At 58.1% G+C, this 56,561-nt stretch carries 54 protein-coding genes (1 of these 54 only partly in view); 32 read left to right on the top strand and 22 right to left on the bottom strand.

Annotated features, from left to right (window positions below):
- Positions 1-334 precede the first annotated feature (334 nt).
- From CUN63_RS06265 to colR, 5 genes are all read right to left on the bottom strand, one after another.
- A complete protein-coding gene (locus CUN63_RS06265) occupies positions 335-562 on the bottom strand; it encodes a hypothetical protein (protein WP_129437994.1) in 228 nt (75 codons plus the stop codon).
- 2 nt (positions 563-564) lie between these two features.
- On the bottom strand, positions 565-1,278 hold the full coding sequence (locus CUN63_RS06270) for a lipopolysaccharide kinase InaA family protein (protein WP_129437996.1): 714 nt from the start codon (positions 1,276-1,278) through the stop codon (positions 565-567).
- Between the two features lie 4 nt (positions 1,279-1,282).
- Positions 1,283-1,951, bottom strand: a complete 669-nt coding sequence (locus tag CUN63_RS06275; protein WP_129445063.1) for a class I SAM-dependent methyltransferase — start codon at positions 1,949-1,951, stop codon at positions 1,283-1,285.
- A 161-nt stretch (positions 1,952-2,112) separates the two neighbouring features.
- On the bottom strand, positions 2,113-3,390 hold the full coding sequence (locus tag CUN63_RS06280) for a HAMP domain-containing sensor histidine kinase (protein WP_129437998.1): 1,278 nt from the start codon (positions 3,388-3,390) through the stop codon (positions 2,113-2,115).
- Positions 3,380-4,063, bottom strand: a complete 684-nt coding sequence (gene colR / locus CUN63_RS06285; protein ID WP_008155536.1) for a two-component system response regulator ColR — start codon at positions 4,061-4,063, stop codon at positions 3,380-3,382. The genes CUN63_RS06280 and colR overlap by 11 nt, the downstream gene beginning before the upstream one ends.
- A gap of 204 nt (positions 4,064-4,267) precedes the next feature.
- On the opposite strand from colR, the gene CUN63_RS06290 reads away from it, so the two are divergent.
- Together CUN63_RS06290 and CUN63_RS06295 are read left to right on the top strand one after the other, a co-directional pair.
- The gene (locus tag CUN63_RS06290) at positions 4,268-6,217 is read left to right on the top strand and encodes an LTA synthase family protein (protein WP_129438000.1); all 1,950 of its coding nucleotides are present in this window, start codon (positions 4,268-4,270) and stop codon (positions 6,215-6,217) included.
- A 54-nt stretch (positions 6,218-6,271) separates the two neighbouring features.
- Entirely contained in the window at positions 6,272-7,015 is a 744-nt protein-coding gene (locus CUN63_RS06295; protein WP_129438002.1) for a phosphatase PAP2 family protein, read from the top strand.
- Between the two features lie 200 nt (positions 7,016-7,215).
- Here CUN63_RS06295 and groL read toward each other — a convergent pair whose 3' ends face one another.
- The 4 genes from groL to CUN63_RS06315 form a co-directional block, all read right to left on the bottom strand.
- Positions 7,216-8,859, bottom strand: a complete 1,644-nt coding sequence (gene groL, locus CUN63_RS06300; RefSeq protein ID WP_129438004.1) for a chaperonin GroEL — start codon at positions 8,857-8,859, stop codon at positions 7,216-7,218.
- Positions 8,860-8,908: 49 nt separating this feature from the next.
- Positions 8,909-9,202 (bottom strand): co-chaperone GroES, encoded by a 294-nt coding sequence (locus CUN63_RS06305; RefSeq protein WP_007948593.1) that lies wholly within the window; start codon positions 9,200-9,202, stop codon positions 8,909-8,911.
- A gap of 248 nt (positions 9,203-9,450) precedes the next feature.
- On the bottom strand, positions 9,451-9,930 hold the full coding sequence (locus tag CUN63_RS06310) for an FxsA family protein (protein ID WP_129438006.1): 480 nt from the start codon (positions 9,928-9,930) through the stop codon (positions 9,451-9,453).
- 66 nt (positions 9,931-9,996) lie between these two features.
- On the bottom strand, positions 9,997-10,728 hold the full coding sequence (locus CUN63_RS06315) for a HugZ family protein (protein WP_129438008.1): 732 nt from the start codon (positions 10,726-10,728) through the stop codon (positions 9,997-9,999).
- A gap of 170 nt (positions 10,729-10,898) precedes the next feature.
- Between CUN63_RS06315 and CUN63_RS06320 the strand changes: the two genes are divergently transcribed.
- Positions 10,899-11,657 carry an SDR family oxidoreductase gene (locus CUN63_RS06320; RefSeq protein WP_129438010.1) on the top strand — a complete coding sequence of 253 codons (759 nt, stop codon included), beginning with the start codon at positions 10,899-10,901 and terminating at the stop codon, positions 11,655-11,657.
- Between the two features lie 130 nt (positions 11,658-11,787).
- Here the strand turns inward: CUN63_RS06320 and apbC are convergent, their stop codons facing one another.
- Positions 11,788-12,882 carry an iron-sulfur cluster carrier protein ApbC gene (apbC, locus tag CUN63_RS06330; protein WP_046055352.1) on the bottom strand — a complete coding sequence of 365 codons (1,095 nt, stop codon included), beginning with the start codon at positions 12,880-12,882 and terminating at the stop codon, positions 11,788-11,790.
- Between the two features lie 329 nt (positions 12,883-13,211).
- On the opposite strand from apbC, the gene metG reads away from it, so the two are divergent.
- From metG to CUN63_RS06370, 8 genes are all read left to right on the top strand, one after another.
- Entirely contained in the window at positions 13,212-15,263 is a 2,052-nt protein-coding gene (metG, locus tag CUN63_RS06335; protein ID WP_046047100.1) for a methionine--tRNA ligase, read from the top strand.
- Positions 15,264-15,405: 142 nt separating this feature from the next.
- Complete coding sequence (locus CUN63_RS06340) at positions 15,406-15,975, top strand: electron transport complex protein RnfA (RefSeq protein ID WP_129438012.1); 570 nt, start codon at positions 15,406-15,408, stop codon at positions 15,973-15,975.
- Entirely contained in the window at positions 15,972-16,982 is a 1,011-nt protein-coding gene (gene rsxB, locus CUN63_RS06345; protein ID WP_129438013.1) for an electron transport complex subunit RsxB, read from the top strand. Before CUN63_RS06340 ends, rsxB begins: the two co-directional genes overlap by 4 nt.
- Complete coding sequence (locus CUN63_RS06350) at positions 16,969-17,961, top strand: RnfABCDGE type electron transport complex subunit D (protein ID WP_129438015.1); 993 nt, start codon at positions 16,969-16,971, stop codon at positions 17,959-17,961. Before rsxB ends, CUN63_RS06350 begins: the two co-directional genes overlap by 14 nt.
- Positions 17,958-18,569, top strand: coding sequence for an RnfABCDGE type electron transport complex subunit G (locus CUN63_RS06355; protein WP_129438017.1), 612 nt, complete (start codon positions 17,958-17,960; stop codon positions 18,567-18,569). The genes CUN63_RS06350 and CUN63_RS06355 overlap by 4 nt, the downstream gene beginning before the upstream one ends.
- Complete coding sequence (locus CUN63_RS06360) at positions 18,562-19,149, top strand: Rnf-Nqr domain containing protein (protein ID WP_129438020.1); 588 nt, start codon at positions 18,562-18,564, stop codon at positions 19,147-19,149. Before CUN63_RS06355 ends, CUN63_RS06360 begins: the two co-directional genes overlap by 8 nt.
- Positions 19,150-19,174: 25 nt before the next feature.
- Positions 19,175-19,813: an endonuclease III gene (gene nth, locus CUN63_RS06365; RefSeq protein ID WP_129438022.1), complete on the top strand. Its 639-nt coding sequence runs from the start codon at positions 19,175-19,177 to the stop codon at positions 19,811-19,813.
- Positions 19,814-19,919: 106 nt separating this feature from the next.
- Positions 19,920-20,099, top strand: a complete 180-nt coding sequence (locus tag CUN63_RS06370; RefSeq protein WP_007898493.1) for a PA3496 family putative envelope integrity protein — start codon at positions 19,920-19,922, stop codon at positions 20,097-20,099.
- 87 nt (positions 20,100-20,186) lie between these two features.
- On the opposite strand, the gene CUN63_RS06375 is transcribed toward CUN63_RS06370, so the two are convergent.
- The gene (locus CUN63_RS06375) at positions 20,187-20,813 is read right to left on the bottom strand and encodes a response regulator transcription factor (RefSeq protein WP_008155570.1); all 627 of its coding nucleotides are present in this window, start codon (positions 20,811-20,813) and stop codon (positions 20,187-20,189) included.
- Between the two features lie 495 nt (positions 20,814-21,308).
- Here CUN63_RS06375 and CUN63_RS06380 point away from each other — a divergent pair, with 495 nt between their 5' ends.
- Positions 21,309-22,013 carry a hypothetical protein gene (locus CUN63_RS06380; RefSeq protein ID WP_129438024.1) on the top strand — a complete coding sequence of 235 codons (705 nt, stop codon included), beginning with the start codon at positions 21,309-21,311 and terminating at the stop codon, positions 22,011-22,013.
- A gap of 156 nt (positions 22,014-22,169) precedes the next feature.
- Here the strand turns inward: CUN63_RS06380 and CUN63_RS06385 are convergent, their stop codons facing one another.
- The gene (locus CUN63_RS06385) at positions 22,170-23,387 is read right to left on the bottom strand and encodes an argininosuccinate synthase (protein ID WP_007898502.1); all 1,218 of its coding nucleotides are present in this window, start codon (positions 23,385-23,387) and stop codon (positions 22,170-22,172) included.
- A gap of 129 nt (positions 23,388-23,516) precedes the next feature.
- On the bottom strand, positions 23,517-24,425 hold the full coding sequence (locus CUN63_RS06390) for an OmpA family protein (RefSeq protein WP_129438026.1): 909 nt from the start codon (positions 24,423-24,425) through the stop codon (positions 23,517-23,519).
- A gap of 159 nt (positions 24,426-24,584) precedes the next feature.
- Between CUN63_RS06390 and pyrC the strand changes: the two genes are divergently transcribed.
- Positions 24,585-25,631, top strand: coding sequence for a dihydroorotase (pyrC, locus tag CUN63_RS06395; RefSeq protein WP_129438028.1), 1,047 nt, complete (start codon positions 24,585-24,587; stop codon positions 25,629-25,631).
- On the top strand, positions 25,628-26,305 hold the full coding sequence (gene rnt, locus CUN63_RS06400; RefSeq protein ID WP_129438030.1) for a ribonuclease T: 678 nt from the start codon (positions 25,628-25,630) through the stop codon (positions 26,303-26,305). Before pyrC ends, rnt begins: the two co-directional genes overlap by 4 nt.
- Positions 26,306-26,381: 76 nt before the next feature.
- Here the strand turns inward: rnt and CUN63_RS06405 are convergent, their stop codons facing one another.
- Positions 26,382-26,984, bottom strand: a complete 603-nt coding sequence (locus CUN63_RS06405) for a peroxiredoxin (protein ID WP_064679479.1) — start codon at positions 26,982-26,984, stop codon at positions 26,382-26,384.
- 302 nt (positions 26,985-27,286) lie between these two features.
- On the opposite strand from CUN63_RS06405, the gene CUN63_RS06410 reads away from it, so the two are divergent.
- Together CUN63_RS06410 and bfr are read left to right on the top strand one after the other, a co-directional pair.
- Positions 27,287-27,505, top strand: coding sequence for a bacterioferritin-associated ferredoxin (locus CUN63_RS06410; RefSeq protein ID WP_008155585.1), 219 nt, complete (start codon positions 27,287-27,289; stop codon positions 27,503-27,505).
- A 198-nt stretch (positions 27,506-27,703) separates the two neighbouring features.
- Positions 27,704-28,177: a bacterioferritin gene (bfr, locus tag CUN63_RS06415; RefSeq protein ID WP_056742015.1), complete on the top strand. Its 474-nt coding sequence runs from the start codon at positions 27,704-27,706 to the stop codon at positions 28,175-28,177.
- A gap of 189 nt (positions 28,178-28,366) precedes the next feature.
- Here the strand turns inward: bfr and grxD are convergent, their stop codons facing one another.
- From grxD to CUN63_RS06430, 3 genes are all read right to left on the bottom strand, one after another.
- Positions 28,367-28,708 carry a Grx4 family monothiol glutaredoxin gene (gene grxD / locus CUN63_RS06420; RefSeq protein ID WP_007943565.1) on the bottom strand — a complete coding sequence of 114 codons (342 nt, stop codon included), beginning with the start codon at positions 28,706-28,708 and terminating at the stop codon, positions 28,367-28,369.
- Between the two features lie 97 nt (positions 28,709-28,805).
- Positions 28,806-30,911, bottom strand: a complete 2,106-nt coding sequence (locus CUN63_RS06425; protein WP_129438032.1) for a molybdopterin oxidoreductase family protein — start codon at positions 30,909-30,911, stop codon at positions 28,806-28,808.
- A 134-nt stretch (positions 30,912-31,045) separates the two neighbouring features.
- Positions 31,046-31,336: a hypothetical protein gene (locus tag CUN63_RS06430; protein WP_046047088.1), complete on the bottom strand. Its 291-nt coding sequence runs from the start codon at positions 31,334-31,336 to the stop codon at positions 31,046-31,048.
- Positions 31,337-31,753: 417 nt separating this feature from the next.
- Between CUN63_RS06430 and argF the strand changes: the two genes are divergently transcribed.
- Both argF and CUN63_RS06440 read left to right on the top strand, forming a co-directional pair.
- Positions 31,754-32,674 (top strand): ornithine carbamoyltransferase, encoded by a 921-nt coding sequence (argF, locus tag CUN63_RS06435; protein ID WP_129438034.1) that lies wholly within the window; start codon positions 31,754-31,756, stop codon positions 32,672-32,674.
- Complete coding sequence (locus tag CUN63_RS06440; RefSeq protein WP_129438036.1) at positions 32,671-33,780, top strand: ABC transporter ATP-binding protein; 1,110 nt, start codon at positions 32,671-32,673, stop codon at positions 33,778-33,780. Before argF ends, CUN63_RS06440 begins: the two co-directional genes overlap by 4 nt.
- A 115-nt stretch (positions 33,781-33,895) precedes the next feature.
- Here the strand turns inward: CUN63_RS06440 and CUN63_RS06450 are convergent, their stop codons facing one another.
- Both CUN63_RS06450 and ybaK read right to left on the bottom strand, forming a co-directional pair.
- On the bottom strand, positions 33,896-34,678 hold the full coding sequence (locus CUN63_RS06450; protein WP_129438038.1) for a PhzF family phenazine biosynthesis protein: 783 nt from the start codon (positions 34,676-34,678) through the stop codon (positions 33,896-33,898).
- Positions 34,679-34,784: 106 nt separating this feature from the next.
- A complete protein-coding gene (gene ybaK / locus CUN63_RS06455) occupies positions 34,785-35,255 on the bottom strand; it encodes a Cys-tRNA(Pro) deacylase (RefSeq protein ID WP_007971306.1) in 471 nt (156 codons plus the stop codon).
- Between the two features lie 370 nt (positions 35,256-35,625).
- Here ybaK and CUN63_RS06460 point away from each other — a divergent pair, with 370 nt between their 5' ends.
- The 4 genes from CUN63_RS06460 to glpD all read left to right on the top strand — a co-directional run bounded on the left by CUN63_RS06460 (position 35,626) and on the right by glpD (position 40,704).
- Positions 35,626-36,477, top strand: a complete 852-nt coding sequence (locus CUN63_RS06460) for an MIP/aquaporin family protein (RefSeq protein ID WP_129445064.1) — start codon at positions 35,626-35,628, stop codon at positions 36,475-36,477.
- Positions 36,478-36,552: 75 nt separating this feature from the next.
- Entirely contained in the window at positions 36,553-38,058 is a 1,506-nt protein-coding gene (glpK, locus tag CUN63_RS06465) for a glycerol kinase GlpK (RefSeq protein WP_129438040.1), read from the top strand.
- 95 nt (positions 38,059-38,153) lie between these two features.
- A complete protein-coding gene (locus CUN63_RS06470) occupies positions 38,154-38,909 on the top strand; it encodes a DeoR/GlpR family transcriptional regulator (protein ID WP_007916700.1) in 756 nt (251 codons plus the stop codon).
- 256 nt (positions 38,910-39,165) lie between these two features.
- Positions 39,166-40,704: a glycerol-3-phosphate dehydrogenase gene (gene glpD, locus CUN63_RS06475; protein ID WP_129438042.1), complete on the top strand. Its 1,539-nt coding sequence runs from the start codon at positions 39,166-39,168 to the stop codon at positions 40,702-40,704.
- 62 nt (positions 40,705-40,766) lie between these two features.
- Here the strand turns inward: glpD and CUN63_RS06480 are convergent, their stop codons facing one another.
- Complete coding sequence (locus tag CUN63_RS06480; protein ID WP_129438044.1) at positions 40,767-41,654, bottom strand: LysR family transcriptional regulator; 888 nt, start codon at positions 41,652-41,654, stop codon at positions 40,767-40,769.
- A gap of 105 nt (positions 41,655-41,759) precedes the next feature.
- Here CUN63_RS06480 and CUN63_RS06485 point away from each other — a divergent pair, with 105 nt between their 5' ends.
- The 9 genes from CUN63_RS06485 (at position 41,760) to CUN63_RS06525 (ending at position 51,003) form a co-directional block, all read left to right on the top strand.
- Positions 41,760-43,127, top strand: coding sequence for an MFS transporter (locus CUN63_RS06485; protein ID WP_129438046.1), 1,368 nt, complete (start codon positions 41,760-41,762; stop codon positions 43,125-43,127).
- Positions 43,108-43,518: a DUF4440 domain-containing protein gene (locus CUN63_RS06490; protein ID WP_129438048.1), complete on the top strand. Its 411-nt coding sequence runs from the start codon at positions 43,108-43,110 to the stop codon at positions 43,516-43,518. Before CUN63_RS06485 ends, CUN63_RS06490 begins: the two co-directional genes overlap by 20 nt.
- A 325-nt stretch (positions 43,519-43,843) precedes the next feature.
- Positions 43,844-44,770 (top strand): glutamate/aspartate ABC transporter substrate-binding protein, encoded by a 927-nt coding sequence (locus CUN63_RS06495; RefSeq protein ID WP_129438050.1) that lies wholly within the window; start codon positions 43,844-43,846, stop codon positions 44,768-44,770.
- 350 nt (positions 44,771-45,120) lie between these two features.
- On the top strand, positions 45,121-45,867 hold the full coding sequence (locus CUN63_RS06500) for an amino acid ABC transporter permease (protein ID WP_074874021.1): 747 nt from the start codon (positions 45,121-45,123) through the stop codon (positions 45,865-45,867).
- Positions 45,867-46,538, top strand: a complete 672-nt coding sequence (locus tag CUN63_RS06505) for an amino acid ABC transporter permease (RefSeq protein WP_129445065.1) — start codon at positions 45,867-45,869, stop codon at positions 46,536-46,538. Before CUN63_RS06500 ends, CUN63_RS06505 begins: the two co-directional genes overlap by 1 nt.
- Entirely contained in the window at positions 46,535-47,269 is a 735-nt protein-coding gene (locus CUN63_RS06510; RefSeq protein ID WP_129438052.1) for an amino acid ABC transporter ATP-binding protein, read from the top strand. Before CUN63_RS06505 ends, CUN63_RS06510 begins: the two co-directional genes overlap by 4 nt.
- Before the next feature lie 169 nt (positions 47,270-47,438).
- Positions 47,439-49,340 (top strand): sensor histidine kinase, encoded by a 1,902-nt coding sequence (locus CUN63_RS06515; RefSeq protein ID WP_129438054.1) that lies wholly within the window; start codon positions 47,439-47,441, stop codon positions 49,338-49,340.
- A complete protein-coding gene (locus tag CUN63_RS06520) occupies positions 49,337-50,665 on the top strand; it encodes a sigma-54 dependent transcriptional regulator (protein WP_008155247.1) in 1,329 nt (442 codons plus the stop codon). Before CUN63_RS06515 ends, CUN63_RS06520 begins: the two co-directional genes overlap by 4 nt.
- Positions 50,666-50,673: 8 nt before the next feature.
- Positions 50,674-51,003, top strand: coding sequence for a GlpM family protein (locus tag CUN63_RS06525; protein WP_177327890.1), 330 nt, complete (start codon positions 50,674-50,676; stop codon positions 51,001-51,003).
- Between the two features lie 186 nt (positions 51,004-51,189).
- On the opposite strand, the gene CUN63_RS06530 is transcribed toward CUN63_RS06525, so the two are convergent.
- The gene (locus CUN63_RS06530; protein ID WP_129438056.1) at positions 51,190-51,855 is read right to left on the bottom strand and encodes a DsbA family oxidoreductase; all 666 of its coding nucleotides are present in this window, start codon (positions 51,853-51,855) and stop codon (positions 51,190-51,192) included.
- Between the two features lie 187 nt (positions 51,856-52,042).
- Positions 52,043-53,062: an alpha/beta fold hydrolase gene (locus CUN63_RS06535; RefSeq protein ID WP_129438058.1), complete on the bottom strand. Its 1,020-nt coding sequence runs from the start codon at positions 53,060-53,062 to the stop codon at positions 52,043-52,045.
- Between the two features lie 205 nt (positions 53,063-53,267).
- Between CUN63_RS06535 and CUN63_RS06540 the strand changes: the two genes are divergently transcribed.
- On the top strand, positions 53,268-56,561 hold the 5' portion of the coding sequence (locus CUN63_RS06540; RefSeq protein ID WP_129438060.1) for a dermonecrotic toxin domain-containing protein. The gene runs 1,920 nt beyond the window's last position; 3,294 of the gene's 5,214 nt are visible here — the first part of the coding sequence; the start codon lies at positions 53,268-53,270; the stop codon falls past the right edge of the window.

The following is a 56,561-nucleotide window of genomic DNA, read 5'->3' on the forward strand; positions in this document are numbered from 1 at the left end:
GCTTATGCCTGTCGGATCTACGTCGCAGCGTCCCGTGCAAGTATTGGGCTTTAGGGAAACACGCCCCTTTACCCCGCTGCGCCGCCTCTATCCGCTTGCTGTTCGTCAAGCCAGCATTTTGCCTCGGGCTTCCTTCAGATTCGCGGTCACCCGCGACACCCTTGCCTCTGGCTAACACTTCCCCTTGCCGGGTGTGTAGAGGACTTTCACCTCCAAGTCACCAGCGAGGCCACCACAGCCAAGCTGGTTGCGCTTGCGCGCAACGCGCCATGCCTGGCGCACGAATAAAAAAGGCCTCGCATTAGCGAGGCCTTTTATTTGGGCTTCAATCTGTTCAACTTTGTGGCCTCAATCCTTGAGAAAGTCCGAACATGAACAGCAATAAATCATGATCGGGTTGGGATGCCCCGGATGCCTTCGCAACGCGTGGCAATGGACAGTGTGCGTCGCCGTTCACTGAACTGAGGACTTGCGTGCGGGGCTGCTCCCAAGCCGCCACCGCCAGTGAAGCAACTGCCAAGGCTCCTATTAAAAATATACCTCGTGCAATTTCGAGTTTCATTGCTATAAACCCTTGATAGCGCTGCCAAACGCCGTCTTATAAAAGTAGACGAGTTTTTGCCAGTCCGTCGTGCTGAACGACGAGTGGCGACGCAGTTGCTTCATGTCATGAGTAGCCGCTTGCCGGGCGGTGAAACGCTGCCGACATTTTTCCAGATCGATCAAAGCCACTTCAACTTTGGCAGCCTCGCCTTCACCGGTGACGCGCACGAATACGTGCTTGGCATAAAGGCAGCTGTGCTGCCAGCGGCCCTTGTGCATACGGGCGAGGTTCTCGGCCAGTTCCTTCAACACTCGATCATGCACAGCCTCACCGTGACGCTCGCGACCACCGCCAGCGTACCAGTGTTCGATTTCCTCGAAGCCGTCCAGCGCCTTGGTGATCAGCAATGCGCGCCATTTATGCACCGGATCGCGCTGTGCACCGCAGAAAACGATTTCCGGAACGCAAACGTCGAGCAGGTTCAGGCCGATGAGCGCATCGCGCTCGCGCAACACCGTCGGCCGACCGAACGGGTGCAGCAAGCTGCGATGGATATGCCCGGATTGACGTTTAACGTACAGCAGCTGTCCATTGCCGCTCACGACGCGCTGCACACCGCTTTCTCCACCGCGACGGGCGTTGGGTTCTTCTACCCATTCACCGCGCTGATTCCAGAAATAATCGAAGCGGTCCTGGGGAGCGACCTCCGTTTCTGCTGCACATCGCACTGCCATTCTGTTACCTCTTGCGTAATACGTAGACCCGCCACATGGCATAGAGCGGTAAAAAGTCCAGTTGTTCCTGAATAAGAAAACCCGCCTGCTCGAATTCCTTTTCAACCGTAGCAGCCGGTAACACAAATCGATTTTGGTAACCTACATGCCCACGTGTTCTCTCAAGCCGCTTGCGTTTCCACGCTTTGAAATTGCCGTCCACCCACAAAGAGAGGATCACGCTGTCGCGAGTGACTCGCTCGAACTCGCGCAAAATAGCCAGTCGATGCTCGGCTTCACCGATGTGATGGAGCAAACGCATGCAGAAAATGCTGTCGACGGCGTTATCAGGCAAGGCAATGTCGAATGCAGAAGTGTGCAAGGGTTGTACCCGTTTCACCACATCGGCAGGTTGCGCCTGCATGGCAATCTTCAGCATGGATTCAGAGTTGTCGGCCCCGATGATGGCTCGATTGGTTTTTTCCGCCAGCAATGGCCAAAAGCGCCCCGCACCGCAGGGCAAATCGAGGATCAGCCCCGGCTCACCGGCCAGTGCCAATGCCTTGCGCGCCAGTTGCTCGTCACGCCAGTGGGACAGGCGGCGGCCAAAGCCATCCTGGTGTTTGCGCAGGTATCGTTGAGCGTGTTGATCGTCGTATTTTTCGGAAAAATCCAGTTTGATCGGGCCGTCCATCATCAAGGTTTCCTGAGCTGCTGATGGCTCCCACAATAGGTCGCTCCGTGTCAGCGTCAGGTCATGCCGCTGTGAAAAAAATGTCATGTAAAACCCGAATTATTTCGAGGATTCACAGGACGAAAACGATTGTACCGGGTTAATGCGTTTCAATAAGGCGATCAGTTACTCGTTGACAACTCCACCTGAAAACGACAGCCGTTGGGTTCCATGTTCGTCAGACTGACGCTCCAACCCTGGTTTTCACAGATCCGTTGCACCAGCGACAGCCCCAGCCCCAGGCCTTCGCCGCGTTTCTCGTTGCCCCGCACGAACGGCTCGAACATCGCCTCGCGTTTTTCCTCGGGAATACCCACGCCACTGTCCTCGACCATGAAACCCGTGGCCGTCAGCGTCAGGCGAATAAACCCGCGCTCGGTGTAATGCAGCGCATTACGCAGCAGGTTGCCCATGACCGCGTGCAGAAGGGTTGCGTTGTAGCAGGTGTTTGCCGGATTGCCCGGCTCAAAGATCAGCGTCAGTCCCTTGGACTCGATCGGCTCGCGCCACAGATTGAGCAGTCCATCGGCGACCTGGTTCAGGTTCTGCTGGGGCGACATGCTGGCATCTTCACGTTGTGCGCGGGCCAACATCAGAAAGGTTTGCACCAGCTCGCGCATCTCTTCACAGGCGCGGGCGATTCGCTCGACCTGAGCACGTCCACGCTGATCGATGCCGGGGTTTTCCAGCAGCAGCTCGCAGGAACTGGCCAGCACCATCAATGGCGTGCGCAGTTCGTGGCTGACGTCACTGGTGAACAACCGTTCGCGGGTCAACGCCTGGCGCAAGCGCCCGAGGGTAGCGTCGAAGGCCACGGCCAACTCGCCCACCTCATCAGCGGCGTAATCCGGCGCCAGCGGTGGCGCCAGACCTAACAATTGGTCACGGTGACGGACCTGACGGGCCAGTCGTACCACGGGCGCCATCACTTTGCGCGCCAGTACCCAGCCAAGAAACACCGCCAATGCCAGACTCAGAACGAAGCCCACCATTACCACGGCAAACAGCACCCGTTCACGCTCTTCGAAATCGCTCTGATCCTGTAACAGCACATAACGCCGGCCGTCGACGACTTCGACCATCGCGTGATACGACAGCTGTTCGCGAAATACTTCGTGAAAGCCCGGTTCCAGATGGCGTAAATCCTTGGGCAACTGAAAATCGCCCAGCCCGCCGCTGAAATAGAACAGCTGGTCCGGTTCGGGGCGATGGCTCCAGTCCGTGACACTGTCCATCAGCAACAGCCGTTGTAAATCGCCCCCCAGACCTGCCGAAATCAGTTTTTCTTCCACCAGGTGCACGGTCGCCACAATGCCCATGGCAAAGGCTCCCGCGACCAGTGCGCTCATCAGCGCAAAGGCGATGATGATCCGTTGAGCAAGGCTCTGTTTAAACTCCATCACGGCCCTCGGCCAAGCGATAACCCACACCGTGCACGGTTTGCAGCAACGGTTTGGCGAACGGCTTGTCGATCACTTGGCGCAATTGATGGACGTGGCTGCGCAGGCTGTCGCTGTCCGGGCAGTCATCCCCCCACAGCGCCTCTTCGAGAATTTCCCGGCGCAGCACATGAGGGCTTTTCTGCATCAGCACCGCCAGCAACTTCAGGCCCACCGGGTTGAGTTTGAGCAGACGACCTTCGCGGGTCACTTCCAGGGTGTCGAGGTCGTAGTTCAGATCGCCGACCTGCAAAGTACGGCGACCGCCACCCTGGGTGCGACGCATGACCGCCTCGATGCGCGCCGCCAATTCAGACAGGGCAAAGGGTTTGATCAGGTAATCATCGGCGCCGGATTTGAAACCTTGCAGCCGGTCGTCCAATTGATCGCGGGCGGTGAGCATGATCACCGGCGTGTCGCGGCGCGCGTCTTCGCGCAGGCGTTTGCACAGGGTGTAACCGTCGATGCCTGGCAACATGATGTCGAGCACGATCAAGTCGTAATGCTCGGTGGCCGCCAGGTGCAAGCCTGACAAACCGTCCTGCGCGCAATCCACGGTGTAACCCTTGAGCCCCAGGTAATCGGCCAGATTGGCCAGGATATCGCGGTTGTCTTCAACCAATAGAATTCGCATGGGTATCTCCTGCGTACACAGTAACGGCCGTCGTGGCCCGCGCAGCTTAAGGCCAAGCGTGGCTCAGGGCTAGGGTTACGGTGGCTGGAATCAATCCGCTCAACCAAATGATAGAGTTAACACGTTTTTCACTATCGATTCACAAGCCGACTACAGTGGAGGCGCGAGAATCCCACGCAATTGTTGTTAAGGAATGCACACACAATGGACCTCTTCAAGACCGCGCCAATGCGCTTTCTCCTGCTCGTCACCGGCACATGGCTGGTCATTTTCTTGCTGACCCGCACGGTTTTGCTGCTAACCCATCTGGATGAGGCCGGTAGCGGATTTCTGTCGGTGTTTGGCATTGGCCTGCTCTACGACCTGGGCTTCATTGCCTATGCAGCGCTGCCGATGGGTCTCTACTTGCTGCTCTGCCCACCGGCCTTATGGCGCCGCCGCGGCCACCGCTGGTTCCTTCAGGGACTGCTGACCGTCAGCCTGTTCGCCATCTTGTTCACCGCGGTAGCCGAGTGGCTGTTCTGGGATGAGTTCGGTGTTCGCTTCAACTTTATCGCCGTCGATTATCTGGTGTACTCCGACGAAGTGCTGAACAACCTTCTTGAGTCCTACCCGATCGGCACGCTGCTGAGCATCCTCGCCGTGCTGGCCGTGGCCCTGAGTTTCGCGCTGCGCAAACCCTTCAATGCCGCACTGGACTCACCCTTGCCCGCGCTGCGCGGGCGCCTGCTGAATGCGCTGGGCCTGTTGATCGTCGCCGGTCTGAGCCTGCAATTGCTCAGCCAGGATTCACCGCGCGCACAGGGCGGCAATGCCTATCAGAATGAACTGGCGAGCAATGGCCCGTATCAGTTCTTCGCCGCCTTCCGTAACAATGAACTGGATTACCCGCAGTTCTACAGCAGCCTGCCGCCGGAAGTGGTTGCGCAACAGATTCGTGCCGAACTGAGCGAACCCAATGCGCGTTTCATCGGCGAGGATCCGCAGGACATTCGCCGGATGATCGACAACCCGGGCACTGTGCGCAAACCCAACATTGTGCTGGTGACGATTGAAAGCTTCAGCGCCAAGTACATGGGCAGTAACGGCGACGAGCGCAACCTGACACCCAACCTCGATGCCTTGCGCAAGCAGAGCCTGTACTTCAACAACTTCTATGCCACCGGCACCCGCACCGATCGCGGCCTTGAGGCCATTACCCTGGCGATCCCGCCAACCCCGGGGCGTTCGATCGTCAAGCGTGTGGGGCGTGAAAGCGGTTTCGCCAGCCTCGGCCAGCAACTCAGCGCCGTGGGTTACGACAGCGTGTTCGTCTATGGCGGACGCGGTTACTTCGACAATATGAACGCGTTCTTCAGTGGCAACGGTTACCGTGTGGTGGACCAGAGCAGCGTCGATGAATCAGAGATCCACTTTAAAAATGCCTGGGGCATGGCTGACGAAGATCTCTACAACCAGACCCTCAAACTGGCCGACGCTGACTACGCGAAACAGCAGCCGTTTCTGCTGCAACTGATGACCACCTCCAACCATCGCCCTTACACCTACCCGGACAACCGGATCGACATCAAATCCGGCAACGGTCGCGACGGTGCGGTGAAGTACACCGACTATGCCATTGGTCAGTTCCTCGATCAGGCGCGCCAAAAGCCGTGGTTTGACAATACAATCTTCGTCTTCGTCGCCGACCACACGGCCGGCAGCGCCGGCATGGAAGACTTGCCGATCAAAAACTATCAGATTCCGTTGTTCATCTATGCACCGAAGCTGATCGATGCACGGGAAACCGCGCAGCTGGCCAGCCAGATCGACCTGGCGCCGACCTTGCTGGGTTTGCTGAACCTGGATTATCAATCGACCTTCTTCGGCCGCAACCTGCTGCAGGACAATCCACTGCCGCCCCGCGTGGTCGTTGGCAATTACCAGCATTTGGGCTTGTTCGACGGCAAGGATTTGGCGATCCTGAGCCCTCGCCAAGGTCTGCGCCGCCATGATGCAGCACTGACTGAGAGCCGCGAGTCCCGAGCCACCGCCAGCGACCCGTTGATTGCCCGTGCTATCACCTATTACCAAACCGCCAGTTATGGCTTCAAGCAACAGCTGCTTGGCTGGAGGGCGCCCATGGAGGGCACCGACCAAGTCAGCGCACATTAATCGAATCGCCCCGGGCTGATGCCCCGGGGCTTTTTCCTTTGTTCAGGATCCACCATGCCATCAACTGCTGTCCGTCCCGCCTCCCGCCCGCTGAATTTCTGGGTGTGCCTGGGCGTTCCCGCCATCGCGGCGATCATTCTGATGCTGCTCGAACTGACGTCCCTGGACATGGATCTTGCCAAGCTGTTCTATGACCCGGTTGCGGGTGATTTTATCGGACGGCACAGTTCCTTCCTGGAAGACATCCTGCATGACCGCGCCAAGCAGGTGGTCATCGCCTTCTCGGTGTTGGCCATCTTCGGCTTCATCGCCTCCTTTTTCATGGACCGGCTCAAACCGATCAAACGGGAATTGGGTTGCCTGGTACTGTCTCTGGCGCTGGCAACCTCCTTTGTCACGCCAGTCAAAGCGGTGACGGCCGTGCAATGCCCGTGGAGCCTTGAGCAATTCGGCGGTCACGAAACCTACAGCGAACTGCTCAGCCCTCGCCCGCACACCGATAAACCGGGTCGTTGCTGGCCCGGCGGTCATGCGGCGACCGGTTTCACACTGTTTGCGCTGTTCTTCGTCCTGCGGGACCGTCGTCCGCGTCTGGCGCGCCAGGCGCTTGTGTTCGCTTTCGCGTTGGGCTCGGTGTTTTCGATCGGCCGGATGATGCAGGGCGCGCACTTCTTTTCGCACAATGTGTGGACGGCGATTTTCTGCTGGCTGATTTGTCTGGGGTCGTATTACTACATCCTTTATCGCCCGGTTTCCAAGGCCGATCGAATGGCTAAAGCATCACCAGTCAACGCCTGAAATACAAAATCAATGTGGGAGCGAGCTTGCTCGCGATGAGGCCATAACCTTCACTATTGATGGTGACTGTTATGCCGCTATCACGAGCAAGCTCGCTCCCACAGTGGTCCGGTGCAATTTCAAGATCCAGGTAAATCGAAGGCAATAAAAAGCCCCGCCTGCTGATCGCAGGCGGGGCTTTTTATAGGGGTAAGGCTGGCTTACATCATGCCGCCCATACCGCCCATACCGCCCATGTCTGGCATGCCGCCGCCAGCTGGTTTGTCGTCCGGAGCATCAGCGATCATGGCTTCGGTGGTCAGCATCAAGCCACCAATGGACGCCGCAGCCTGCAGAGCAGAACGAGTCACTTTGGTAGGGTCGAGGATGCCCATTTCAATCATGTCGCCGTATTCGCCGGTAGCAGCGTTGTAACCGAAGTTACCCGAACCTTGCTTGACCTTGTCGACTACTACGCTTGGCTCGTCGCCGGAGTTGGCAACGATCTGACGCAGTGGCGATTCGATAGCGCGACGCAGTACAGCAATACCGACGTTCTGATCAGCGTTGTCGCCTTTCAGTTCGCTGATGGCTTGCAGAGCGCGAATCAGCGCTACGCCACCGCCAGGTACCACGCCTTCTTCAACGGCTGCACGGGTAGCGTGCAGGGCGTCTTCAACGCGGGCTTTCTTCTCTTTCATTTCAACTTCGGAACCAGCGCCAACCTTGATCACTGCAACGCCGCCGGACAGCTTGGCCAGACGCTCTTGCAGTTTTTCACGGTCGTAGTCGGACGAAGTGTCGGCCACTTGCTGACGGATTTGCAGAACGCGAGCCTGGATATCAGCTTCAACGCCGGCGCCGTCGATGACGGTGGTGTTTTCCTTGGTTACGGCTACGCGCTTGGCATTACCCAGGTGTTCCAGGGTAGCGCTTTCCAGGCTCAGACCGATCTCTTCGGAGATAACGGTACCGCCGGTCAGGACAGCGATGTCCTGCAGCATGGCCTTGCGACGGTCACCAAAGCCAGGAGCCTTGACGGCAACCACTTTGACGATACCGCGCATGTTGTTCACAACCAGAGTCGCCAGGGCTTCGCCTTCAACGTCTTCGCTCACGATCAGCAGCGGACGACCTGCTTTGGCAACGGCTTCCAGTACTGGCAGCAGTTCACGGATGTTCGAGATTTTCTTGTCGACCAGCAGGATCAGCGGACCGTCGAGCTCGGCAGTCATGGTCTCTGGCTTGTTGACGAAGTACGGGGACAGGTAGCCACGGTCGAACTGCATGCCTTCAACAACCGACAGTTCGTTTTCCAGGCCCGAGCCTTCTTCAACGGTGATCACGCCTTCTTTACCGACTTTTTCCATGGCTTCGGCAATGATGTCGCCGATGGAGTTGTCGGAGTTGGCCGAGATGGTGCCGACCTGAGCGATTGCCTTGGTGTCAGCGCAAGGCTTGGACAGGGCTTTCAGCTCTTTGACGATTGCGATGGTCGCTTTGTCGATACCGCGCTTCAGGTCCATCGGGTTCATGCCGGCAGCGACGGCTTTCAGGCCTTCGTTGACGATCGATTGAGCCAGAACGGTAGCGGTGGTGGTGCCGTCGCCTGCGTCATCGTTGGCACGGGAGGCAACGTCTTTGACCAGCTGCGCGCCCATGTTTTCGAAGCGATCTTTCAGCTCGATTTCTTTGGCAACGGACACGCCGTCCTTGGTGATGGTCGGAGCGCCGAAGCTCTTCTCGATGATCACGTTACGGCCTTTAGGGCCCAGGGTCGCTTTTACTGCGTCAGCCAGGACGTTGACACCGGCGAGCATTTTCTTGCGGGCGGAATCGCCGAATTTAACTTCTTTAGCAGCCATGATCGATATTCCTTAAATACTTTGTAGTAGCGGGAAAATGAGCGGGGAATCAGCCTTCGACAACGGCGAGGATTTCGCTCTCGCCAATTACCAGCAGGTCTTCGCCGTCGACTTTCACGGTGTTGCTGCCGGAGTAAGGGCCGAACACAACCTTGTCACCCACTTTCACGGACAGTGCACGCACTTCACCGTTGTCCAGCACTTTGCCTGGGCCTACAGCGAGGACTTCACCCTGGTTTGGCTTTTCAGCAGCCGAACCTGGCAGGACGATGCCGCCAGCGGTTTTCTTTTCTTCTTCGCTGCGACGGACGACGACGCGGTCATGCAGAGGACGAAGCTTCATTGTCGATCTCTCCTAATTGTGGTTTTCATCGGCCGGTGTATTCCCGGCGGGTTTAACAAATCCGGCGGTGCCGGGTGCGGCTCGACAAGCGAGACGCGGAAGTCTGTCTGGCGTAATCGCCAGAAACCTTGCGGTGACCGTTACATAAGGGCGCATAAGCTTATTACAAGGGCGAGGAAGCAAATTTTTTCAGGTTGCTACCCCACAAACGAACACGGCACCCGAAGGTGCCGTGCCGGTATTGCGGATTACTTGGTATCGCGGTGTTCGAATTCGCCTTCGATCACGTTGGGCTCTCGGCCCAGCGGCTCGCGGGTCGCAGGGCCGCCGCCACGTGGCTGAAGGTCGTCGGCGAACGCACGCTGACGGATTGCCGCCTCTTCGGCACGCTGGCGCATTTTATTGGCCAACAGTCGACGAGAGAACGGCAGCAACATGATCAGACCCAGCGCGTCAGTGACGAAGCCCGGCAGGATCAACAGACCACCCGCCAGCGCCAGCATCAAACCTTCGAGCATGGTCTGGGCCGGCAACTCGCCGCGGTTCAGGCTTTCACGAGCACGCAATGCGGTTGCCAGACCAGCGATACGCAGCACGAACACGCCGAGCATCGAGCCGAGAATGACCAGCAGCAGGGCCGGGAAAAACCCGATCGCCCCGCTGACCTTGACGAATACGAACAGATCCAACACCGGAAACAGTACAAAGAGCAATAAAAAAGGGCGCATCAAATGGTTCCTCAACGCAAGAATGCCTTGCCAGTCTTCCCTAGATGACGTCGCCGATTCGTGAATTCAAGCGTCGGCCACTTCATTTTTAGGCCAATGTTCGGCGTGAGCCAGGAAAACCAAGGCTTCGCGCACTTGTGTCGGCGTATTACACGGCGCTTGAAACGGCAACCAATAGAGCCCCTGACCAATGCGCAGGTGCATGCCTTCGGTGTCGATACCCGCCAGTTGCGCCGGCTCGGTTTTCGGCAGGCCCGCCAGTTCGACGTAGTGGGCGATGGCTTTGGCGTGATCGGCATTCATGTGCTCGACCATGCTCGCTTCGGCTTTTCCGGCGAACGGGTTGGCCAGCGTTAACTGATCGACCCAGTGAATCGCGCCGAAGCCGCCGATGTAACGGTGACGTACCGGTTTGAGCACCCAGAAATCGAAATCGTGGGCCTTGTGGTAGCTCTGCGAATCCGGGAAATAGCGGTAGTAACGCTCAGCCGCCGCTTCGATGGCGGCCTCGTCCTTGAGCTTTTCTGCTTCGGCGAGGTAGGTCAGGCGACCAACGGCTTGCACATCTTCAGCCCCGCGCTCGCCCACAAACAGTGAGCATTTTGGATCTTTCTGCAGGTTGTGGGTGTGCTGGGCGATACGGCTGATAAGGATCAGCGGCCAGCCCTGTTCGTCCAGACAGTACGGAACCACGGAGCCAAACGGGAAACCGGGCATCGCCTTGGAGTGCGTCGAGAGCACTCCACGGTATTCCTTGAGAAGCAATTCTCGGGCATTCTTGGCCGCTTCAACGCTCAATTTATGACTCCTTATATAGAATCCGTCAAAAAAACGGACAGGCGCCTGGGGATAAGTTCCAGCACGCCATCGGGGCAGTTCTCATGTGCAGCCAAGCTGTATCAGGTGCAGATTGAGAGGCTACTCTCTAAAAGGAAACCACTCCTCTGACCTGCTATTGGGGCATGCGAATGCAACTCACTGACAAAGTAATCATTATCACGGGCGGTTGCCAGGGTTTAGGCCGTTCCATGGCCGAGTATTTCGCCGGTAAAGGCGCAAAGCTGGCGCTGGTGGACTTGAACCAGGAAAAGCTCGACGACACCGTCGCCGCTTGCAAAGATAAAGGCGTCGAGGCTCGCGCTTATCTGTGCAATGTCGCCAATGAAGAGCAAGTGACCCATATGGTCGCCCAGGTTGCCGAGGACTTCGGCGCGATCCATGGCCTGATCAACAACGCCGGGATCCTGCGCGATGGCCTGCTCATCAAGGTCAAGGACGGCGAGATGACCAAGATGAGCCTGGCCCAGTGGCAGACGGTCATCGACGTCAATCTGACCGGCGTATTCCTGTGCACCCGTGAAGTCGCGGCCAAAATGATCGAGCTGAACAACAGCGGCGCGATCATTAATATCTCGTCGATCTCCCGTGCTGGCAACGCCGGCCAGACCAACTACTCCGCCGCTAAGGCCGGTGTCGCCGCGGCGACCGTGACCTGGGCGAAGGAATTGGCACGCTACGGTATTCGTGTGGCAGCCATTGCCCCGGGCTTTATCGAAACCGAAATGACGCTGAGCATGAAACCTGAGGCGCTGGAGAAGATAACGTCCGCGATTCCGCTCAAGCGCATGGGCAAGCCTGAAGAGATCGCCCATTCGGCGGCGTACATTTTCGAGAACGACTACTACACCGGTCGGATTATGGAGTTGGATGGCGGGTTGCGGATCTAAAGCCACTGCAAAACAAATGTGGGAGCGGGCTTGCTCGCGAATGCGGTGTGTCATTCAACAGATAAGTTGACTGATCTACCGCCTTCGCGAGCAAGCCCGCTCCCACATTGGATTGCATTTCTTCAGTGAATTAATCGTCGCTGATGGTGATGTTCGGCATCGCAGGCGATACCGCTTCCTGCAACACGATCCGCGCGCCGACATGGCGGGCCAGTTCCTGGTAAACCATCGCAATCGGGCTGTCAGGCTCGGCGATCACCGTTGGCTTGCCGCCGTCGGCCTGTTCGCGGATGGCCATCGCCAGCGGCAACGACGCCAGCAGCTCGACGCCGTACTGGTTGGCCAGCTTCACACCACCACCCTCACCGAACAGATGCTCGGCATGCCCGCAGTTGGAGCAGATGTGCACGGCCATGTTTTCCACCACGCCCAGCACCGGAATGTTGACCTTGCGGAACATCTCCACGCCCTTGCGTGCGTCCAGCAATGCCAGATCTTGCGGCGTTGTAACGATCACCGCGCCGGCCACCGGGACTTTCTGCGCCAGAGTCAGCTGGATGTCGCCGGTGCCTGGTGGCATGTCGATGACCAGGTAATCCAGATCGCCCCAGGCTGTCTGAGTGACGAGTTGCAACAAGGCGCCGGAAACCATCGGCCCGCGCCAGACCATCGGCGTGTTGTCGTCGGTCAGGAACGCCATGGACATGACTTCGACACCGTGGGACTCGATCGGAATAAACCACTTCTGATCCTTGACCTTGGGTCGGGTGCCTTCAGGGATGCCGAACATGATGCCTTGGCTCGGTCCGTAAATGTCCGCGTCGAGAATCCCGACCTTGGCGCCTTCGCGGGCCAGGGCCAGGGCCAGGTTGGCGGCGGTGGTCGATTTGCCCACACCGCCCTTGCCGGACGCCACGGCCACCACGTTCTTGACGTTGGCCAGACCCGGGATCTGCGCTTGAGCCTTGTGCGCGGCAATGACACTGGTGATCTCGACGCGCGCGATGGTCACGCCGTCCAGCCCTTCAATGGCCATTTGCAGCAACTGCGCCCAGCCACTCTTGAACAGGCCGGCGGCGTAACCCAGCTCCAGCTGGACGCTGACGCGATCACCCTGAATGTCGATGCCGCGTACGCACCCGGCGCTGACCGGGTCCTGGTTCAGATAAGGGTCGGTGTATTGGCGAAGGACGGCTTCCACCGCTGCGCGATTGACGGCGCTCATGGGCAACTCCGATAGCAAGACTGGAAAATCAGGCGGGTATCGTACCTGTTCTATAGTCCGGACGGCATGCTTTCAGAATGTGACAAATAACCCATGGTCGAATGCTGCCATAGCAGCTGGCGAAGCCTGCGTTCGGCTGCGCAGCAGTCGTAAAACCAGACACCGCGGTGTTTCAGGTAGTCCGAGTTGCCCGGATTCACGACTGCTGCGCAGCCGAACGCAGGCTTCGCCAGCTGCTACATGGACCGTGGATACGGGTCGCGGGGGTGAAAAATATGCGCCGGCGCTTTATAGTGGCCGACCTCCGTTTCATCAAGTAGCCGAGCCCCATGTCCGAGCCACGCAAGATCCTCGTCACCAGCGCCCTGCCCTATGCCAATGGTTCGATCCATCTTGGCCACATGCTGGAATACATCCAGACCGATATGTGGGTGCGCTTCCAGAAGCACCGCGGCAATCAATGCATTTATGTCTGCGCCGACGACGCCCACGGTTCGGCCATCATGCTGCGCGCGGAAAAGGAAGGCATCACCCCGGAACAACTGATCGCCAACGTCCAGGCTGAACACAGCGCCGACTTTGCCGAGTTCCTGGTGGACTTCGACAACTTCCACTCCACTCACGCCGAAGAAAACCGTGAGCTGTCGAGCCAGATCTACCTGAAGCTGCGCGACGCCGGGCACATCGCCCAGCGTTCGATCACTCAGTACTTCGACCCGGAAAAGAAAATGTTCCTGGCCGACCGCTTCATCAAGGGCACCTGCCCGAAATGCGGCACTGAAGACCAGTACGGCGACAACTGCGAAAAATGCGGTGCGACCTACGCGCCGACCGACCTGAAGGATCCGAAGTCGGCGATCTCTGGCGCCACCCCGGTGCTCAAGGATTCCCAGCACTTCTTCTTCAAGCTGCCGGACTTCCAGGAAATGCTGCAAGCCTGGACCCGCAGCGGCACCCTGCAAGAAGCCGTGGCGAACAAAATCGCCGAATGGCTGGACGCCGGCCTGCAACAGTGGGACATCTCCCGCGATGCGCCGTACTTCGGTTTCGAAATCCCGGACGAGCCAGGCAAATACTTCTATGTATGGCTGGACGCGCCGATCGGCTACATGGCCAGCTTCAAGAACCTCTGCGACCGCACGCCTACACTTGATTTCGACGCGTTCTGGGGCAAGGACTCCACCGCTGAGCTGTACCATTTCATCGGCAAGGACATCGTCAACTTCCACGCCCTGTTCTGGCCAGCCATGCTCGAAGGCGCCGGTTTCCGTAAACCGACCGGCATCAACGTACACGGCTACCTGACCGTCAACGGTCAGAAAATGTCCAAATCCCGCGGCACCTTCATCAAGGCCCGGACCTATCTGGACCATCTGTCGCCGGAATACCTGCGCTACTACTACGCGGCGAAGCTGAGCCGTGGCGTCGACGACCTCGACCTGAACCTCGAAGACTTCGTGCAGAAGGTCAACTCCGACCTGGTCGGCAAAGTCGTCAACATCGCCAGCCGTTGCGCCGGTTTCATCCACAAAGGCAACGCCGGTGTACTGGTGGCGGGCAATGCCGCGCCGGAACTGACCGAAGCGTTCCTCGCCGCAGCGCCGAGCATCGCCGAAGCCTACGAGGCGCGCGACTTCGCCCGTGCCATGCGCGAGATCATGGGCCTGGCCGACCGCGCCAACGCCTGGATCGCCGACAAGGCGCCGTGGTCGCTGAACAAACAGGAAGGCAAGCAAGACGAAGTCCAGGCCATCTGCGCCTTGGGCGTCAACCTGTTCCGCCAGTTGGTGATCTTCCTCAAACCGGTGCTGCCGCTGCTGGCCGCCGACGCCGAGGCGTTCCTGAACGTCGCGCCGCTGACCTGGAACGACCACGCTACTTTGCTCAGCAACCATCAGCTGAACGAGTTCAAACCGTTGATGACCCGTATCGACCCGGTAAAAGTGCAAGCCATGAGCGACGCCTCGAAAGAAGACCTGACCGCCAGCGCTACCGACACCGGCGACGCTGCACCTGCCGGCAATGGCGAACTGGCCAAGGATCCGCTGTCACCGGAAATCGAGTTCGATGCCTTTGCCGCTGTCGACCTGCGCGTCGCCCTGATTCTCAAGGCCGAACACGTGGAAGGTGCCGACAAACTGCTGCGCCTGACCCTGGACATCGGTGACGAGCAACGCAACGTGTTCTCCGGGATCAAGAGCGCTTATCCGGACCCGTCCAAGCTCAATGGTCGTCTGACCATGATGATCGCCAACCTCAAGCCACGGAAAATGAAGTTCGGTATCTCCGAAGGCATGGTGATGGCGGCCGGCCCTGGCGGTGAAGAAATCTACCTGCTCAGCCCTGACAGCGGCGCCAAGCCAGGTCAGCGCATCAAGTAAGGCTCTGCTGTAAACCGATCCCACAGTCGTGCCAGGCGCGACTGTGGGATTTTCATGTCTGGCCCACCCTCCGTCCTTGCCGGATAATGCCTAAGCTTTTTAGACCGCTCCGTTAAAAAGCCCCGTTCTTGCCGGCACGATCATGACCGAAATTGTTCTTACGCTTATCAGCACTGCCCTGATCAACAACCTCGTGTTGCACTGGCCGCTGGGCGTCGATCCGCTGCTGGGCAACGAGCATCGACAGGTCCATGCGTTGGGCCTTGCGACGACGTGTTTGATGCTGATCGTCGGCACGCTGGGTTACTCGGCCTACCGTTGGTTGCTGGTCCCGCTGGAGCTGACGTCGCTGCGCCTTTTCGTCTTCCTTCCATTAAGCGTTCTGCTGATTGGCCCGCTGCTGAAAGTGCTTTCCCGGTTACTTCCAAAGCTTGCGTTCGATGGCCTCTGGCCCCTGCTGCTGGGCAATGCTGGCGTACTCGGCCTGACGCTGCTCAATGCTCAGGACGACAAAGGCTTCTTCCACGCCATGGCCCTGAGCCTGGGTGCCGGCCTGGGCTTCTGGCTGGTACTGAGCCTGTTCAGCGACTTGCGCCAACGCACAATCGAAAATGATATCCCCCTGCCCTTTCGCGGCCTGCCCATCGACCTGATCGGCGCCGGATTGATTGCAGTGGCCTTTCTCGGATTCAGCGGACTGATCAAAACATGAGTCTGATTCAACGCATCGACGCCCTCTTGCCGCAGACCCAATGCGGCAAGTGCGGCCACCCCGGATGCAAACCGTACGCCGAAGGCATTGCCAGCGGCGAACCGATCAACAAATGTCCGCCGGGCGGCAGCGAAACCATCGCGGCCCTGGCCGAGCTGTTGAAAGTGCCGGTGCTGGAACTGGACGTCAGTCGCGGTTCGGCCCCGGCGCAGATCGCCTTTATTCGTGAAGCGGAGTGTATTGGTTGCACCAAGTGCATCCAGGCCTGCCCGGTGGATGCCATTGTCGGCGCGGCGAAATTGATGCACACGGTGATCGTCGATGAATGCACCGGTTGCGACCTGTGCGTAGCGCCCTGCCCGGTGGATTGCATCGAGATGCGGCCGTTGCCGCTGGACACGGTGCTGCCGATTGTCGGCGGCCTGGCGTTGAGCCTTGAGGAACAACGCGCCCGAGCGGCCAAGCGCAATCACGCGCGACGCCGATTTGAACAGCGCAACGCTCGCCTGCATCGCGAAGAAGAACAGAAAATCGCCGAACGTCGGGCCCGAGCCCAGCGCGCCGTCCAGCCCAGTGAGGTGGCGACACTCGACCCGGTTCAGGCCGCTCTTGAGCGAGTCCGTGCACAGAAGGCAGCGAATGCGGATGTGGCGCTGAAAAAGGCCAAGATCGATCTGGCGATGAGTCGGGCGCAACTGAACAAGTCACTCAAGGCGTTCGGGCATCCGCCGACCTTCGAACAGCAGTCGCAGCTGATCGTGCTGCAACAGCAATTCGAGGTTGCCGAACAGGCGTTGGCAAAACTGGAAAGCTCTGCACCGCCAGCCGCGGCCCCCGTAGTTCCGGCGAAAAATGCGCAGCTGAATCGGGCAAAGATCCAGTTGGCCATGCGCCGTGCCGAACTCAAGAAAGCCCAATCCAGCGAAGCGCCGGCAGAGCAGATCGAAGCCCTGGAACTCGCGGTGAATGAAGCCGAGCGTCAGGTGGATGCCTATGCCGCCCCTTGAATCGGTCGACGAACGCCTCCAGCAAGCCATGAAACTGGTATTGCTGGCCACCGTGCCGGGGATGCTGGTGTTTTTCTGGCTGTATGGCTGGGGCGTGTTGATCAACCTGATTCTGACGGGTATTACCGCACTGGCCGTTGAAGCGACCGTGTTGCGCTTGCGCAAGCTTGCGCTCAAGCCGAGCTTGAGCGACGGCAGTGCGCTGGTCAGCGCGACGCTGTTGGCTCTGGCCTTGCCGCCTTATTGCCCGTGGTGGCTGACGGTCTGTGCCGCGGCGTTCGCGATGGTGTTCGGCAAACACCTGTATGGCGGCGTTGGCAAGAACCCGTTCAACCCGGCAATGCTGGGCTTCGCCCTGGTGCTGGTGACCTTTCCCCAACAGATGACCCACTGGCCGTCATCCCATGGGCTGGACCTGATCGGCGGCTTGCAGCAGGTGTTCGGGTTCAGCCTCGGGCAGACGCCAGACGCCTGGGTCCAGGCCACGGCGCTGGACAGCCTGCGGATCAACAAAAGCCTGACCATGGACGAACTGTTTGCAGCCAACCCGGCGTTCGGTCATTTCGGCGGCCGAGGCATGGAATGGGTCAACCTGGCCTTTCTGGCAGGTGGCGCGTTTCTGCTGCAACGACGGGTGTTCAGCTGGCATGCGCCGGTCGGCATGCTCGCCAGCCTGTTCATCGTCAGCCTGCTGTGCTGGAACGGCTCGGGCTCCGACTCCCATGGCTCGCCGCTGTTTCATCTGCTCACTGGCGCGAGCATGCTGGGTGCATTCTTCATCGTCACGGAACCGGTGTCCGGCGCAAAAAGCCCCGGCGCGCGACTGCTGTTCGGCGCGGGCGTAGGGCTGCTGACGTACCTGATTCGTACCTGGGGTGGTTATCCGGACGGCGTAGCCTTTGCCGTGCTGTTGATGAACCTCTGTGTGCCGGCGCTGGAGCGGTTTGCCACCTCCAGACTGGAACGAGGTGCGCCATGAGCCGATCGTCGAGCGTTGTGATCCTGGTGTTGCTGGCAGGCCTGGGGATTGGCGCGACTTACCTCGTGCAACACACCAGCGCGCCGCGCATTGCGGCCGAACAGCGCCTGATCGACAGTCGTAACCTGCTGGACCTGCTCCCGGCTGAAAGCTACGACAATCAGCCGCTGGAACAGCCGCTCGCCCTCGAAAGCACTGGATTGGCCAACAGCACGCTGCTAGGTGGCTACCTGGCGACCAAGACTGGCCAACCCAGCGCCGTGTTGCTGCGCAGCCAGACCCTGGGTTACGAGGGTTCCATCGAATTGCTGATCGCCATCGGCGCAAACGGCAAGGTGCTGGGCGTCAAAACGCTCAAGCAATCGGAAACACCTGGGCTGGGCGGTCGACTCGCTGACTGGCCCAATGCCTGGCTTCAGGCTTTTTCCGGAAAGTCCCGAACAGAACCTGCCGACAATGGCTGGGCCTTGAAAAAGGATCAGGGGCAATTCGATAAAATGGCGGGCGCGACCATTACTTCGAGAGCGGTCATCAACGCCATCCATGACGCGTTGCGCTACTTCGACGAACATCAGCAACAGTTGATCGGGAGCAGCGCTCATGAATAAGTCATCGACGCTGCAGAATTCACTGATGCTTGCACCGCTGATCGGTGCCACGGATTCATTGGTGTCCGCTCTGGGCTTGTGGCTGATGTTCATCGTGGTGATCAGCGCCTTTGGAGTGAGCATGGGCGCGTTGCGATCCCGACTTGTCCCGGCGACACGTTTGCTTGCCAGCGTCCTGTTGGCGGCCACGCTGACCAGTTGCGCGGAGCTCGCCGTGCAAGTCTGGTCGCTGCAATGGCACCAACATGTAGGGTTCTATGCAGGATTGATTGCCTTGCAATGCGTTGTGCTGGAACACACCGGTTTTTTCCAGAGCGCCTGGCGTGATCGCCTGCGCCTGTGTGGCCTGTTCGGCGCGTTGATGGCAGGCCTTGGCTTGCTGCGCGAACTCATCGGCAGCGGGACACTCGGCAGCCATCTGCCATGGCTGGCGGGCACTGCGCAAGCGGACTGGCAAGGCTGGGTGCTGACTGCCGACGGTGGCTTGCGCCTGGCCACCCTGGCCCCTGGCGGATTCATTCTGCTGGGACTGCTGTTCGCCGCACGTCAGGCCTGGACCCGCTCGACGCCCCCACACTGACCGCCTTCGAGGAAACGCACTGCCCATGAATGCCGCAAAACGTCTGGAAATTTTTCGCCGATTTCACGAAGACAACCCGGAACCGAAGACCGAACTGGCCTACTCCTCGCCGTTCGAATTACTGATCTCCGTGATTCTCTCCGCGCAGTCGACCGATGTCGGCGTCAACAAGGCCACCGCCAAGCTCTACCCGGTGGCCAATACACCAGCGGCGATTTATGCCCTGGGTGTCGAAGGTTTGTCGGAATACATCAAGACCATCGGCTTGTTCAACAGCAAAGCGAAAAACGTGATCGAGACCTGTCGATTACTGGTGGAACGTCATGGAGGTGAAGTGCCGCAAACCCGTGAAGAGCTGGAAGCGTTACCCGGCGTCGGCCGCAAGACCGCCAACGTAGTGCTCAACACCGCGTTCCGTCAGCTGACCATGGCCGTGGACACGCATATTTTCCGGGTCAGCAACCGTACCGGCATTGCTCCAGGCAAAAATGTGGTCGAGGTTGAGCAAAAACTCATGAAGTTCGTGCCGAAGGAATATCTGCTCGACTCCCATCACTGGCTGATCCTCCACGGACGCTACGTTTGCCTGGCCCGCAAGCCTCGTTGCGGCAGTTGTCGGATCGAAGACTTGTGCGAATACAAGCAAAAGACGTCGGACGATTGAGGCGCTATTAGGTTTTTCGATTTATCGATTGAAAAAATCTTTTTTACCCGCCGGGAGATTATCGATATAAGGGGCGCCAAAGGCAGCCTTAGCCTGGAGTAACACTATGAGCACTGGCAAAGAGCAATTGGACGTAGAAGACGACTTCACCCCTGTTGAGGCTGATGATGCTGAACCGGTGGTTGAAGTGGCGAAGACCAACCTGAGCAAACGCCGTACCATCGACAATCTGTTGGAGGAGCGCCGACTGCAAAAGCAATTGGCCGATTACGATTTTGATCTATGACACCTAAAAGCCTCCCGAAACGGAGGCTTTTTACTAAGTACCGCCTGATGCCCCCCGCTCATCACGCCTCGTCAAACGCTGGGGCAGTCACACCAGACCATTGCGTTGAGCCAATTCGATCAGATCGACCAGGGAACGTGCATTGAGTTTCAATAACAGACGAGTCTTATAAGTACTGACAGTCTTATTGCTGAGGAACATTCCATCGGCAATCTCCTTGTTGGTCTTGCCTCGGGCCAATTGTTGCAAGACCATCATTTCCCGTCCCGACAGACGATCCACCATATCGGCTTCACTGGCGTTCCCCAAACTGGAACGTACGGTATGCAAGGCTTGATTCGGAAAGTAACTGTAGCCTGACAATACTGCCTTTATTGCACTGAGCAATTCAGTGAGATCCTGTTGTTTACAGACATACCCTGCAGCACCCGATTGCATGCAACGCATAGAGAAATGCCCGGGTGCCTGGGAAGTTAGTATCAGTACTTTCATGGGCATTGCTGTCGATGTCAGACGCGCAATGACTTCCAGCCCATCAAGTTTTGGTATTCCAATATCAAGGATGACAATATCCGGCATATGCTCACGGGCAAGTTGCAACGCATCCACGCCATTATCTGTCTCTGCAATAACTTCGTAGCCGTGACGCTCCATTAGCATACGTACCGCAAGACGAATGACGGGGTGATCATCCACGATCAGCACTTTATTCATGGGCAAGTCCAATTTTCGCTGTTCGAATTTTTAGAGCCCGCACGATAGCCTAGTCGTTTCACCCATGGCATGCCGCCCCCCTCGGCCACCCACACCTAGAGACATTCCCTACAAACAACACGGATTATTCTTACAAAAATTCTGCAAATACAATGCTTCAGAAAATTTATCAGTCTTACGACATTCTATTTATTAAAATTTTTTTGTATCAATTTACAACCCAAAGAACAGAACAACAATACTGAGCACCGGCAATCTCACAGTCGATGCCTAATGAGCTATCCTGAAAAGTAACTGATATTTTCGGACCCGGAATTCTTACAAAAAACAACGCGCGCCCAACATCAATTTATTCTTACAGAAAAACCAGCAAACGTTTTATTGCAAGAAAGACAGATATACCCGAAGCACTAACAATGCAGTTAACATGACAAAGAATCACTAACCATAGCCCACAACCCACCGAGAAAATATAAACCTAAATGAGTAGAAAACATGAACAAACTCAAACAAAGAATCTCCAACCCCATGACACTTATTGCGATATTCGCAACTCTGTCTGAAACATCAGCAGCCGTCTCTCTGCCCTTTCTCGGAGAGGATGAAAAAGAGATATACGTTTGGTTCCTGATCAGCTTTCCTTTTTATTTGCTCTTTCTTTTCTTTGCCACTTTAAACTTCAACTATCGGTCGCTTTATGCACCCTCCGATTTTGAAAAGAGCAAGCATTTCATAAAAGCCATGGACAACACCGAGCCTTCGGAAAAGAACGACACCCGGTTGACGCCCGAAAGTTCTGCACCGAGTACGTCGCCGATGGATCGCAGATCCACTCATCCGCCTTGTAATGCGCAGGATCCACCCGAAACCGATTTGCAGACAATCCTCCCCGCTGAGCACTACATCCGACTGCCCGAGCGCCTCAAGGACCTGTACATCGTTGATGCACGCGGTATGAGCCAAAAGATCGAACTGGGTGCCTCGCTGGAGAAAATTCAGAAAGAACAGGGAAAACCTGCGCATGTAATCGTCTTCATCACCTGTGCCGAATCGGAGAGATTGCTGAAGGAAAGCGCACTCAAACACTCAAAAAACGCAAAGAAACACAGCGGTGTACCGTTCTGTGTTGCTTACAATTTGAATTCAAATGGCGTTACGGTCATTGATCAAACGTACCCACTGGCCACCAGTGGCGTTTGAAGCCCGGTCTAAAAAAAAGCAGGAAGGAAGGTGTTAAAAACACAGGAAGGATGCCGCGATGCAAAGTCAGGTAGATCATCCCCTTTTCAGAACGATGGCCTTGTCTATGACAAGGCCATCCTTCCATTACGGTCGCTGCACTACAGTCTCAAGGTCTCAGAAAAGCTTCCGGCCTTTGTTCGCCGCAATACGCATGCGCAAGGCGTTGAGCTTGATGAAGCCCGCCGCGTCGGCCTGGTTGTAGGCGCCGCCATCTTCTTCGAAGGTCGCGATGTTGGCATCGAACAACGATTCGTCGGACTTGCGACCGGTGACGATCACGTTGCCCTTGTACAGCTTCAGGCGCACAACGCCGTTCACGTGGGCCTGGGATGCATCGATCATCTGTTGCAACATCAGACGCTCAGGGCTCCACCAGTAACCGGTGTAGATCAGGCTGGCGTATTTAGGCATCAGCTCGTCTTTGAGGTGAGCCACTTCGCGGTCCAGGGTGATCGATTCGATCGCACGGTGGGCGCGCAGCATGATGGTGCCGCCTGGGGTTTCGTAGCAGCCACGGGATTTCATGCCCACGTAACGGTTCTCGACGATGTCGAGACGGCCGATACCGTGTTCGCCGCCGATACGGTTCAGGGTCGCCAGCACGGTAGCCGGGGTCATTTCGACGCCGTCCAGTGCGACGATGTCGCCATTGCGGTAGGTCAGTTCCAGGTATTGCGCTTTATCTGGAGCCTTCTCCGGGGAGACGGTCCATTTCCACATGTCTTCTTCGTGCTCGGTCCAGGTGTCTTCCAGCACGCCGCCTTCATAGGAGATGTGCAGCAGGTTGGCATCCATCGAGTACGGGGATTTTTTCTTGCCGTGACGCTCGATCGGGATGTTGTGCTTTTCAGCATAATCCATCAGCTTTTCACGGGAGAGCAGGTCCCATTCGCGCCACGGAGCAATCACTTTCACGCCTGGCTTCAAGGCGTAGGCGCCCAGTTCGAAACGAACCTGGTCGTTGCCCTTGCCGGTAGCGCCGTGGGAAATGGCGTCAGCACCGGTTTCGTTGGCGATTTCGATCAGGCGTTTGGCGATCAACGGACGAGCGATGGAAGTACCCAACAGGTACTCGCCTTCGTAAACGGTGTTGGCGCGGAACATCGGGAAAACGAAATCGCGCACGAATTCTTCGCGCAAGTCGTCGATGTAGATCTCTTTCACGCCCATGGCCTGTGCCTTGGCGCGTGCAGGTTCGACCTCTTCGCCCTGACCCAGGTCAGCGGTGAAGGTCACGACTTCACAGTTATAAGTATCCTGCAGCCACTTGAGGATCACCGAAGTGTCCAGGCCGCCGGAATACGCCAGAACGACCTTGTTTACGTCCGCCATGCCATCACTCCACGGGGTTCTACGGAAAGCCGTCAAGTCTACCGCTCATGCAGGATAATTTACAGAGGCGCGACAGCTTATGACGACGAAGCGACAGATTATGTCGAGTGAGCGACGATTACAGCGGGTTCAGGAGGTCGACGCGGCGCTCGCCGATGCAGTGGCCTGAGGGGCCGGCGTTTCAGTGGGCGCAACGCGCGCGAGGTGCACATTGACCCGACGGTTCTTCGCCCGGTTGGCGGAATTGGTATTGGGCGCCAATGGATAACGCTCGCCGTGAAAGCGCACGGTGATCTGCGATTCCTGAATGCCGTTGGCCTTGAAGAACTCCATGACTGCCAGGGCCCGACGCCGCGACAGGTCACGGTTGGTCAGGCGGTTGCCGCTGTTGTCGGAGTGGCCATCGAGTTCGATGTGGTTGACCGTCGGGTCGGCCTTCATGAACGCCAGCATCACTTGCAATTGAGCCTTGGCTTGCGCGTCGAGATCGATGCCTTCGCCGGGGAAGCCGATCTGCGATTGTTTAACCTGCTCGAAATTCTTCGGCAGCAGTTTTGCCACACAGCTCTGGTAGTCGTTGAAGGCCTTGCTGAACTTGACCGGCAGCAGGCGCACTTCCGACACCCGGCCATCGCCCGAGTAATGTCGAACGACCGGACTGCGGCCATCCATCAGGCCACTGATCAAGCGGCCGGCCTGAACTTGCGAACTGTTGAACAGCACGTTGCCGCTGCCGATCCGCACAGAACCGAGGTTGATGTCGCCACGCCCCGGCTGCCAGGGTGCAGCCGCCGCCAGCAAGGTAGCCGAACCGCCGCCGATCATCGCGTTGTAGGACTTCAGACGAAACGTCGCTTGCTCGCCAGCGCGGTGCACGAACTCACCCGAACCAAAATCGGTGATCGGTTGACTCAGGCGGCACTCGAACTTGTCTCCTTCGACCGTCCACTCGATGCTCTCCAGACGGGTCTGGAAAGTGAGCGCCATCGCTGGAAGGCTGGCAAACACGCTGAGCAAGGCTAAATAACGCTGGCGCACGGGAGGCTCCACTGGCTTCTACAACAAAAAGACCGACACACAGATGTTTACGGCATACCTGTTGGATATCGGAAGCTTCCAGCAAAACTTGATAGCGAGTGCCTGGAAGAGTCTTTTCCGGTAGCATTCCCCTCAGTTTGACCCGCCTGGAATCCCCTCATGTCCGACCGCCTGACCCTGCTGCGTCCCGACGACTGGCATATTCATCTTCGCGATGGTGCTGTGTTGCCCAATACAGTCGCGGATGTCGCGCGCACCTTTGGTCGCGCCATCATCATGCCCAACCTGGTACCTCCGGTGCGTAACACCGCTGAAGCCGACGGCTATCGCCAGCGGATTCTCGCTGCACGCCCGGCTGGCAGCCGCTTCGAACCGTTGATGGTGCTGTACCTGACCGACCGCACCCAGCCCGAAGAAATTCGCGAGGCCAAGGCCAGCGGCTTCATTCACGCCGCCAAGCTGTATCCGGCCGGCGCGACCACCAACTCGGACTCCGGTGTCACCAGCATCGACAAGATTTTCCCTGCACTTGAGGCCATGGCCGAAGTCGGGATGCCCTTGTTGGTTCACGGTGAAGTCACCCGTGGCGATGTCGACGTGTTCGATCGCGAAAAATTCTTTATCGATGAGCACATGCGTCGTGTGGTCGAGCGCTTCCCGAGCCTCAAAGTGGTGTTCGAACACATCACCACGGCTGACGCCGTGCAGTTCGTCAACGAGGCTTCGGCCAATGTTGGCGCGACCATCACCGCGCATCACCTGCTGTACAACCGCAACCACATGCTGGTGGGCGGGATTCGGCCGCACTTCTATTGCCTGCCGATCCTCAAGCGCAACACCCATCAGGAAGCCCTGCTCGACGCCGCCACCAGCGGCAGCGACAAGTTCTTCCTCGGCACCGACTCGGCGCCCCATGCCCAGCACGCCAAAGAAGCCGCTTGCGGCTGTGCCGGTTGCTACACCGCTTATGCCGCGATCGAGATGTATGCCGAAGCCTTCGAACAGCGCAACGCGCTGGACAAACTCGAAGCCTTTGCCAGCCTGAACGGCCCGCGTTTCTACGGCCTGCCGGTGAACACCGATCGCATCACCCTGGTCCGCGATGAGTGGACCGCCCCAACCAGCCTGCCATTTGGCGAGCTGACCGTAATCCCGCTGCGCGCCGGTGAAAAACTGCGCTGGCGCCTGCTGGAGGAACACGCGTGAGTGAAGACCATTTCGATGACGAACAGGACGGTCAAGGCGGCGGAGGTGGTTCGCGCCACCCGATGGCTGAGCGCTTCCGTGGATACCTGCCAGTCGTTGTCGACGTTGAAACCGGTGGTTTCAACTCTGCCACTGACGCCTTGCTGGAAATTGCCGCAACCACCATTGGCATGGACGAAAAAGGGTTTGTGTACCCCGACCACACCTACTTCTTTCGCGTAGAGCCTTTTGAAGGCGCGAACATCGAAGCGGCCGCTCTGGAATTTACCGGGATCAAACTCGATCACCCGCTGCGCATGGCAGTGAGTGAAGAAGCAGCGCTGACCGACATCTTCCGCGGCATCCGCAAGGCACTGAAAGCCAATGGCTGCAAACGGGCGATTCTGGTCGGGCACAACAGCAGCTTCGATCTGGGTTTCCTCAACGCCGCTGTCGCGCGCCTGGACATGAAGCGTAACCCGTTTCATCCGTTCTCGAGCTTCGATACTGCAACCCTGGCCGGTCTGGCTTACGGCCAAACGGTACTGGCCAAGGCCTGTTCAGCAGCCGACATCGACTTCGACGGTCGTGAGGCCCACTCGGCTCGCTACGACACCGAGAAGACGGCAGAGCTGTTCTGCGGCATCGTCAATCGCTGGAAACAAATGGGCGGTTGGGAAGACTTCAACGACTGATCCCGGTCACCGGGTTTATCCCGCCCATAAAAAAACCGGCCTCAACGGCCGGTTTTTTTTATGCCTCAAACGTGCCTTACAGCGCGGCAGCGTTCTCGGTCAGGTAAGCCGCGACGCCTTCGGTCGAAGCGGTCATGCCTTTGTCGCCTTTTTTCCAGTTGGCAGGGCAAACTTCGCCGTGCTCTTCGTGGAATTGCAGAGCGTCGACCAGACGGATCAGCTCTTCAATGTTACGGCCCAGCGGCAGGTCGTTGATGATCTGCGAACGGACAACGCCTTTGTCGTCGATCAGGAACGCGCCACGGAAAGCCACGCCGCCTTCGGACTCAACGTCGTAGGCCTTGGCGATTTCGTGCTTCAGGTCGGCAGCCATGGTGTAGCGAACTTCGCCGATACCACCATTGTTGACCGGGGTGTTGCGCCAGGCGTTGTGGGTGAAGTGCGAGTCGATCGAAACGGCGATCACTTCAACGTTACGTGCCTTGAAGTCAGACATGCGGTTGTCCAGAGCGATCAGCTCGGACGGGCAAACGAAGGTGAAGTCCAGTGGGTAGAAGAACACCAGGCCGTATTTGCCTTTGATGGCCGACGACAGGGTGAAGCTGTCTACGATTTCGCCATTGCCGAGTACGGCCGGTACGGTGAAGTCTGGGGCTTGTTTGCCTACGAGTACGCTCATTGGATATCTCCTGGTGTAAAAACGTGAAGTTCCGGGTTTGCGCCAGCCTGCCACCTTCAGGCGACAGCCCTGTGACACGAACCCGCTTCATAAGGACCGGCCATCATACACTGCGTTTTTGCCCTGTCCTTAACGGTTTTTTTGTCAGGGGAAATGCAGTCGACAGGTTTTCCTCGTGATCGATCCCTAGAGGAAACCGTTCGTCAGCCCTGATCAAAGCTTTCAGAAACCACTTTGACAATCATTCTCGTTAACATTAAGATCCATCGCAATTGAGTCACAACCAGCGACGGTTTTCACTTATGTATGTTTGCCTCTGCACTGGCGTCACCGACGGTCAAATCCGCGAAGCGATCTATGAAGGTTGCTGCAGCTATAAGGAAGTCCGTCAGGCCACCGGCGTAGCCAGCCAATGCGGCAAATGTGCCTGCCTTGCCAAGGAAGTGGTCCGCGAAACCCTGACCAAATTGCAATCGGCCCAGGCTGCAATTCCCTATCCTGTAGAATTTACTGCCGCGTAACTACCGTATTTCAAAGAACCGGACTTGATGTCCGGTTTTTTTATGTCTGAAAATCAACCGCTTACGCTCCAGACGCGGAACACAAACATTCTTATTCAGATTAATTTTCACTTAAGTTTCAATAACTTAGGTTTGACACTCTTAATTACGCGGCTCAAACTCTGCCTTATAGACAGCTACTTAGGGCAGGACCCCATCATGAAAGGCGACGTTACAGTCATCCAGCATCTCAACAAGATCCTTGCCAATGAGCTGGTCGCGATCAATCAATACTTCCTGCATGCACGCATGTACGAAGATTGGGGCCTGAACAAGCTCGGCAAGCACGAGTACCACGAATCCATCGACGAGATGAAGCACGCGGACAAGCTGATCAAGCGCATCCTGTTCCTTGAAGGCCTGCCGAACGTCCAGGACCTGGGCAAGCTGCAGATCGGCGAACACACCAAGGAAATGCTTGAGTGCGACCTGCGTATCGAACGCACCGGTCATGCGGATCTCAAAGTGGCTATCGCTCATTGCGAAACCGTTGGCGACTTTGGTAGCCGTGAACTGCTTGAAGATATTCTTGAATCCGAAGAAGAACATATCGACTGGCTGGAAACCCAACTGGGTCTGATCGATAAAGTCGGTCTTGAGAACTATCTGCAATCGCAGATGGGCGAAGAGTAGGAGCTGTGTAGGAGCTGTCGAGTGCAACGAGGCTGCGATCTTGGCGATGGCAGCGGCGACATCGACATAACTTATCAAGCGCAATAAAAAGCCCCACCTCTCTTTCGAGAGGCGGGGCTTTTTAGTTGCTGAGATCAAAAGATCGCAGCCTCGTTTCACTCGACAGCTCCTACAGGGGAGCCAATCGTCTTAGGCTTCGGTCTTGTTGGCAGCAGCAGCTTCGACAGCAGCCTTGATGGTGGTTTGCAGCGAACCGTCTGCAGCCATTTCAGTCATGATGTCGCTACCGCCGACCAGCTCACCGCCAACCCACAGTTGCGGGAAGGTTGGCCAGTTGGCGTATTTTGGCAGGTTGGCGCGGATTTCCGGGTTCTGCAGGATGTCCACGTACGCAAACTTTTCACCACACGCCATCACGGCCTGCGCGGCTTTCGCGGAGAAGCCACACTGCGGGGCATTCGGCGAACCTTTCATGTAAAGCAGAATGGTGTTGTTAGCAATCTGCTCTTTAATCGTTTCGATGATATCCATGGAGCACCTCGGCTGAACTTTCCGACTCAGGGGTCGGCACGGTGGCGCATTGTAACGGAAACCCGAGCACCCTGCTCGGTCTCCCCGACAGACTTGATCAAGCCGCCGCCACAGTCACTGGCACACCGTTCAACGCGGCATTGCCCGACAACTCATCGAGCTGACACTCGTCGGTCAAGTCATTGGCGCTGGAGCCCGGCTGACCACTGGCAATGGTCATCTGCACGCCTGGCCGCGCATGGCCCCAACCGTGCGGAAGGCTGACCACGCCTTTCATCATATCCAGACTGCCGAGCACTTCAACTTCAATCACACCGACCCGCGAACTGACCCGCACTCGCTGCCCGTCGTTGAGCCCACGGCTGGCCAGGTCATCCGGGTGCATCAGCAATTGATGGCGCGGCTTGCCTTTCACCAGGCGATGATAGTTGTGCATCCACGAGTTGTTGCTGCGCACATGACGGCGGCCAATCATCAGCAACTCATCAACGGCCGGTGCTTGCAACGCCGCAAAGCGGGCGAGGTCAGCCAGGATCACGGCAGGCGCTGCCTGGACTCGCTGACTAGCCGTTTTCAGACGTGGAGCCAGGTTGGATTTCAATGCCCCAAGATCGACACCGTGAGGGTGATCAAACAACGTCGCCAGCGATAGCTTGTGCTCCGAAGCGTCGCCATACAGCCCCATCCGCAAGCCATGATCGATCATCTGCGCCGGAGCGACAGTGGGTTTCAATGCTTTGCCAGTCTTCGCAGCAAAGGCCTTGGCCAGCCCCACGAAAATCTCCCAGTCATGCAACGCACCTTCAGGTTTGGCCAGGATCGCGCGATTGAACCGACTGACGTTACGCACCGCAAACATATTGAAAGTCGTGTCGTAATGATCGTTTTCCAGGGCCGATGTGGACGGCAGGATCAGGTCGGCATAACGCGTGGTTTCATTGATGTACAGGTCGATGCTGACCATGAACTCCAAACCGTCCAGAGCCTGTTCCAGTTGTCGGCCATTGGGCGTCGACAGCACCGGATTACCCGCCACGGTAATCAGCGCGCGGACCTGCCCTTCCCCTTCGGTAAGCATCTCTTCGGCCAGCGCCGAGACCGGCAGTTCTCCACCATATTCCGGACGCCCGGAGACCCGGCTCTGCCACAGATTGAAATGCCCACCCGAGGTGGACGCCACCAAATCCACCGCCGGTTCGGTGCACAACGCACCTCCCACACGATCAAGATTACCGGTGACCAGATTGATCAGTTGCACAACCCAATGACACAAGGTGCCGAACGCCTGGGTCGAGACACCCATGCGGCCGTAACAGACCGCTGTCGGCGCCGCCGCAAAGTCCCGCGCCAGTTGGCGGATCTGTTCGGCGGGCACCGCGCATAGTGGGCTCATGGCCTCGGCGGTGAAATTCGCGACCGCCTCCCGCACCTCTTTTAGACCGTCCACCGGCAAATGGCTGTTGCGGGTCAGACCTTCAGCGAACAAGGTGTTGAGCAGTCCGAACAACAACGCCGCATCGCCACCGGGACGCACGAACAGATGCTGGTCGGCAATCGCCGCGGTTTCGCTGCGGCGCGGATCGACCACCACCACTTTGCCGCCGCGGGCCTGAATGGCCTTCAAGCGCTTCTCCACATCCGGCACGGTCATGATGCTGCCGTTGGAGGCCAGCGGATTGCCGCCGAGGATCAGCATGAAATCGGTGTGATCGATGTCCGGGATCGGCAACAGCAAACCGTGGCCGTACATTAAATGGCTGGTCAGGTGATGGGGCAACTGATCGACCGAGGTCGCGGAAAACCGGTTGCGGGTTTTCAACAGGCCGAGAAAGTAATTGCTGTGGGTCATCAGCCCATAGTTGTGCACGCTGGGGTTGCCTTGATAGACCGCCACCGCGTTTTGCCCATGACGCTCCTGAATCGCCGCCAGCCGTTCGGCTACAAGGCTGAAGGCATCCTCCCACTCGATGGGTTGCCATTCGCTGCCGACCCGCAGCATCGGCTGACGCAAACGATCCGGATCGTTCTGAATATCTTGTAAGGCGACGGCCTTGGGGCAGATGTGCCCGCGGCTGAATGTATCCTGAGCGTCACCCTTGATCGAAGTGATCTGCACCGCGCCTTCGACCTCGGTGGTTTCGATGGTCAGGCCGCAGATGGCTTCACACAAGTGGCACGCACGGTGATGGAGAGTCTTGGTCATGGCCAGTCTCTGTCTTGTTCTGGGCGGGTAATATCGGCCGCGGGAACAAAACTATGGCGCCTGATCCACTGCTGCGCCAGCGACGTTCGTCTTGTGAATCGGCGGCCATCAGGCCAGCCGATGACCGTTGGGGATCAGTTCGGCGGCAGCCTCGGCGGCGCCTGCAACTGGATCTCCTGGATGGTTTCGATCTGCTCTTGAGCGAGATGAACACCGGTGAGTTCGCCGATCAGCCGCCAGTGCTCGTCCAGCCCGGTGCTGATGGTTGCCATGCGGTCGATCATCCGCCGGCCGGCGGCCTTGGTCACTTCGTCTTCACTGCGCATCAACTCGAAGGACATCGAGGTCATGGACGCGGTGAGGTGGGTGAGCGAGCGGGCGGTGAGGCCAAGTAATTCCATTAACTGTCGTTCTTTCGATTCCATTCCGAAGGCTTCCTGCGTCGTTCGTGCGTTAGTTATAACCCGCCACTTTGCTTTAGCAAATGTTTCAGACCAGACACATCCTCCAATCCTGAGTATAAATGTTTCGAATGACAGGTCAGAAACCGACCGTTGCTACGCCTTTCCCGCCCCGTTTGATTGCAAAGCCCCGCGACCCCGGTGTACAAATGACGGGCTGCTGTCAGGAAACAGGCTTCAAAAGCGCTACTGCGGTCATCCCGTAGCCCCTCTGAAATCCCCAAAAAACCGTAGCCCTATTGGTAAGACGCGACATTTAATTATAAGATCGCGCCTTCCCCTATTTCGTCGCCCCGTGCGGCTTACGCCGCAGGTCTCGCCCGTTTTTCAGTTAAACAAGGCTTTGAGTATCTGCGGTCTGTTGCAAAAAGGTAGTCAATGATGAGCGCAAGGCACTTTCTCTCCCTGATGGATTGCACGCCCGAAGAGCTGGTCAGCGTGATCCGTCGAGGCGTTGAGCTCAAAGACCTGCGTAACCGCGGCGTACTGTTCGAGCCTCTGAAAAACCGCGTGCTCGGGATGATTTTCGAGAAGTCCTCGACCCGCACCCGTATTTCATTCGAAGCCGGCATGATCCAGCTCGGTGGCCAGGCGATCTTCCTGTCGCCGCGCGACACCCAACTGGGCCGTGGCGAGCCGATCGGCGATGCCGCCATTGTCATGTCGAGCATGCTCGATGCGGTGATGATCCGCACGTTTTCCCACAGCACACTGACCGAATTCGCCGCCAATTCGCGCGTCCCGCTGATCAACGGCCTGTCCGATGACCTGCACCCGTGCCAGTTGCTAGCCGACATGCAGACGTTCCTCGAACACCGCGGTTCGATCCAGGGCAAAACCGTGGCTTGGATCGGCGACGGCAACAACATGTGCAACAGCTATATAGAAGCGGCGATCCAGTTCGACTTCCAGTTGCGCATCGCGTGCCCGGAAGGCTTTGAACCCAACCCTGAATTCGTGGCGAAGGCCGGTGACCGGGTCACCATCGTCCGCGATCCGAAGGATGCCGTACGCGGCGCCCACCTGGTCAGCACCGACGTCTGGACCTCCATGGGCCAGGAAGAGGAAACCGCCAAACGCCTTAAGCTGTTCGCGCCGTTTCAGGTCAACCGCGCCCTGCTCGACCTGGCCGCACCGGACGTGCTGTTCATGCACTGCCTGCCGGCCCACCGTGGCGAGGAAATCAGCGTCGACCTGCTCGATGACAAGCGCTCCGTCGCGTGGGATCAAGCCGAAAACCGTCTTCACGCACAAAAGGCCCTGCTCGAATTTCTCGTCGAACCGGCGTACCACCACGCATGAGCCATCCATTACTGCTGAACCTGCGCAACCTCGCCTGCGGCTACCAAGACCAGCGCGTCGTGCAGAACCTCAACCTGCATTTGAATGCCGGCGACATCGGCTGCCTGTTGGGCTCTTCGGGTTGCGGCAAAACCACCACGCTAAGGGCGATTGCCGGTTTCGAACCGGTACACGAAGGTGAAATCCAGTTGGCGGGCGAGACAATCTCCCGCGCCGGTTTCACCCTTGCCCCGGAGAAACGCCGGATCGGCATGGTGTTCCAGGATTACGCACTGTTTCCGCATTTGAGCGTGGCCGAGAACATCGCCTTCGGGATCCGCAAGCATCCGCAAAAGGATCGCGTCACCGAAGAGTTGCTGGAACTGGTCAACCTGAAAAACCTCGGCAAGCGCTTCCCGCATGAGCTGTCCGGTGGTCAACAGCAGCGCGTCGCACTGGCCCGTGCCTTGGCGCCGGAACCGCAACTGCTGCTGCTCGACGAACCCTTCTCCAACCTTGATGGCGAGCTTCGACGCAAGCTCAGCCATGAGGTGCGCGATATCCTCAAGGCTCGTGGCACCAGCGCGATTCTGGTGACCCACGACCAGGAAGAAGCCTTCGCGGTGAGTGATCATGTGGGGGTTTTCAAGGAGGGTCGCCTGGAGCAGTGGGATACGCCCTACAACCTGTATCACGAACCGCTGACGCCCTATGTGGCCAGTTTCATCGGCCAGGGTTATTTCATTCGCGGTCAGCTGAGCAGCCCCGAGTCGGTGCAGACCGAACTGGGTGAGTTACGCGGTAATCGTGCCTACACCTGGCCGGTTGGCGGTGCGGTGGATGTGTTGCTGCGTCCGGACGATATCGTTTATGCACCGGACAGCACGCTGAAGGCGCGGATTGTCGGCAAGTCTTTCCAGGGTGCGTCCACCTTGTATCGCTTGCAGTTGCCGACCGGCGCGCAGCTGGAGTCGATTTTCCCGAGTCATGCCGATCATCAGGTGGGTTCAGAAGTCGGCATTCGTGTCGCGGCTGAACACCTGGTGCTGTTTCAGGCGTCGGGCAGTACGGCGGCGCAGATTCCGGTCGTCGAGTCCGGTGTACGCCGCTACAGCAGCGCCCACTGACAAACACAACTCCTGTGGGAGCGAGCTTGCTCGCGATAGCGGACTGTCAGTCAATGATGATGTCGACTGACAGTCCGCAATCGCGAGCAAGCTCGCTCCCACATTGGGTGTTCGTTTAACTCAGCATCAGCGTTCCGCTTGCAACGAGCGTCGCATTCCCGCCGATTTTCACCCGATCCCCTTCCAGCCGACAGAACAACTCCCCGCCTCGAGCCGAGCGCTGACAAGCCGTCAGGCTCGACTTGCCCAAACGTTTCGACCAGTACGGAATCAGGCTGCAATGGGTGGAACCCGTCACCGGGTCTTCGTTGATGCCGATCGCCGGCGCGAAGTAGCGGGAAACAAAATCATGCTGGCTGCCCCTGGCCGTGACAATTGCTCCTGGCCACGGCAGTTTCGCCAGTGCCGCCATGTCCGGCTGACATTCGAGCACCGCCTGTTCGGATTCCAGCACCACGAACAACTCGTTCGACCCCAGCACATCAACCGCTTCCACACCCAGCGCGCGCTCGACATCCAGGGTCACGCCCACTTCCGATGGCATGATCGCCGGGAAATCCAGCCACAAGCGCTCACCCTCACGGCTCACACTCAGCGGGCCAGACTTGCAGACGAAGTCCAGGCGCTCGACCGGCTCTTTATAGATTTCAAACAGAACATAAGCGCTGGCCAGGGTCGCATGACCGCACAACGGCACTTCGGTGGTCGGGGTAAACCAGCGGATGTGCCAGCCCTGCCCTTCGCGAACCACGAAAGCGGTTTCGGCGAGGTTGTGCTCGGCGGCGATCTTCTGCATCAACTCATCGGCAAGCCAGGCATCGAGACGATAGACCATCGCCGGGTTGCCACTGAACGGCCGATCACTGAACGCATCGACCTGATGAAACTCAAGCTGCATAACCTTCTCCCTTTGTCAGGCCAAGGAGCATGAAGCTGCCGACAACCCGGCACCAGTGACAGAGCCAGTAAATTTGCACCATACAGCGCCGGGCCGGAAGCCCTCGTCAGGCGCGGCCGATATCGGCGAACTTCGCCTGGGTATGTTCGGCCAGCACCGCGGGTGCCAATTCGACTTCCAGCCCACGTCGCCCCGCGCTGACAAAAATGCTGGCGAAGGGCTGCGCCGAATTATCGATAAAGGTACGCAAGCGCTTTTTCTGTCCCAGCGGACTGATGCCGCCCAAGAGGTAACCGGTGGATCGTTGCGCAGCGGCAGGATCGGCCATTTCGACTTTTTTCACGCCCGCAGCATGCGCCAGGCCCTTTAAGTCCAGACTTCCGACGACCGGCACCACGGCCACCAACAATTCACCTTTCTCGCTCGCCGCCAGCAAGGTCTTGAACACCTGCGCCGGATCCAGCCCCAGCTTCTCCGCGGCCTCCAGCCCGTAGGACGCTGCCTTCGGATCATGTTCGTAACTGTGCACGCGATGTTCGGCACGAACTTTTTTCAACAAATCCAATGCGGGGGTCATGACAGCTCCAGACTGGGCGGCAGAAGAAAAATACTGCGCTGGATTCTAGGGCATTGATCGACAAATGGCTCTATTGCGGCGCTATTTCAAAGGCTTGGCGGCGCCTTATGCCGTTCGTCCACCTTCAGCCTGCCGCGTGAACGATGCGGTCATTCATGTGACTAATAGTTCGATTGTGACTGACGGTTCACTTTCGACCTTTGACAGCAGCGTTTCTTGTCTATATTTTTTCGAATCTGAATACTGTACGAATGTTCCTATCGCAGCACCCAGCAGTAGGCCGAGAACAGGATGGGGATCCTGTCTCGGTGAAAATCGCGCTTTGTCCCTTAGGAAAAAGCGCCAGACAACAACAAAAATGAGGTTTTCAATGACAACTGCTTTACAACAACCGTCGCTCTCAAGCCAATGCATGGCCGAATTCCTGGGCACTGCGCTACTGATATTTTTTGGTACAGGTTGTGTTGCCGCGCTCAAGGTCGCGGGTGCCAGCTTCGGCCTTTGGGAAATCAGCATCATCTGGGGGATCGGCGTGAGCATGGCGATCTACCTGACCGCAGGCGTTTCCGGGGCTCATCTCAATCCCGCCGTCAGCATTGCCCTGAGCATTTTCGCTGACTTCGAAAAGCGCAAACTGCCTTTTTATATTCTCGCCCAGATCGCTGGTGCCTTCTGTGGAGCGTTGTTGGTTTACACGCTGTACAGCAATTTATTCTTCGATTACGAACAAACTCACCATATGGTTCGTGGTACTCAGGCCAGCCTCGAATTGGCGTCAGTGTTCTCCACCTTCCCCAACCCGGCCTTGACCACGGCACAAGCCTTCTTGGTTGAGGTGATCATCACTGCCATCCTGATGGGCGTGATCATGTCCCTGACCGACGACAACAATGGCTTGCCAAAGGGTCCGCTCGCTCCGCTGCTGATCGGCCTGCTGATTGCCGTGATTGGTAGTTCGATGGGGCCGCTGACCGGTTTTGCGATGAACCCGGCGCGCGACTTCGGTCCTAAACTGATGACTTTCTTCGCTGGCTGGGGTGAAATTTCCTTCACCGGCGGGCGCGACATCCCGTATTTCCTGATTCCGATTTTTGCACCGATTGTCGGTGCCTGCCTCGGTGCTGCAGCTTATCGCGGGCTGATTGCCCGTCATCTGCCCAGCGCCCTACCTGCTACAAAGGACGCAGCACCGGCCATTGACGGCAAACCAAGAACTTCTTGATACCGTTGGCGTGTGATCCTGCCCATCAGATCACGCGCCGGACCTCACTCCCTTTTTTCGTCCAAGGCAATCGACATGACCGACACTCAGAATAAAAACTACATCATTGCCCTCGATCAGGGTACGACCAGCTCCCGCGCGATCATTTTCGACCGCGACGCGAACGTGGTCTGCACGGCCCAGCGCGAATTCGCACAGCATTACCCGCAAGCCGGTTGGGTCGAACACGACCCGATGGAAATCTTCGCTACCCAAAGCGCCGTGATGGTCGAGGCCTTGGCTCAAGCCGGCCTGCATCACGATCAGGTCGCCGCCATCGGTATCACCAACCAGCGCGAAACCACCGTGGTCTGGGACAAGACCACCGGCCGCCCGATCTACAACGCGATCGTCTGGCAGTGCCGCCGCAGCACCGAGATCTGCCAGCAGCTCAAGCGCGACGGTCACGAGCAATACATCAGCGAAACCACCGGTCTGGTCACCGACCCGTACTTCTCCGGCACCAAGCTCAAGTGGATCCTCGACAACGTCGAAGGCAGCCGCGAACGTGCGCGCAAAGGCGAGCTGTTGTTCGGCACCATCGACAGCTGGCTGATCTGGAAATTTACCGGCGGCAAAGTGCACGTCACCGATTACACCAACGCCTCGCGCACCATGCTCTTCAACATCCACACACTGGAGTGGGACGCGAAGATGCTGGAGGTGCTGGATATTCCGCGCGAGATGCTGCCGGAAGTTAAATCCTCGTCCGAAATCTACGGCCACACCAAAAGCGGCATCGCCATCGGCGGTATCGCGGGTGACCAGCAAGCGGCCCTGTTCGGCCAGATGTGCGTCGAGCCCGGCCAGGCGAAAAACACCTACGGCACCGGCTGCTTCCTGCTGATGAACACCGGCGACAAAGCTGTGAAATCCAAGCACGGCATGTTGACCACCATCGCTTGCGGCCCGCGCGGCGAAGTGGCTTACGCGCTGGAAGGTGCTGTGTTCAACGGCGGTTCTACTGTTCAGTGGCTGCGTGACGAACTGAAGATCATCAATGACGCCCACGACACCGAATACTTCGCCAACAAGGTCAAGGACAGCAACGGCGTGTACCTGGTACCCGCCTTCACCGGCCTGGGCGCTCCTTACTGGGACCCGTATGCCCGTGGGGCATTGTTCGGCCTGACTCGCGGCGTACGCGTGGATCACATCATTCGTGCAGCCCTGGAGTCGATTGCCTACCAGACCCGCGACGTTCTCGACGCCATGCAACAGGACTCCGGCGAACGCTTGAAATCCCTGCGTGTGGACGGCGGTGCCGTCGCGAACAACTTCCTGATGCAGTTCCAGGCCGACATCCTCGGCACTCAGGTCGAACGTCCGCAAATGCGCGAAACCACCGCACTCGGTGCGGCTTACCTGGCTGGTCTGGCGTGTGGCTTCTGGGGCAGCCTGGATGAGTTGCGCGGCAAGGCTGTGATCGAACGCGAATTCGAACCGACCCTGGACGAAACCGCGAAGGAAAAACTCTACGCTGGCTGGAAAAAAGCCGTCAGCCGCACCCGCGACTGGGAACCGCATGAAGGCGCTGAATAAGCCAAGCTGAGTACTCGTATCTGTATGTAACTGGTAGGGAGCAGATTCCTGCGTCATCATGGGCAAATTTTGCACGGCAGCCCAAAGGAAGCCCCATGAATCTGCCTCCCCGTCAGCAGCAAATCCTCGAACTGGTCCGCGAACGCGGCTATGTCAGCATCGAGGAAATGGCTACGCTGTTCGTCGTTACACCGCAAACCATCCGCCGCGATATCAATCAGCTCGCGGAAGCTAATTTGTTGCGTCGCTACCACGGCGGCGCAGCCTACGATTCCAGCGTCGAAAACACCGCCTATGCCATGCGTGCCGATCAGATGCGCGATGAAAAGCAGCGTATCGGTGAAGCCATTGCGGCTCAAATCCCGGATCACGCCTCGCTGTTCATCAATATCGGTACCACCACCGAATCCATCGCCCGGGCGTTGCTCAATCACAATCACCTGAAGATCATCACCAATAACCTGCATGTAGCCTCGATGCTCAGCGCCAAGGACGACTTCGATGTCCTGCTGACTGGCGGCAACGTGCGGCGTGACGGTGGCGTGGTCGGTCAGGCCAGTGTCGACTTCATTAACCAGTTCAAGGTTGATTTCGCCCTGGTCGGCATCAGCGGTATCGATGAAGACGGCAGTCTGTTGGACTTCGACTATCAGGAAGTTCGGGTGTCCCAGGCGATCATCGCCAATGCCCGACAGGTCATCCTCGCGGCTGACTCCAGCAAATTCGGGCGCAACGCCATGATTCGTCTGGGGCCGATCAGCTTGATTGATTGCCTGGTCACCGATCAGCAACCTGTGCCGGCGTTGGCGCAGTTGTTGAGTCAGCACAAGATTCGACTCGAAGTCGTTTAAGGCTTTCAGCCTCTAAAGATCGTCCGAACGCGGCCCGAACCTTCGGCAGCTCCAGGTTCACTCGCCCCTGTAGGAGCTGCCAAAGGCTGCGATTTTTTGCTTTAAATGTTCGAAAATTTTCCTTTCACGGCCCTTCGATCAGTATTTTCAATCGAAGTTAACTGGCTGCGGGCGACTTTATGGGCTACCATTTTCGCAAATGAACATTAATGTTCGAATTCCAATACCGAAAATCATAAAAGCCCGAGGCTAGCCGATGCCCACTTCTACCTTGCCTACGCCCCCTCTTGCTGAGATCTACGATATCGCCGTCATCGGTGGCGGGATCAATGGCGTGGGGATCGCAGCGGATGCCGCCGGTCGCGGTCTTTCGGTGTTTCTTTGCGAAAAGGACGACCTGGCCAGCCACACCTCTTCAGCGAGCAGCAAGCTGATCCACGGTGGCCTGCGCTACCTTGAACATTACGAATTCCGTCTGGTGCGCGAAGCCCTGGCCGAACGCGAAGTGCTGCTGGCCAAGGCCCCGCACATCGTCAAGCAGATGCGCTTCGTGCTGCCGCACCGCCCACACCTGCGTCCGGCCTGGATGATCCGCGCCGGCCTGTTCCTTTATGACCACCTCGGCAAGCGGGAAAAACTCGAAGGCTCGAAAAGCCTGAAGTTCGGCCCGGACAGCCCGCTGAAAAGCGAAATCACCAAAGGCTTCGAATACTCCGATTGCTGGGTCGACGATGCTCGTCTGGTGGTACTGAACGCCATGGCCGCCCGTGAAAAAGGCGCCCACGTTCACACCCAGACCCGTTGCGTCAGCGCTCGTCGCACCAAGGGAATGTGGCACCTGCATCTGGAACGCGCCGATGGCAGTCTGTTTTCGATCCGCGCCAAGGCACTGGTAAACGCCGCCGGCCCTTGGGTCGCCAAGTTCATTCGTGACGACCTGAAGATGGAATCGCCGTACGGCATCCGCCTGATTCAGGGCAGCCATCTGATCGTGCCGAAGCTGTACGAAGGCGAACACGCGCACATTCTGCAAAACGAAGATCAGCGCATCGTGTTCACCATTCCGTACCTGAACCACTTCACCCTGATCGGCACCACCGACCGCGAGTACACCGGCGATCCGGCTGCAGTTGCGATCACCGAAGGCGAAACCGATTACCTGTTGAAAGTGGTCAACTCCCATTTCAAGAAACGCATCAGCCGCGACGATATCCTGCACAGCTATTCCGGTGTTCGCCCACTGTGCAACGACGAATCCGACAACCCGTCGGCCGTTACCCGCGACTACACCTTGGCGCTGTCGGGCACCGGCGAAGAAGCGCCGCTGTTGTCGGTGTTCGGCGGCAAGCTGACCACCTACCGCAAGCTGGCCGAGTCGGCGCTGGCGCAACTGGCTCCGTACTTCAAGGACATCAAGCCGAGCTGGACCGCCAGCGCTACCCTGCCGGGCGGTGAAGACATGACCACCCCGCAAGCCTTGTGCGCCTTGATCCGTGACAAGTTCGACTGGGTGCCGACCGAAATCGCCCGCCGCTGGGCCACCACCTACGGCAGCCGCACCTGGCGCATGCTGGAAGGCGTGCAGAATCTCGGCGATATGGGCGAACACATCGGCGGCGGGCTCTACACCCGTGAAGTCGATTACCTGTGCAGCGAAGAATGGGCAACCACCGCGCATGACATTCTGTGGCGCCGCAGCAAGCTGGGGCTGTTCACCACCCCGGCGGAACAGGAAAAGCTCAAGGATTATCTGAGCAAGGTCGAGCAGAACCGCAGCAAGATCGAAGCGGCCTGATCGGCAATCCGGTTAAAGCAAAGCCCCTGAATCTCAAGATTCAGGGGCTTTTTTGTAGGTGCTTACTGCGCCAGATGCAGCAACAGGAAATCGATGAAGGCCCTCGATTTGTGGGGCAAATGCGGGCTGTTGGGAAACACCACGTTGACGGACTGCGAGGGCAGCGAATAGTCGGGCAACAGCCGGATCAGCCGCTCGCTGGCGATGTCGTCCTTGACCACCCAGGCGGGCAGCACCGAGACGCCTAGCGACGACAACGTCATGGAGCGGATGGCCGTGGAAGAATTGGATTCAAACTGATTGATCCCGTTGATCTCGACAGCCCCCAATTGCGGATGGCGCAACGACCACTGGGTCGGTGCCTGCAGGTTGCTGTTGGCGATCCACGGCACCGAATTCAGGTCCTGAGGATTCTGCACCGGGTGACGTGCAAGAAACGTCTCGGTAGCCACCAGGACAATTTCATAATCCGCCAGTTTACGGCTCTTGAAAGCAGAGTCCGCCAAGTTACCTAAACGGATAACCAGGTCTAACTTTTCCGCCACCAGATCATTGAGTGACGAGTTGAAGTTATAACAGAGTTTTATTTCCGGATAACGCTCTATAAATTGCGGTATCAACGGAAGAATATAGGCCTCGCCGTATTCACTGGTGGAACTGAAGCGCAACTTGCCGGACACCCGATTATGCCCTTTTAATACATTATCGAAGGCGTTATCGATGTCCGCGACAATACCTTTGAACTCTTCATAAAAGTCCTGACCGATTTCGGTGAGGGATATATTTCGGGTATTTCGAATCAACAACGTCGCTGACAGCACGTCCTCCAGCGCCTTGACATGCAGGCTGGCCATGGCTTTGCTGATGCTCAGGTAATTGGCAGCCTTGGTGTAAGAACCAAAATCGACCACGGCCAGGAATGTCTGGACCCGATTAAGATGAGTGTGCATAGCAATATGGCTCACTGTTAAATCCCGTCAAACATTGTTTCAAGAATAGTCGTATCGACAGTTCAAGTCCACCGCCCCTATGCTTTGCGGCAAAGGGAAAACAACATGACCTATCGCTACAAAGTTGCACTGATATTTCTGATCGGCTTTTTTATAGACTGCATTAACATCTTTATGTCGGCGGTCGCATTACCGAGTATATCGGCGGCGCTGCACGTTAGTACTTCAGACGTTGCCTGGGTGGCTAACGCTTATATTCTGGGGCTGACTCTGATCATCCCGGTCAGCACCTGGTTGGCCGGTCGTTTTGGCAGCCGGGAAATCCTCACCGCCTCGATGATCGTATTCACCGCTTCCGTGTGGATGTGTGGGCTGGCCAATAGCTTCAACGAACTGGTGATCTGGCGCTTCGTCCAGGGAATTGGTGGCGGCCTGTTGATTCCTGTCGGCCAGGCGCTGACGTTCAACCTGTTCAAGGGCGAGCAGCGGGCGAAAATATCCACATGGGTCATGGCCGTTGCCCTGATAGCGCCCGCCATTTCACCGACCATCGGCGGTGTCATCGTCGACAGCAGTTCCTGGCGCTGGGTGTTCTACAGCAACATCCCGTTCTCGCTGATCGCGGCGCTGCTGTCCTGGTTCTGGATCAACGAAGCGCGGCCGACGAGTTTGCCCCGACCCGACATCAAGGGCTTGCTGCTGGTCAGCGCGGCACTCGGCAGCCTGCTGATGGGCATGTCGTTGTATGGCGGCGACGCTCCGGCATGGGTGGCCGCCCTCTTCGTCATGGCCGGCGTTGCTTTCGTCGTGCTGTACGGGCTGCACTACCGCACCTGCAAAAACCCGATCATTGAACTGAGCCTGCTCAAAAGCAAAAAACTCAGCACCTCCATCTTTATCTATTACGCGATTCCCGGTGTGTTCACGGGGGTCAACTTGATGAGCATCTTTTTCCTGCAAAACACCCTGCACTTCAGCGCCCGACTGACAGGGATGTTCATGATCCTGTACGCCATCGGCGCGTTCATCGCAATGCTGATCTGTGGCCGAGTCTATAACCGGATGGGCGCGAAGCGGCTGTTTGCCCTCGGCATGCTCTTGCACAGCGCCGGCATCGCCACCCTGTTACTGGTGAACGATCCCTCAGATTTTCTGGTGATTGTCATCGCCTACAGCTTGATGGGGATCGGCGGCGGCATCGGCGCCAACACAGCACAAACCACGTCGCTGATGGACTTCGAGGGCAATGACACTCACAAGGCCAGTGTCATCTGGAACATCAACCGACAGATGTCATTCAGCATCGGCGCTGCCCTCTTCCTGATGGTTTTCAACCTGCTCTTGAAGCATTTCGATACCACCCAGGCCTACCACGTGACCTTCGCCATCGCCGCACTGGCAGGCTTGTTTCCACTCTTTCAACTGAGTCAGTTGAACACTCAAAAGGACTGTCATGCACAACAAAATAGTTGAACAGGCGCAACACAGCATTCATCACGTGCACGAGTTGATCCACACCCTGTTCACCGACGCAAACGGTAAGGGGCAGACCGCTTTCGAGCCGCTGATGTCGGCATTCGCCGAGCACTTCACCATGGTCACCACTTCGGCTGCCATCGTCAGCCGGGCGATGGTCGAACAGATGTTCAAGGGTGCGGTCGGCGCCAAACCGGGCCTGGAGATCGTCATCAGCGACCTGCAGACGGTCTGGCAGGAAGGCAACAGCGTGGCGATTCGCTACAAGGAAACCCATCGCCTCAACCAGCGCGAAAGCTCACGGGTTTCGGTGGCGATCATTGGCATGCATCACCACAACGCCCAGTGGATTTACCTGCATGAAACGCCGCTAAGCCAGGGAGGCTGATTGTCATATGAACGGCATGATCACTGGCTCTTCTATTATCTGGCCGAAAGGACGTTAGCGGCCCCGAACACCATTCGGTTTTCCGAACGCGACCTGTCAGTCGATTCGGTTAACCGGATCCCCCTGCATCAAAACTCTCGCCATAAATATTTAATAACCTTATAAATCAATAAGTTGATCTATTCAGCCTAGCCTGGCACGAGTCATGCTCTACACTCTTGGACGAATGTCCGCTGAGCCAACCCTTCAGGAGCCGGCAAGCATTCAAAGCACAAAAAGGGCCGATGAACTGGCTCCATATAAAAACAATGTCGAGGAAAATTTGATGCGCATCGTTCCCCATCTCCTGGGCGCAGCCATTGCTGCCGCTCTGATCAGCACTCCAGTTTTCGCCGCCGAACTCACCGGCACCTTGAAGAAGATCAAAGAGTCCGGCGTTATCACCCTCGGGCATCGTGACGCTTCCATTCCGTTTTCCTACATCGCGGACGCTTCCGGCAAACCGATGGGCTACTCCCACGATATCCAGCTGAAAATCGTCGAAGCCATCAAGAAAGACCTCGACCTGCCGAACCTTCAGGTCAAATACAACCTGGTCACCTCGCAAACCCGTATCCCGCTGGTGCAGAACGGCACCGTGGACGTCGAGTGCGGCTCCACCACCAACAATGTCGAGCGTCAGCAGCAAGTTGACTTCTCCGTTGGCATCTTCGAAATCGGTACCCGCCTGCTGTCCAAGAAAGATTCCGCGTACAAGGATTTCGACGACCTCAAAGGCAAGAACGTCGTGACCACCGCCGGCACCACGTCCGAGCGCATCCTCAAGTCGATGAACGCCGACAAGCAAATGGGCATGAACGTCATCTCCGCCAAAGACCACGGCGAGTCCTTCCAGATGCTGGAATCGGGCCGTGCCGTTGCGTTCATGATGGACGACGCCTTGCTGGCCGGTGAAGCCGCCAAAGCCAAGAAGGCGGATGACTGGGCCGTGACCGGCACTCCACAGTCCTACGAAATCTACGGTTGCATGGTCCGCAAGGGCGACGAGCCGTTCAAGAAAGTCGTGGATGACGCCATCGTTGCAACCTACAAGTCCGGCGAGATCAACAAGATCTACGAAAAATGGTTCATGCAGCCAATTCCGCCAAAAGGCCTGAACCTGAGCTTCCCGATGAGCAACGAGCTCAAGGCCCTGATCGCCAATCCGACCGATAAAGCGGCTGACGACAAGCCTGTAGAAAAAAAGTCCTGAATTCTAACTAACCTTATCTCCTGACAGGGCTCTGCCCTTTCAGGGGATAGTCACTCCCTGCTGGCATTTCTGGAAACACTCGAACCGGTGGCTGTCGAGCCGCTCGTGTGTGCCTGACCGTAGTGGCCTGTACGGTCAGTTCGTTAGCTCAAATTCGGTGCCGGAAGTTCATATCCAAGGCGCTGTGACGAGTCATAGCCCGCTATGGCGAGGAACAGCAACGCAGGAGATGGACTTCCGGGGCCGGAGTTGAGCTGACAGAACTGACCACACAGGCCACCTAGGTCGGGCGGGAACGGAGCTTCCCCAGGCGGGCACTTGTACATCGATCGATCTGAGGGGAGACCCTAATGAATTACAACTGGGACTGGGGCGTGTTCTTCAAGTCCACCGGCGTGGGCAGCGAGACATATCTCGACTGGTACGTCGCCGGTTTGGGCTGGACCATCGCCATCGCCGTCGTGGCCTGGATCATTGCCCTGCTGCTGGGCTCGATTCTGGGCGTCATGCGCACCGTGCCGAACCGTATCGTATCGGGCATCGCGACCTGTTACGTCGAACTCTTCCGTAACGTGCCGCTGCTGGTTCAACTGTTCATCTGGTACTTCCTGGTGCCCGACCTGCTGCCTCAGAACCTGCAAGATTGGTACAAGCAGGATCTCAATCCGACCACCTCGGCGTACCTGAGCGTTGTCGTGTGCCTGGGCCTGTTTACCGCCGCTCGCGTTTGCGAACAAGTGCGTACCGGCATCCAGGCGCTACCGCGTGGTCAGGAATCCGCCGCTCGCGCCATGGGCTTCAAGCTGCCACAAATCTACTGGAACGTGCTACTGCCCCAAGCCTATCGGATCATCATTCCGCCGCTCACCTCGGAATTCCTGAACGTGTTCAAGAACTCTTCCGTCGCGTCGCTGATCGGCCTGATGGAGTTGCTCGCGCAGACCAAACAGACCGCCGAGTTTTCCGCCAACCTGTTCGAAGCCTTCACCCTGGCAACGCTGATCTACTTCACGCTGAACATGGGCCTGATGCTGCTGATGCGCATGGTCGAGAAGAAAGTGGCCGTACCGGGCCTGATCTCCGTAGGGGGTAAATGATGGAATTCGACTTCTCGGGCATCATCCCGTCCCTGCCGGGCCTGTGGAACGGCATGGTCATGACCCTGCAACTGATGGCGCTGGGCGTATCCGGCGGGATCATCCTCGGCACGATCCTGGCGCTGATGCGCCTGTCCCACAGCAAACTGCTGTCGAACATTGCCGGCGCCTACGTTAACTACTTCCGCTCGATTCCGCTGCTGCTGGTCATCACCTGGTTCTACCTGGCGGTGCCGTTCGTACTGCGCTGGATCACCGGCGAAGACACCCCGATCGGCGCGTTTGCCTCGTGCATCGTGGCGTTCATGATGTTCGAAGCGGCGTACTTCTGCGAAATCGTCCGGGCCGGCGTCCAGTCGATTTCCAAGGGTCAGATGGGTGCAGCCCAAGCCCTGGGCATGACGTATGGTCAGATGATGCGGTTGATCATCCTGCCGCAAGCATTCCGCAAGATGACCCCGCTGCTGCTGCAACAGAGCATCATCCTGTTTCAGGACACCTCGCTGGTCTACGCGGTCGGTCTGGTGGACTTCCTCAATGCCTCGCGTGCCAGTGGCGACATCATCGGTCGCTCCAACGAGTTCCTGATCTTTGCAGGTCTCACGTACTTCACAATCAGCTTTGCCGCCTCGCTGCTGGTCAAGCGTCTGCAAAAAAGGTTTGCCGTATGATCTCTATCAAGAATGTCAACAAGTGGTATGGCGACTTCCAGGTACTGACTGACTGCAGCACCGAGGTCAAAAAAGGCGAAGTGATTGTGGTGTGCGGGCCGTCCGGTTCCGGCAAATCCACCCTGATCAAATGCGTCAATGCCCTGGAACCGTTCCAGAAAGGCGACGTGGTGGTCGATGGCACGTCCATCGCCGACCCGAAGACCAACCTGCCGAAACTGCGTTCGCGCGTTGGCATGGTGTTCCAGCATTTCGAATTGTTCCCGCACCTGACCATCACCGAAAACCTGACCATCGCGCAGATCAAGGTGTTGGGCCGCAGCAAGGAAGAAGCCACCAAGAAAGGCCTGCAACTGCTTGAGCGCGTCGGGCTGTCTGCCCATGCGCATAAGCATCCGGGCCAGCTCTCCGGTGGTCAGCAACAGCGTGTGGCGATTGCCCGTGCACTGGCGATGGACCCGATCGTCATGCTGTTCGACGAACCGACTTCGGCGCTGGACCCTGAAATGGTCAACGAAGTACTCGACGTGATGGTGCAACTGGCCCACGAAGGCATGACCATGATGTGCGTGACCCACGAAATGGGCTTCGCCCGCAAAGTGGCGGACCGGGTGATTTTCATGGACCAGGGCAAGATCATCGAAGACTGCATGAAAGAGGAGTTCTTCGGCGACATCAACGCTCGCGCCGAGCGAACGCAGCATTTCCTCGCCAAGATTCTGCAGCACTAAAACCTACACGGCCGCCCCTGTAGGAGCTGCCGCAGGCTGCGATCTTTTGATGTTGGCGCCAGCTCAGGCAACAAGTTGCCTGCTGAGCAGATCAAAAGATCGCAGCCTGCGGCAGCTCCTACACGGGATCTTCGGGGCTTGTAGTTGTGGTTGACCCAAGGCATCTGTGATGAAATGCGACTCCACTCTCTATCGCGCCGCGCCGCCATCACTCGCCGTGAAACCCCGTCTGATTCGCCATCTGTTCCTGCCGCCGCTGGTCATCGCCCTGATGATCGGATTGGGTTACCTCGGCTTCTGGGTCAGTGAACACTACGGGATCCGCAGCCTCAGCGAGAACGGCCAGCGTCAGCTGGAACTGCACGCCCGCGCCGTCGAGAGCGAGATCAGCAAGTACACCTACCTGCCCAGCCTGCTGGAACTCGAATCCAGCGTTTCGAAGCTGTTGGCCGACCCGTCACCGGAACACCGGCAGACGGTCAATGAATACCTCGAAGGCCTGAACCGGCGCAGCCGCAGTCGGGCTATCTATGTGATGGATACCACCGGCCGTGTCATGGCCACCAGTAACTGGCGCGATGTCGACAGTTACCTGGGCGAAGACCTGTCCTTCCGCGCCTATTTCCAGAATGCCGTGCGCGGCCAGCCGGGGCGCTTCTATGGCATCGGCAGCACCAACGGCGAGCCCGGTTATTACCTGGCTCATGGCCTGGAAGAACACGGCAAGATTATTGGCGTCGCAGTGGTCAAGGTCCGCCTCGAAGCCATGGAAGAACGCTGGCAGCGCGCACGGCTGGAAGCTTTCGTCAGCGACGAGAACGGCATCATCATTCTTTCCAGCGATCCGGCACGGCGCCTGAAATCGGTTGTGCCGCTGAGCGACGAGACCAAGGAAAAACTGGCCCGCAGCCTTCAGTACTACTGGTTCCCACTGAATGAACTGCAACCGCTGGCCCGTGAACGACTGGCCGAAGGCGAGGAAAAACTCACCTTCCCCGCCAACAGCGAAGTGGAATCAGATGAAGAGGACATCAGCTACCTCTCGCAAACCCGGCCATTGAGCGATACCCCGTGGAATTTCACCCTGCTCACCCCCCTGCAGGATTTGCGGCGCGAAGCGATCAATCAGGGGATTCTGGTGGCGGTGGCGTTTGCCCTGGTGGCGTTCCTGCTGATCGCCTGGAACGAGCGGCGCAAGGTCATTGCCACGCGCCTGGCCGCCCGGGAAGCCTTGCAGGAAGCCAACAATCAACTGGAGCGTCGGATTACCGAACGCACCACTGATCTGCGCGCCAGCAACGAACAGCTCAAGGGTCAGATCCGCGAACGGCGTCTGGCCGAAGAGACGCTACGCCGCGCCCAGGATGAACTGGTGCAGGCGGGTAAACTTGCGGCCATCGGCCAGATGTCCACCAGCATCGCCCACGAATTGAACCAGCCACTGGCGGCGCTGCGGACCTTGTCCGGCAACACCGTGCGTTTTCTGGAACGCGGTCAACTGGACGTTGCCTGCACCAACCTCAAGACCATCAACGAATTGATCGACCGCATGGGCCGGATCACCGCCAGCCTGCGTTCGTTCGCTCGCCGCGGTGACGACAAAGGTCAGGCCAGCCTCGGCAAAGCGGTGGATGCAGCCTTGCAGCTGCTCGGTGGTCGCGTGGAAAGCGCGCATCTGCAACTGCACCGAGACTTCGCCGATCTGCAGGTACAGATCGACCAGACCCGTCTGGAGCAGATTCTGGTCAACCTGATCGGCAACGCCCTAGACGCCATGCAGGCACAGCCGCTGCCAGAACTGTGGCTCGAAGGCGAAGAGTTCGATGGCAAATATCGCCTTCGTGTACGCGACAACGGCCACGGCATCGACGCCGAAGCGCGCAAGCATTTGTTCGAACCGTTCTTCACCACCAAACCCGGCGAACAGGGCCTGGGCCTCGGCCTGACCCTTTCTGCCAGCCTGGCCGCCGCCACCGGCGGGCACTTGGGTGTCGAGCACCCGGCCAGCGGTGGTACCACCTTCGTCCTCAGTTTACCGTTGGTAAGCCCCACTCACGCCGAGCCAATATGAACAATGACCTTAGTGTGCTGATCGTCGAAGACGACCCCCATGTGCTGCTCGGCTGCCAACAGGCGCTGACCCTGGAAGACATTCCTTGCGTGGGCGTGGGCAGCGCCGAAGAAGCGCTGGAGCGGGTCGGCGATAACTTTGCCGGGATCGTCATCAGCGACATCCGCCTGCCGGGCATCGACGGTCTGGAATTGCTGACCCGACTCAAGGCCCGCGATCGCAGCCTGCCGGTGGTGCTGATTACCGGTCACGGCGACATCTCCATGGCTGTCGGTGCGATGCAGAAAGGCGCCTATGACTTCATGGAGAAACCTTTCTCCCCCGAACGTCTGGTCGATGTGGCGCGCCGTGCGCTGGAGCAACGCAGCCTCGCGCGGGAAGTCTCTTCGTTGCGTCGGCAACTGGCGGAACGGGATTCCCTCGAAGGCCGAATCATCGGCCGCTCGCCAGCCATGCAGAACCTGCGGGAATTGATCGCCAACGTTGCCGATACGTCGGCCAACGTGCTGATCGAAGGCGAGACCGGCACCGGTAAAGAGCTGGTTGCGCGTTGCCTGCACGACTTCAGTCGGCGGCACACCAAGCAGTTCGTCGCACTGAACTGCGGCGGCCTGCCGGAAAACCTGTTCGAAAGCGAAATCTTCGGCCATGAAGCCAACGCCTTCACTGGTGCCGGGAAACGACGAATCGGCAAGATCGAACACGCCGACGGCGGCACGCTGTTTCTCGACGAAGTGGAAAGCATGCCGCTGCCGCTGCAAATCAAACTGCTGCGGGTATTGCAGGAACGCACCCTGGAACGCCTCGGCTCGAACCAGAGTGTGGCGGTGGATTGCCGGGTGATCGCGGCGACCAAGTCCGATCTGGATGAGTCGAGCAAGGCTGGCGAGTTTCGCAGCGACCTGTATTACCGCCTGAACGTGGTGACCCTCGAATTGCCACCGCTGCGCGAACGACGCGAAGACATCCTGCAATTGTTCGAACATTTTCTGCAGCAGTCGTCCCTGCGCTTCGACCGTGCTGTGCCTGACCTGGACAACCAGACCCTGTCGAACCTGATGAGCCACGACTGGCCGGGCAACGTGCGCGAACTGCGCAACGTCGCCGAGCGTTTTGCCCTCGGCCTGCCGGCCTTCAAGAAATCCGGCGCCAGCGGCAGCAATCAGGGCCTGGCCTTCGCCGAAGCGGTAGAAGCTTTTGAACGCAACCTGCTGAGCGACGCACTGCAGCGCAGCGGCGGCAACCTGACCCAGGCCAGTCTGGAACTCGGGATGGCCAAGACCACGCTGTTCGACAAAGTGAAGAAGTACGGGCTGAGCCACTGATGGACCTGATTCTCAAAGCAACCTTGGGCGCGGCCGTGGTGGTGATCCTCGCCGCGCTGGCCAAGACCAAAAACTATTACATCGCCGGATTGGTGCCGCTGTTTCCGACCTTTGCGTTGATTGCTCATTACATCGTCGGCAAGGGCCGTTCGCTGGAGGATTTGAAGACCACCATCGTGTTTGGGATGTGGTCGATCATTCCTTACTTCATCTACCTGGCGACGTTGTATGTGATGGTGGACCGGATGCGGCTGGAGGCTTCGCTCGCTGTAGCGGCGGTGGCTTGGTTGATGGCGGCGACGGTGCTGGTCAGCGTTTGGGTGCGCCTTCACGGCTGAGATTTTTGATCCTGCCCGAAACCCGCCTGTAGCAGCTGCCGAGCCTGCGAGGCTGCGTTCGGCTGCGTAGCAGTCGTAATCCGATCAATGCCGTTTTCCTGAAAGAACACGGTGGCAAGTTTTGCGACTGCTTCGCAGCCGAACGCAGCCTCGCAGGCTCGGCAACTGCTACAAGTTTTGTGGGAATCAGCTGACCGTCCCGCCCTTCGCTTCACTCATGATCTGCCGAATCGCCCCGACAAACGTCTCCACTGGCTGACCGCCAGTGACGGCGTACTGCCCGTTGAAAACAACGGTCGGCACCGAACTCACCCCGCGCGATAGCCACAGCTGCTCTTCCTCGCGAACTTCTTTGGCGAATTCATCCGACGCCAGTATCGCCTCGGCCCGCTGCCGATCCAGGCCAACGCTTTGAGCGATCTGCGCCAATTGCCCATGGTCGGACGGATTGCCGCCCTCGGTGAAATACAACTTGAACAGCGCCTCTTTCAGATTGAACTGCAACCCCTCCAGTCCCGCCCAGAACAGCAAGCGGTGGGCGTCGAAGGTGTTGTAGATGCGACTGTTGCCGTCCGTGCGAAACGCAAACCCGACCTCGGCGCCACGCGCGCGGATCATCTCGCGATTCTTCTGGGATTGCTCGGGCGTCGAGCCGTACTTCTCGGTGATGTGTTCGGTGATGTTCTGCCCTTCCGGGCCCATCTTCGGGTTCAATTCGAACGGCTGGAAACGGATCTCGGCCTGCACCTCGTCGCCCAGCAAATCCAGGGCTCGGGTCAGGCCGTAAAGGCCGACGACGCACCAGGGGCAGGACACGTCGCTGACGAAATCGATTTTCAGGGGGGCACTCATCACACACCTCGCAGACTGGAACGCGCCGGAAAGTTCGAACGATACACCCGACGAGACCGAGGTGGCAGCCGTTCCACTAATCCCTTGTGGGAGCGGGCTTGCTCGCGAAGGCATCGTGTCAGTCGCCATCTGCTTGACTGATACACCGCTTTCGCGAGCAAGCCCGCTCCCACATCTGGATTGGGGATTACAGGAGATTCGGGGTTGCCACCGGATCAATCTGCGCCCAATGCGAGGTGTCTTCGCGGTGGGCCTGCAAGTACGGCAACACCGCCGCCAGCAACGGCGCCTTGAACGCCTCCTGGAAACGATGCGCCAACCCCGGAATCAACTTCAGCTGACTGCCGCGGATATGCGCCGCCAGGTGCACACCGTGCATGACCGGCAGCAACGGATCAGCAGTGCCGTGAACCACCAGCGTCGGAACGCGCAGTTGATTGAGCAGCGCCACACGACTGCGCTCGGCGAGGATCGCCATGATCTGGCGCTTCACGCCTTCGGGGTTGAACGCACGGTCATAAGAGAGCGCCGCCTGATGCAGCAGCCCCTGTCGATCATCGCTCACCGTCGGGCTGCCTAGCGCCGCCAGCAAATCGGCTTGCTGCTCCAGCGCCACTTCGCGATTGGGCGCCCCACGACGCGACAACAGTTGCACCAACGCCGTACTCGGCGCCGGCAAGCCTTCGGCTCCGGAACTGGTCATGATCAGGGTCAGGCTCTCGACCCGTTGCGGCGCCATCGCTGCCATGTGCTGGGCAATCATCCCGCCCATGCTCGCGCCCAACACGTGGAATTGCTCGACATGCAACGCATCCATCAAGCCAAAAGCATCGTCAGCCATATCGGTCAGGGTGTATGGCGCCGACACCGGCAAACCCAGTTTGAAGCGCAGCACTTCGAAGGTCAGGTTCGCGTCGACGGGCGTTTGCCGCCAGGTCGAGAGACCGACATCGCGATTGTCATAGCGAATGACCCGAAAACCCTGCTGACACAGCGCGACCACCACCTCATCCGGCCAGTGAATCAACTGCCCACCCAGGCCCATCACCAGCAACAACGCAGGGTCCGACGCACGGCCGATACTCTGGTACGCCAGGCTCACCTGTGCCAGATCGACCCGCTCGGTCGGAACATTGATATCGCAACGAGACGCCGCCAAGGACGGCAGGCCGAACAACAGCGCGGCCAGGAAAAAGAAAACACGCATGAAAAACACCGAAACGCAGAACTCCAGTAGAGCGCGATTCTGATGAAGTTTGATCAAGCGCGCTGCCACAGTTGCGTGACAGTTTCATGAATATCGCCCAATGGTCGACGCGATAACTATGTAGTGCCATGGACGGTCGCGGATTTCTTTTAATGGCGCTCTTCAAGAGCGGATACACCGCTCCCCTGCACAGAGACACGTTGCCATGAATGAAAGTGCGTTCAGCCCCCTGCCCGTCTCCCCGCCGGTCGTGATACCGGCCCATCCGCCCCTGAAAGATAACTCCGATGAAAGCCTGTTGCTGAGTGCCTCGGCGCGCTGGCGCGACAGCAGCCAGGGTTTGCAAGCGTTGTTCGCCGCCGCACCGTTGAGAAGCCACCGCACTGAACCATCGCTCAACGAACGCTGGAATGCCTATTGGGACGCCCGAGCACCCGGTACGCCGGTGGCGCGGCGCGAGCGGGCGGGTCAGTTGTACCGCAGTCATTTTGAGGCCGCCGCACAAGTGGCGTTCGCTCGCAGAACCCTCAGCGCCGAGCAGTTGAAGCCGCTGTTGTTGATCATGGACCCTCCCGCCTCGGGCCTGATCCTGGACAATCGGCCTATCCAGACAGAGCAGTTGACCCTGGTGTTGAGCGACAGCGGTACCCTGAAACTCCCCGCCGCCTGGGTCATCAGCGTGGGTGATCGGCAACCCACCATGCAGTTGCTGTATCTACCTTGCCGGCCTGTTCCCATTCAGGTCTTCACTCAGCGCAGCGACATGGAAGACTGGCTGTCGCGACAATCTCTCATCCCCCAAGGCCTGCCCGACGATAAAATCCGCTTTGAATACACGGCCAACACTCAACCGCTGAAGGCGGGCATCAGCGCTCTGCTTTTAAACCCACCGCATTCGAGCGCAACCTTTTTCGCCGTGCCACCCGGTCTTGATAACCCGATATCAATCGAAAGCATTGTCGATGAAGACGAACCACCGCCGTTCGGCAGCCTGTATGCCGATATTCCGTGGTCGCAGCGGCAGGTCTCGCTGAACAGGCAGCGCGATGCACTCGAAACGCTATTGGGGGATGAATTCGAAAGCGACCGTCAACAGCCATTCAAAGCGGCACTGAAGGCGCTGGAGACGGCAGAGCAAGTCGCCGACAAGGCCGCAACCGCCCTGCTTTACAGGTCGCGTATCTTCGACTTTACGACTATCAACCGTGAGTTCAGCGCGCTGTATCTGGCGCACATGGATGGTCTGCGCGCCGAGGCCCAGCTCCAATTGGCCCTGAAACAGATCAGCAGCGACGAATTCAGCTTGCTTAAAGCAGTATTGGACACACCGCGTGCGGCCGATCGTGATGCCACTATCACCGCTGCCAGCCTGACACTGTCAATGACCGAGCATACCGGCAAAGTCACGACCCAGGCGCTCAACGGCCCTTTCGTCATCACCCGGGCGCTGCTCGACGCCGCATCGCCACACAGCCTTTTGCTGTACTGGCCCGGCGCTGGCGGCGGCTTGCAACGGTTCGCCAACCGCACAGAGCTGGAGCGACAGATGTTCAAGATCCAGGACCGGGACAACGTTCTGGCCTTGCAGCTAAAAAAAATAAGTACCGACCCCCTGCTCTATAGTCTCAACAAACAGACCACCGACTTTGAAGAGAAGGCAGGGGAAATACGTCAGCGCCAGACCGATACGACCAATCAACTGGAAGCACTGCGCAAGCACGCCCTCGCCGGTTTACAGGTCCCGGGGCATGCAGCCAGAAGCCTGGCGTTCTCGCACCTGTTGGAGCAAAACCGCAGTGCCACGCTGTACACCCGCAAGCCCGAATGGCTCACCCAATTGTCTGTGGCCGACCGCGTTGAACTCAAGGCCCTGATCGAGTCGTACATTGTGGCGATGCGTCGCAGCCACACACAGCTGGAACTCGCCCTGACGCCTCGCGATGACTTCACCCGGCAACACTTACAGGCCCGCCTGCGAAAGGACTTTTCGATCCAGGGTCATTTTGACGTGCAACTTGACCTGCCGGATTCCGTCACTCTGCAAAAGCAACTGACCGACGGTGCCGCCCCGGGAACCCCGCAGAAACTCGTCGCGGTACCCAGCAAGGCACGCAGCAAGATGTCACTCGAAGAACTGGCCCAAACCAATATCGACAACACCCCGTCGATGCAGCTCGAGCCCCTGTCACTGCGACTGGACGCCATGCGCGTCGAAGTCACCGCAGCAGACACTGCCGAGCGTCAGGCGCTTGCCAACGGCATCACACTGCGCTACCTGCGCAAGACCCTGCCCGAGCTTGACCTGCCCAAAGCCTATGAACAGTTGATCCGCGACGCATTCACCGGCTCGGCAACCGAATCTGCCTTCGCGAGGGAACACCTGCGCGAATGCCTGATCGAGCCCTGGCGCTTGATGCTCAAGTTGCAGGGGGAATCCGCGCGACTGCAGAAACAAATCAGCCACGACGAATTGCAGGTGTTGCTCATCGCCATCGACGCCAACACCCAGGAAGCCTGGCGCGCTGATCGCAAGCGCATCGCGATTCTGCCGGCCTACCTGAGTGCCGGCGGAAAAGACACCCACAATCAAGGCCCCACCACGTTGTCCGGGGTGACCTTCATTGAAGAGCAAATCAGCGGGATGACGTTGCTCTATCTGCCCGACAGTCCCGACGGCCAGTTCCTGCGGAGCTACACCACCCTGGAATCGGCGCGCAAGGCGTTGTTCAACCTGTGTCTGCGTAGCGAAATGGTCAGTTACCTGGCGGGCCGGGCCTTGCAGGGTAATGTGCAGGCCCATACCAGTCGCATCGATCAGGCCGTGCTCAAACATTTCGACGCCATGATCGGGGTGGGGCTGCCCTGGCCGAAAACAACGTCACTGGCGGAGCACCTGCTCAATGCCCATATGGGACGCCTGATCGAAGCGCATCGCGGAACCTCCCGTTCCAACGATGCCTTGTACCTGGAGCGCTACGCGCTCAGTGGTCCGAGGGCGTTCAATTACATGAAGATGGCGTTGGGCGTGGTGCCCTTTGTCGGCACGGCCATCGCTTTATACGATGCCTGGACCAGTGCCAACCGGGCAGTCGCGGCACTATTGCGCGGTGAAGTCGGCGATGGGTTGGCGGAGATTGAATCGGTACTGCTGTCATTGATCGATGCCGCCATGGACATTCTTCCAGGCGTTGCCGCAGGCTCCGGTTCAGCCAAGGGTGCTCGCTCACTGACACGGCTTCGTCAAACGGCAGCAATGGGCAAAAGCACGGGAGCGTTGCAAGGGCGCACAAAACGTCAAGCACAGCACGGTTTCCAGCGCTTCGCCGGTTACGATTACGAAAAGCCGATCTCCCTGACAGGCCTGCAACCAGCCACCCATGGCATTTACCGCAATATCTACCGTCACGCCGACGGCGACTTTATCGTTCGCCAGGGACGCATCTTTCAGGTTGAACGCAGCACGGATTCACGAAACTGGCGACTGAGCGGCACTCGTCAA

This window comes from Pseudomonas sp. ACM7, assembly GCF_004136015.1.
Taxonomy (GTDB): Bacteria; Pseudomonadota; Gammaproteobacteria; order Pseudomonadales; family Pseudomonadaceae; genus Aquipseudomonas; species Aquipseudomonas frigoris.

What these genes read in the sequence shown, in the direction of transcription:
- CUN63_RS06265 (WP_129437994.1), bottom strand. Translation starts at nt 562, where the DNA reads ATGAAACTCGAAATTGCACGAGGTATATTTTTAATAGGAGCCTTGGCA.
- CUN63_RS06270 (WP_129437996.1), bottom strand. Translation starts at nt 1,278, where the DNA reads ATGGCAGTGCGATGTGCAGCAGAAACGGAGGTCGCTCCCCAGGACCGC.
- CUN63_RS06275 (WP_129445063.1), bottom strand. Translation starts at nt 1,951, where the DNA reads ATGGACGGCCCGATCAAACTGGATTTTTCCGAAAAATACGACGATCAA.
- CUN63_RS06280 (WP_129437998.1), bottom strand. Translation starts at nt 3,390, where the DNA reads ATGGAGTTTAAACAGAGCCTTGCTCAACGGATCATCATCGCCTTTGCG.
- colR (WP_008155536.1), bottom strand. Translation starts at nt 4,063, where the DNA reads ATGCGAATTCTATTGGTTGAAGACAACCGCGATATCCTGGCCAATCTG.
- CUN63_RS06290 (WP_129438000.1), top strand. Translation starts at nt 4,268, where the DNA reads ATGGACCTCTTCAAGACCGCGCCAATGCGCTTTCTCCTGCTCGTCACC.
- CUN63_RS06295 (WP_129438002.1), top strand. Translation starts at nt 6,272, where the DNA reads ATGCCATCAACTGCTGTCCGTCCCGCCTCCCGCCCGCTGAATTTCTGG.
- groL (WP_129438004.1), bottom strand. Translation starts at nt 8,859, where the DNA reads ATGGCTGCTAAAGAAGTTAAATTCGGCGATTCCGCCCGCAAGAAAATG.
- CUN63_RS06305 (WP_007948593.1), bottom strand. Translation starts at nt 9,202, where the DNA reads ATGAAGCTTCGTCCTCTGCATGACCGCGTCGTCGTCCGTCGCAGCGAA.
- CUN63_RS06310 (WP_129438006.1), bottom strand. Translation starts at nt 9,930, where the DNA reads ATGCGCCCTTTTTTATTGCTCTTTGTACTGTTTCCGGTGTTGGATCTG.
- CUN63_RS06320 (WP_129438010.1), top strand. Translation starts at nt 10,899, where the DNA reads ATGCAACTCACTGACAAAGTAATCATTATCACGGGCGGTTGCCAGGGT.
- apbC (WP_046055352.1), bottom strand. Translation starts at nt 12,882, where the DNA reads ATGAGCGCCGTCAATCGCGCAGCGGTGGAAGCCGTCCTTCGCCAATAC.
- metG (WP_046047100.1), top strand. Translation starts at nt 13,212, where the DNA reads ATGTCCGAGCCACGCAAGATCCTCGTCACCAGCGCCCTGCCCTATGCC.
- CUN63_RS06340 (WP_129438012.1), top strand. Translation starts at nt 15,406, where the DNA reads ATGACCGAAATTGTTCTTACGCTTATCAGCACTGCCCTGATCAACAAC.
- rsxB (WP_129438013.1), top strand. Translation starts at nt 15,972, where the DNA reads ATGAGTCTGATTCAACGCATCGACGCCCTCTTGCCGCAGACCCAATGC.
- CUN63_RS06350 (WP_129438015.1), top strand. Translation starts at nt 16,969, where the DNA reads ATGCCGCCCCTTGAATCGGTCGACGAACGCCTCCAGCAAGCCATGAAA.
- CUN63_RS06355 (WP_129438017.1), top strand. Translation starts at nt 17,958, where the DNA reads ATGAGCCGATCGTCGAGCGTTGTGATCCTGGTGTTGCTGGCAGGCCTG.
- CUN63_RS06360 (WP_129438020.1), top strand. Translation starts at nt 18,562, where the DNA reads ATGAATAAGTCATCGACGCTGCAGAATTCACTGATGCTTGCACCGCTG.
- nth (WP_129438022.1), top strand. Translation starts at nt 19,175, where the DNA reads ATGAATGCCGCAAAACGTCTGGAAATTTTTCGCCGATTTCACGAAGAC.
- CUN63_RS06370 (WP_007898493.1), top strand. Translation starts at nt 19,920, where the DNA reads ATGAGCACTGGCAAAGAGCAATTGGACGTAGAAGACGACTTCACCCCT.
- CUN63_RS06375 (WP_008155570.1), bottom strand. Translation starts at nt 20,813, where the DNA reads ATGAATAAAGTGCTGATCGTGGATGATCACCCCGTCATTCGTCTTGCG.
- CUN63_RS06380 (WP_129438024.1), top strand. Translation starts at nt 21,309, where the DNA reads ATGAACAAACTCAAACAAAGAATCTCCAACCCCATGACACTTATTGCG.
- CUN63_RS06385 (WP_007898502.1), bottom strand. Translation starts at nt 23,387, where the DNA reads ATGGCGGACGTAAACAAGGTCGTTCTGGCGTATTCCGGCGGCCTGGAC.
- pyrC (WP_129438028.1), top strand. Translation starts at nt 24,585, where the DNA reads ATGTCCGACCGCCTGACCCTGCTGCGTCCCGACGACTGGCATATTCAT.
- CUN63_RS06405 (WP_064679479.1), bottom strand. Translation starts at nt 26,984, where the DNA reads ATGAGCGTACTCGTAGGCAAACAAGCCCCAGACTTCACCGTACCGGCC.
- CUN63_RS06410 (WP_008155585.1), top strand. Translation starts at nt 27,287, where the DNA reads ATGTATGTTTGCCTCTGCACTGGCGTCACCGACGGTCAAATCCGCGAA.
- bfr (WP_056742015.1), top strand. Translation starts at nt 27,704, where the DNA reads ATGAAAGGCGACGTTACAGTCATCCAGCATCTCAACAAGATCCTTGCC.
- grxD (WP_007943565.1), bottom strand. Translation starts at nt 28,708, where the DNA reads ATGGATATCATCGAAACGATTAAAGAGCAGATTGCTAACAACACCATT.
- CUN63_RS06425 (WP_129438032.1), bottom strand. Translation starts at nt 30,911, where the DNA reads ATGACCAAGACTCTCCATCACCGTGCGTGCCACTTGTGTGAAGCCATC.
- CUN63_RS06430 (WP_046047088.1), bottom strand. Translation starts at nt 31,336, where the DNA reads ATGGAATCGAAAGAACGACAGTTAATGGAATTACTTGGCCTCACCGCC.
- argF (WP_129438034.1), top strand. Translation starts at nt 31,754, where the DNA reads ATGAGCGCAAGGCACTTTCTCTCCCTGATGGATTGCACGCCCGAAGAG.
- CUN63_RS06440 (WP_129438036.1), top strand. Translation starts at nt 32,671, where the DNA reads ATGAGCCATCCATTACTGCTGAACCTGCGCAACCTCGCCTGCGGCTAC.
- CUN63_RS06450 (WP_129438038.1), bottom strand. Translation starts at nt 34,678, where the DNA reads ATGCAGCTTGAGTTTCATCAGGTCGATGCGTTCAGTGATCGGCCGTTC.
- ybaK (WP_007971306.1), bottom strand. Translation starts at nt 35,255, where the DNA reads ATGACCCCCGCATTGGATTTGTTGAAAAAAGTTCGTGCCGAACATCGC.
- CUN63_RS06460 (WP_129445064.1), top strand. Translation starts at nt 35,626, where the DNA reads ATGACAACTGCTTTACAACAACCGTCGCTCTCAAGCCAATGCATGGCC.
- glpK (WP_129438040.1), top strand. Translation starts at nt 36,553, where the DNA reads ATGACCGACACTCAGAATAAAAACTACATCATTGCCCTCGATCAGGGT.
- CUN63_RS06470 (WP_007916700.1), top strand. Translation starts at nt 38,154, where the DNA reads ATGAATCTGCCTCCCCGTCAGCAGCAAATCCTCGAACTGGTCCGCGAA.
- glpD (WP_129438042.1), top strand. Translation starts at nt 39,166, where the DNA reads ATGCCCACTTCTACCTTGCCTACGCCCCCTCTTGCTGAGATCTACGAT.
- CUN63_RS06480 (WP_129438044.1), bottom strand. Translation starts at nt 41,654, where the DNA reads ATGCACACTCATCTTAATCGGGTCCAGACATTCCTGGCCGTGGTCGAT.
- CUN63_RS06485 (WP_129438046.1), top strand. Translation starts at nt 41,760, where the DNA reads ATGACCTATCGCTACAAAGTTGCACTGATATTTCTGATCGGCTTTTTT.
- CUN63_RS06490 (WP_129438048.1), top strand. Translation starts at nt 43,108, where the DNA reads ATGCACAACAAAATAGTTGAACAGGCGCAACACAGCATTCATCACGTG.
- CUN63_RS06495 (WP_129438050.1), top strand. Translation starts at nt 43,844, where the DNA reads ATGCGCATCGTTCCCCATCTCCTGGGCGCAGCCATTGCTGCCGCTCTG.
- CUN63_RS06500 (WP_074874021.1), top strand. Translation starts at nt 45,121, where the DNA reads ATGAATTACAACTGGGACTGGGGCGTGTTCTTCAAGTCCACCGGCGTG.
- CUN63_RS06505 (WP_129445065.1), top strand. Translation starts at nt 45,867, where the DNA reads ATGGAATTCGACTTCTCGGGCATCATCCCGTCCCTGCCGGGCCTGTGG.
- CUN63_RS06510 (WP_129438052.1), top strand. Translation starts at nt 46,535, where the DNA reads ATGATCTCTATCAAGAATGTCAACAAGTGGTATGGCGACTTCCAGGTA.
- CUN63_RS06515 (WP_129438054.1), top strand. Translation starts at nt 47,439, where the DNA reads ATGAAATGCGACTCCACTCTCTATCGCGCCGCGCCGCCATCACTCGCC.
- CUN63_RS06520 (WP_008155247.1), top strand. Translation starts at nt 49,337, where the DNA reads ATGAACAATGACCTTAGTGTGCTGATCGTCGAAGACGACCCCCATGTG.
- CUN63_RS06530 (WP_129438056.1), bottom strand. Translation starts at nt 51,855, where the DNA reads ATGAGTGCCCCCCTGAAAATCGATTTCGTCAGCGACGTGTCCTGCCCC.
- CUN63_RS06535 (WP_129438058.1), bottom strand. Translation starts at nt 53,062, where the DNA reads ATGCGTGTTTTCTTTTTCCTGGCCGCGCTGTTGTTCGGCCTGCCGTCC.